Source organism: Streptomyces sp. AJS327 (assembly GCF_013450295.1).
Classification (GTDB): Bacteria; Actinomycetota; Actinomycetes; order Streptomycetales; family Streptomycetaceae; genus Streptomyces.
Genome location: NZ_SKBR01000002.1, coordinates 1,180,858 through 1,238,528, shown reverse-complemented (window position 1 = coordinate 1,238,528; position 57,671 = coordinate 1,180,858). Strand labels below are relative to the sequence as shown.

The following is a 57,671-nucleotide window of genomic DNA, read 5'->3' as shown; positions in this document are numbered from 1 at the left end:
AGCTCGCGGACCGAGCTGACGGTGGCGCCGATCCGCTCGACGGCCGGGTGGCCGTGCTCGGCGTAGCCGATGGCGTACCGCAGCAGTTCGTCCAGGGGCCTGCTGCCGTGGTCCCGGAGCAGCACCAGCCAGGCGTCGACGGCGCCGGGCACCGCCGCGGCCAACGGCCCGGTGCCGGGGACGCGTTCGAGCCCCAGCGCGCGGTAGTGCTCCGGGGTGGCGCCGCGCGGGGCCACCCCCTGTCCGCACAGCACGCGCACCCGCCCACCGGCCGGGGCCAGCAGGATGGGCACCTCCCCCGCCGGTCCGTTGAGGTGGGGTTCGACGACGTGCAGCACGAACCCGGCGGCCACGGCGGCGTCGTAGGCGTTGCCGCCGTCCTCCAGCACGGCCATCGCGGACTGCGAGGCGAGCCAGTGGGTGGACGACACCATGCCGAAGGTTCCCTGGAGTGTGGGGCGGGTGGTGAACACGGCTCTCCTCGCGGGTGGGCTTCCCGATCGGAGGAATGGCTACCCTGCTGACATGCCGACCCAGCAGACGACCACGGAGCGCGGCCCCCTCGTTGCCCTCCTCAGCGGTGCGGGGATCTCCACGGACTCCGGAATCCCCGACTACCGCGGGCCGAACGGGCTGTGGCGACAGAACCCGGACGCCGAGAAGCTCGTCACGTACGAGTACTACATGAACGATCCCGAAGTCCGCCGCCAGTCCTGGCGGATGCGGCGTTCCAGCCCCACGTGGACCGCCCGTCCCAACGTCGCCCACGAGGCGGTGGTCCGGCTGGAGCGGTCGGGGGTCCCGGTTCGTGTCATCACACAGAACGTCGACGGCCTGCACCAGCTCGCCGGACTCCCCGAGCGGAAGGTGCTCGAACTCCACGGGAACTCCCGCTCGGTGGTGTGCACCCGGTGTGCGGTGCGCTCCTCGATGGCGGAGGCCCTGGAGCGGGTGGCCGCCGGTGAGGAGGACCCGCCCTGCCGGGAGTGCGGCGGCATCCTCAAGTCCGCGACGGTGATGTTCGGCGAGGGGCTGGATCCGGGGATGCTGAGCGCCGCGGTCGAGGTGGCGAAGGCGTCCGAGGTGTTCATCGCCGCCGGCACCAGCCTGCACGTCCAACCGGCGGCCTCGCTCACCGAGTTGGCGGCCGCGCACGGCGCCAGGCTGGTCATCGTGAACGCCGAGCCGACGCCGTACGACGCGCTGGCGACCGACATCATCCGGGAACCGGTGGGCGTGGCCCTACCGCGTCTGCTCGACGGGTTCGCCGCGGCCGGGAGCTGAGGCGGCCGGGTTCGGCCGCCTCAGCTCCCGGCCCGGGGTGGCTGGAGCGTGCCGCGCCGCGGCCGCTCAGCGCAGCAGCCGCCGCGCGGCGCTCGCGCCGGGGCTGGCGGTGAGCAGGGCCTCGGTCAGCGCCTCCCCCGCCGCGTCGAGCGCGGCGTCGTCCAGCGGGCCGAGGGCGTCCAGGATGAACACGGCCCGGGTGGTGTCCTGGCTGAGCCGGGTGCGCACGCACTGCCGCCAGTTCCACCGGCGGCAGGTGACCCCCGCGTCGTCCCGCCACACGACCTCGCCGGGGCGCGGCTGTTCGGTGGCCTGGTCGCCGCCCACCGAGGTCGTGAACGGTTCGCTGCCGTCGGCGCGGGTGAGCCGCGCGGGGCCGGTGTAGTGCGCCAGGTCCTCGCCGCCGAGCGGCAGTACGTGGGCGACGGAGATGGCGTTGTAGAGGTCGGTGAGCCGGTCCACGCGGGGCAGGCCGTCCGGCGCCCGGCGCAGCAGCGCGTCCACGCTGGGCCGGGTGCGCTTCGGCTTCGCCCCGAAGGCGCGGAACGCCTCGCGCCAGGCGAGGACGTGGGGGTGGGTCTCCGGGTCCACGGCGCCCGCCTCCGCCGCCGCGAGCAGCCGTTCGCTGTCGGCGTCGGACGGGCCGGGACGCAGGCCCTCGGCGACGACGACCAGTGCCCGGTAGTCCGGGCGCAACGCGGTGACCTCGGGGTCGATGGACGCCCCCGCCAGCCAGTTCTCGATCTCGGATGCCACTGCCGTGCCCGCTCTCTCCACCGTCCGGCGGTTCTCCGCCGACGGGGGTGCTCTCCTGCCGTACGTCACCGGGCGCGGCCCCCGCGCGCTCGCGCACACCGCCGCCCGCCGTATCCCCGTCCCGCGCCCCCGGATCGGCGGCAGCCGGGCCGGTGGGGCGCACCCCTCGGAGAGTACAACATATTGAACCATTGGGTACACCTTGAACGACGCCCGGATGTACGGCGAAAGCACCCGGCGGGACGGTCGGCGGCGGGCGGGCACGGGGACGGCGCGTACGGGTCGGTGGGGCGGGATTCCTCGTCCGCCGGGGCGCTTCCGCGGCCGGCGCCGTTTCCGCACCGCCGTGAGCGGAGACCGCTGGGACGGAACGCCCGTCCGCCTCCACCCCGTCCGCCCCGCCTCGTCTTCCGTCGTCCCCCGCGATCTCCCGTCATCCCCCGCGTCCGTCCCCGCACCAGACACGGAGTCACCATGACCGCCAGCACCGCCCTGCTCGTCGACGCCTTCGGCCGGATCCGGGAGACCGTCCGGGACACGGTCACCGGCCTCAGCCCGGACGAACTCACCGCCCGGCTCGATCCGGAGGCCAACTCCATCGCCTGGCTGGTCTGGCACCTCACCCGGGTGCAGGACGACCACATCGCCGACGCGGCAGGAACCGAACAGGTCTGGACGGAGGAGGGCTGGGACGAGCGCTTCGCGCTCCCCCTCCCCACCGCCGCCACCGGCTACGGACACAGCAGCGCCGAGGTGGCCGAGGTGCGCGGCCTCAGCCCCCAGACGCTGATCGGCTATCACGACGCCGTGCACGACCGCACCGTCTCCTACCTGGGCGGGCTGTCCGACGCCGACCTGGGGCGGGGCGTCGACACCTCCTGGACTCCCGAGGTCACCCTCGGCGTCCGGCTGGTGAGCGTCGCCGCGGACGACCTCCAGCACGCCGGGCAGGCGGCCCTCATCCGCGGGGTGCTGCGCCGCCGCTGACCGCGCCCACCCGGAGCCGGGGAGCGGGCGCGGGCAGCCCGGGAGGCGCGGGCGGCGTACGGGTGGGTATACGGGCGGAGGGGTACGGGAAACCCGACGGGCGGGGCGGGCGTAGCCTGGGCGGTGGCGGGCCCCACCGTGCGCCGCCGGTCAACAGCGGTACGCGGAACGGGAGTCGGAATGCACGGCGAGTACAAGGTGCCGGGCGGCAAGCTCGTGGTGGTGGACTGCGACGACGTCGGCGGGGTCCTGCGGAACGTCCGGGTCGCGGGCGACTTCTTCCTCGAACCCGACGAGGCGCTCGCCGCGATGGACCGGGCGCTGGAGGGCGCGCCGGTCACCGCTGAGGCGGCCGAGCTGTCCGCCCGGATCGAGCAGGCGCTGCCCGAGGGCACGGTGATGTTCGGCTTCTCGGCCGGGGCCGTCGCGATCGCCGTCCGGCGGGCCGTGGCGGAGGCCGGGGACTGGACGGACTACGACTGGCGACTGGTCCGGGAGGGCCCGCAGCCGCCCGCCCTGCACATGGCGCTCGACCAGGTGCTGACGGAGGAAGTGGCCGCGGGCCGCCGCCCCCCGACCCTGCGGGTGTGGGAGTGGGGGGCGCCGGCCGTGGTGATCGGCAGCTTCCAGTCGCTGCGGAACGAGGTCGACCCCGAGGGTGCCGCCCGTCACGGAGTGAGCGTGGTGCGCCGGGTGTCCGGCGGCGGCGCGATGTTCTGCGAGCCGGGCAACACCATCACCTACTCGCTCAGCGTGCCCGCCTCGCTCGTCCAGGGGCTGACCTTCGTCGACAGCTACGCCTACCTGGACGACTGGGTGCTGGGCGCGCTCGCTGACATGGGCATCGCGGCCTGGTACCAGCCGCTGAACGACATCGCCTCCAAGGACGGCAAGATCGCCGGGGCCGCGCAGAAGCGGATGGTCGGCCCGGACGGCGGCCCCGGGGCGGTGCTCCACCACGTCACGATGGCCTACGACATCGACGCCGACCGGATGCTCGACGTCCTGCGGATCGGCCGGGAGAAGCTCTCCGACAAGGGCACGACCAGCGCGAAGAAGCGGGTGGACCCGCTGCGGAGGCAGACCGGGCTGTCTCGCGGCGAGGTGATCGACCGCATGGTCGCCTCCTTCCGCGGCCGGTACGGGCTGACCGACGGCCCGGTCAGCGGCGCGGAGATGGCCCGGGCGCGGACGCTGGCGGAGGAGAGGTTCGGCGCCACCTCCTGGACCGCGCGGGTCCCCTGAGCCGCCCGGGGGCGCCCGGTGACACCGGGCGCCCGAGGCTCGACGGACCGTCGGTCAGGGGGAGTTCGGCGCCCGCCGGTGGCGCGCGGTGGCCATCAGGGCGGTGTAGACGAGGAGCGATGCGGTGAGGCCGACGGCCCAGCCGTAGTCCGCGAGGGGCTGGAGGAAGGGGATCAGCCCGTCCTCGGGGAAGGGCCCGTTGCCGGGGTCGGAGTAGGAGCCGCCGACCGCGAGGACCGCGCCGACGGTGAAGGCCGCCAGGGCCCGCCAGTTCCAGCCGCCGGTGTACCAGTAGACGCCGTCACGTCGGTAGAGCGCGGCGAGGTCGAGCCGGGTACGGCGGATCAGCCAGTAGTCCGCGATGAGGATGCCGGCGACCGTACCGAGCATGCCGCCGACGGTGCCGAGCCAGGTGTAGATGTAGAAGCTGGGGTTCTCGATCAGCTTCCAGGGGAAGATGACCACGCCGAGCACGCAGGCCACGATCGCGCCGGAGCGGAAACTCAGCAGCCGCGGGGCGGCGTTGGAGAAGTCGTAGGCCGGACTGACGAGGTTGGCGGCGATGTTGGTGGAGAGCGTGGCCATCAGGATCACCAGCAGCGCGAAGACGACGCCGACGGTGCTGTCCATCCGCGCGGCGAGCTGGCTGGGGTCCCAGATGGGTTCCCCGTAGACGGCCTGCGACCCGGAGGTCACCAGCACCGACAGCAGCGCGAAGAAGGCCATGGTGGTGGGGAGTCCGAGGGTCTGGCCCCACACCTGGGCGCGCTGTCCCGCCCCGAAGCGGGTGAAGTCGGGGATGTTCAGCGAGAGCGTCGCCCAGAAGCCGATCATCCCCATCAGCGCGGGGAAGAAGACCGGCCAGAAGTCCGCGCCCCAGCCGAGCTTGGAGGGCTGGTCGAGCAACGGCCCCAGTCCGCCCGCCTTGTTGGCGATCCAGGCGAGCAGCGCGAGACCGCCGAGCAGCATCAGCGGCGCCGCCCAGTTCTCCAGCTTCTTGACGGCGTCCATACCGCGCAGAATGATCACGATCTCGAAGAGGAAGAAGAGCGCGAAGCAGAGCCACTGCGGCCAGGGGTAGCCGAACAGTTCACCGGCGCCGGTCCACCAGGCGCTGTCGGCCAGGGACTTGCCCGCGAGGAAGTAGATCGCCTGGCCGCCGATCCAGGTCTGGATCCCGAACCAGGCGCAGGCGACGACGCCACGCACCAGCGCCGGGAGGTTGGCGCCCAGCACCCCGAAGGAGGCGCGGGCCAGGACGGGGAAGGGAATGCCGTAGCGGGGCCCCGCGTGGCCGGTGAGCAACATCGGGAACAGCACGATCACGTTGGCCAGCGCGATGGTCAGCACGGCCTGCTTCCAGTCCATGCCGAGCGAGACCAGACCTGAAGCGAGCGTCCAGGAGGGGATGTTGACGGCCATCCCGATCCAGAGCGCCGCGAAGTTGTAGGTGGTCCAGCGCCGTTCGGCCAGTGGGACGGGCGCCAGGTCGTCGTTGTGGTATGGGCTGTCGGCCGGTATCGCCCCGTCGGCGAGTTCCACCCGGCCGTCCGGGTAGGTGATCTCGGAGCTGGAGGTGCGGGGCTGTTCGGGGGGAGCCGTTTCGCGCACGGGTACACCTCGTCGTCTCGGGTTCGGGGATTCTGGGATTCGGGGTCGGGGGCTGGGAGTTCGGGCAGTTCGGGGGCCGTGATCCGCACGGGGTTCGCGGGTTCGCGGGATTCACGGACCGGTCCGGCCGCGCGGGGCGGACTCGGGGCCGGGGCGGGCTCGTTCGCCGGAGCGGCACCGGCCGTGGGCGCGGGCCGGGTTGCCGGAGGCATGTGCGGATGCGAGCGGCGCCCGGGTGCCCGGACCGCCGGCCGACGGGACGGTGGGAACGTCGAGCGGGGAGGGAGGAGCGGCGGAGCGCGAGCGCGAGGAGGGGCGTGCGGTGAGCGCCCGCCGACGACGAGGGGCCGGTGCGGGGTGGGCGCGGGGGCCGGAACCGGTAGGCAGGCGCGGGGAGTTGCCGGGGAGCGGGGCGTACGGGGCCGGACGGCCCGCGGCGTCCGGCGGCGACCCGTCCGATCCGATGCGGTGCGGCCCGCCGGAGACGGTCGGGCCCGGTCAACCCCGGGTGTCGCTCCCGGGACCGTGGGCTGGCGGTGGGGTTCCCCGGGCCGTGGGCCCGGCCCGGGGAACGGGGGGACGGAGAGGAGAAAAGGTGGGAGAAGGGGGCGGGGGCTCAGCTCAGGGCGGGGATGACGCCGGTCCCGTAGGCGTCGATGGTCTGCTCCCTGGCGTCGTGCATGGCGTAGACGGCGAACTGATCGACGCCCAGCTCCCGGAGTTCCCGGAGCCGCTCGATGTGGTCAGCGACCGGCCCGAGCAGGCAGAAGCGGTCGACGATCTCGTCCGGCACGAAGGCGGTGTCGGGGTTGCCCGCCCGTCCGTGGTGCGCGTAGTCGTATCCCTCGCGGCGCTTGATGTACGAGGTGAGCGCGGTGGGGACCAGATCGCTCCCCTCGCCGTACCGGGATACCAGGTCGGCGACGTGGTTGCCGACCATGCCGCCGAACCAGCGGCACTGCTCCCGGGCGTGGGCGAGGTCGTCGCCCACGTACGCCGGGGCGGCGACGCAGATCGTGACCTCGTCCGGGTCCCGGCCCGCGTCGGCCGCCGCCTGCCGCACGGCCTTGACCATCCACTCGGTGAGGTAGGGGTCGGCCAGCTGGAGGATGAAGCCGTCCGCCTCCCGGCCCGCCATGGCCAGCGCCTTCGGCCCGTAGGCGGCCATCCAGACGGGCAGTTCGCTGTCGCCGGAGACCCAGGGCAGCCGCAGCGCGGTGCCGTCGACGGTGGCCTCCCGCCCCTCGGCCAGGTCCCGGATGGTGCGCATGGCGTCGCTCAGCACGGCGAGCGTGTTGGGCTTCCGCCCGGCGACGCGCATCGCGGAGTCGCCGCGGCCGATACCGCAGACGGTGCGGTTGCCGTACATCTCGTTGAGGGTGGCGAAGGTGGAGGCGGTGACCTCCCAGGACCGGGTGCCCGGATTGGTCACCATCGGCCCGACGATCAGGTTCTCGGTGTGGTCCAGGATGCGGCTGTGGATGACGTAGGGCTCCTGCCACAGCACCGCCGAGTCGAAGGTCCAGCCGTAGCGGAACCCGGAACGCTCGGCGCGGCGCATCAGGGCGACGGTGGTGGCGCCCGGCGGGTCGGTCTGGAGGACGAGTCCGAAGTCCATGGTGTGCTCGCTCCGTCGGGGTCAGTTGAGGAACTGGCAGATGCCGCGCGGGACGTACCGGCCCCGCCCCGCCCGGCCGGTGTAGCCGTGGCCTTCGATGACGGGCTCGCCCCGGGAGAGCACGGTCTCCACCCGGCCGGTGATCCGGCGGCCCTCGTAGGCGGAGTAGTCGACGTTCATGTGGTGCGTCTCGGCGGAGAGCGTCTGCTCGGCGGCCGGATCGTAGATGACGACGTCCGCGTCGGCGCCGGGCGCGATGGTGCCCTTCCGGGGGTAGAGGCCGAACATCCGGGCCGGGGTGGCGCAGGCGATGTCGATCCAGCGGCGGCGGGTCAGGTGACCGTCCACCACCGCCTGGTGGAGCAGGTCCATCCGGTGCTCCACGCCCGGCATCCCGTTCGGGATCTTCGAGAAGTCGCCCCGGCCCAGCTCCTTCTGGCCGGTGAAGCAGAACGGGCAGTGGTCGGTGGAGACCACCTGGAGGTCGTTGGTGCGCAGCCCGCTCCACAGCGCCGCCTGGTGCTCGCGGGGCCGCAGCGGCGTGCTGCACACGTACTTGGCGCCGTGGAAGTCGGGTTCGGCGAGGTCGTCGACGGAGAGGTAGAGGTACTGCGGGCAGGTCTCGCCGAACACCGGCAGGTCCCGGTCCCGGGCGGCGGCGAGTTCGGCCACCGCCTGCTCGGCGGAGACGTGCACCACGTACAGCGGCGAGCCCGCCACCCGGGCCAGCTGGATGGCGCGGTGGGTGGCCTCGGCCTCCAGCAGCTCCCGGCGTACCTCCCCGTGGTAGCGGGGGTCGGTCCGCCCCTCGGCCAGGGCCTGTTCGACGAGGACGTCGATGGCGATGCCGTTCTCGGCGTGCATCATCACCAGACCGCCGTTGCCCGCCGAGCGCTGCATGGCGCGGAGGATCTGGCCGTCGTCGCTGTAGAAGACCCCGGGGTAGGCCATGAACAGCTTGAACGAGGTGACGCCCTCGTCCACCAGGAGGTCCATCTCCTTGAGGGTGCCGTCGTGCACGTCGGAGAGGATCATGTGGAAGGCGTAGTCGATCGAGCAGCGGCCCTCCGCCTTGGCGTGCCACTGGTCGAGGCCCTCGCGCAGCGCGCTGCCCTTCTTCTGCACCGCGAAGTCGACGATGGTGGTGGTACCGCCCCAGGCGGCGGCGCGGGTGCCGGTCTCGAAGTCGTCGGAGGAGAAGGTCCCGCCGAACGGGAAGTCCATGTGGGTGTGCCCGTCCACGCCGCCCGGGATGACGTACCGGCCGGTGGCGTCGATGGTGCGCTCCGCGGCCCAGCTCTCGGCCAGGCCGTTGCCGGGCGTGGCGACCGCGGCGATCCGGTCGCCGTCGATGAGCACGTCGGCGTGGACCTCGTCGGCCGCGGTGATGACGAGACCGCCGTGGATCAGTGTGCGCGTCATGCCGTTCCTCTCATCCGTGCATCCCTGTCAGTTCACGCTCCGCCCCGCGCAGCGCCTCCTCCACCACCGCCGCTCCCGCCTCGGCCTCCGCCACGGTGAGGCTCATCGGCGGGCAGATCCGCAGCACGCCGCCGGACGCGTGGCCGCCGCCCTTGCCGAGCAGCACCCCGCCCGCCCGGGCCGCCTCCAGCACCAGCGAGGCCGCCTCGGGTGCGGGGGTGCCGGTGCCCGGCAGCACCAGGTCCATCCCGATCATCAGGCCCCGGCCACGCACCTCCCGTACCACGCCGAGCCCCGCCGCGGCCGCCCGCAACCGCTCCAGCAGCAGTCCGCCGACGCGCCGCGCGTTCCCCTGGAGGTCGTGCTCCAGCAGGTAGGTGAGGTTGGCGCTGGCGGCGGCCATGGTGACCGGGCTGCCGCCGAAGGTCGAGATGGAGTTGGCCTCCAGGCAGTTCATGACCTCGGCGCGGGCGACGACCCCGCCGACGGAGGTGCCGTTCCCGAGGCCCTTGGCGAAGGTCAGGACGTCCGGCGGCCCGGCCTGGCCGTGCGCCTGCCAGCCCCAGAAGTGGTCCCCGGTACGGCCCCAGCCGGTCTGCACCTCGTCGCTGATCCACAGCACCCCGTGCTGTTGCAGCACCTCCCGGAAGGCGCCGTACAGCCCGTCGGGCGGGGCGGTGAACCCGCCCACGCCCTGCACGGGTTCGGCGATCAGCGCGGCGACGCCGTCCCGCGCCTGGCCCAGCATGTCGGCGAGGTCCTCCACGCAGCCCGCGACGAACCCCGCGTCGTCGAGCCCCGCGTAGGGGCCGCGCCCCCGGTCCCCGCCGTGCACGTACAGCGTGTGCAGCGGGGAGAGGCTGGTCGGGGACCAGGAGCGGTTGCCGGTGACGCCGATCGTGGAGAACGAGCGGCCGTGGTAGCTGTTCCGCATCGCCAGCACCTGGTTGGAGCCCCGGTAGGCGGTGGCGAGGAGCAGCGCCGTCTCGTTCGCCTCGGTGCCCGAGGTGGTGAAGAAGACCCGGGCGTCGGGGATGCCGGAGAGCGCGGCGACGCGTTCGGCCAGCTCCACCATCGGCCGGTTGAGGTAGAGCGTCGAGGTGTGCAGGATGCGTTCCGCCTGCTCGCTGACGGCCTTGACGACCTCCGGCAGCGCGTGGGCGGTCATGGTGGTGAGCACGCCGCCGAAGAAGTCGAGGTACCGGTTGCCCTCGGCGTCCCACACGTGACGTCCCTCGCCGTGCGTGATCTCGATGGGGTCGCGGTAGTACAGCGCGAGCCAGTCGGGAAGCACGGCCCGGTGCCGCGTGTGGAGTTCGGCGGCGCCGGTCACGGCTCCACCAGTCCGCCGTACGCGTCCGGCCGCCGGTCGCGGTAGAAGGCCCACTGCTGGCGCACCTCGTCGATGAGGCCGAAGTCGAGGTCGCGCACGACGAGTTCCTCCTTCGTGTCGCTGGCGACCTCCCCGACGAACTGCCCGCGTGGATCGACGAAGTAGCTGGAGCCGTAGAAGTCGTTGTCGCCGTACTCCTCGGTGCCCACCCGGTTGATGGCCGCGACGAAGTACTCGTTGGCCACGGCGGCGGCGGGCTGCTCCAGCTGCCAGAGGTAGGCGGAGAGGCCGCGCGAGGTGGCGGAGGGGTTGTAGACCAACTGAGCGCCAGCGAGACCGAGTTGCCGCCAGCCCTCTGGGAAGTGCCGGTCGTAGCAGATGTACACGCCGACCTTGCCGACGGCGGTGTCGAACACCGGCCAGCCGAGGTTGCCGGGACGGAAGTAGAACTTCTCCCAGAACCCCTTCACCTGCGGGATGTGGTGCTTGCGGTAGGTGCCGAGGACGGTGCCGTCGGCGTCGATGACGGCCGCGGTGTTGTAGTAGAAGCCGGAGTCGGCCAGTTCGAAGACCGGCACCACCACGACCATCCCGGTCTCCCGGGCGACCTCGGCCATCCGCCGGACGGTCGGCCCGTCGGGCACCGGCTCGGCCCAGCGGTAGTGCTCGGCGTCCTGGACCTGGCAGAAGTACGGGGCGTTGAACACCTCCTGGAACCCGATCACCTGGGCGCCCTGGGCGGCCGCCTCCCGGGCGTGCCGCTCATGCTTCTCGACCATCGACTCGGTGTCGCCGGTCCACGTGGCCTGCACCAGTGCGGCACGTACGACGTCAGCCATGAGCAGCTCCTTCGCGCGGGGTCCAGCAGTTCGACACGCGTAGATCCACGTGAGGATGCGACCGTAGAACCGGCGGAGTGCCGTGGCAAGAACCCCGACGTAAGCTCAGTGGGTCGATCTTGTGACCGCTGGCGTCACGCGGCGGGCACGCCACGCGCCCCGGCGGCGCACGCGCCACCGGGCCCGGGGGCCCGGGCGGCGCGTGCGGCCGGGGTCGGCGTGAACTGGTCCGGCCGGGGCCGGAGTCAGCGAGCGGCGGAGCCGGGGAGCGGCCCGGTCAGTCCTTCTTGTCCGGGCGGACGACCATCGCGGAACCGCCTCCGCGCCGCTCCTTCTCGGCGACGGCCATCCACCGGCCGTCCGGCATCCTGCGCACGGCGGTGGCCGCGCCCAGCTCCCCGACGGTGGTGAACTGGTGCCCCATCGCCTCCAGTTCCTTCCGGACGGCCGGGTCGAGCCCGGCCTCCACCTCGGTCTCCTCCGCGTTGCGCTGGCTGGCGCGCGGCGCCGCGACCGCGTCGAGCAGCGGCATGCCCCGGTCCAGGTGGTTCAGCAGGGACTGGAGCACCGTGGTGATGATCGTCGCCCCACCCGGGGAGCCGAGCGCCACCAGCGGCTTCCCGTCCTGGAGCACGATCGTCGGCGACATCGAGGAGCGCGGACGCTTGCCGGGACCGGGGAGGTTGGGGTCGGGCACCTCCGCGTCGACGGGCTCGAAGGAGAAGTCCGTCAGCTCGTTGTTGAGGAGGAAGCCGCGTCCGGGCACGGTGATGCCGCTGCCGCCGGTCTGCTCGATCGTCAGCGTGTACGAGACGACGTTGCCCCACTTGTCCGAGGTGGTCAGGTGGGTGGTGCTGAGCCCCTCGTACGGGGTGGGCGTGCCCTTGCCGCCGCTGTCGCACGCCTCCGGGGAGCGCGGGTCCCCCGGCGGGAGCGGGCTGGTCAGCGCCTTGCCGTCGTCGATCAGGCAGGCGCGGGAGTCCGCGAACTCCTTCGAGAGCAGGCCCTCGGTGGGCACGTCCTCGTGGGCCGGGTCCCCGACCCAGCGGCCGCGGTCGGCGAAAGCGATCCGGCTGCTCTCCAGGTAGCGGTGGAGGAAGGCGCGCTCGTCCAGGTCGCCCAGGTCGTCGCGCTCCAGGATGTTCAGCGCCTCCGCGACGCTGGTGCCGCCCGAGGAGGAGGGCGCCATGCCGTAGACGTCCAGCCCGCGGTAGGTGCTGTGGGTGGGGTCCTGGTCGAGGGTGCGGTACTCGCGCAGGTCCTTCCGCGTCATGTCGCCGGGCCGGACGGTCCGTTCGGCCGCCGGGTCGACCGGGGGCTTGCGGACGGTGCGCACCACGTCCTCGCCCAGCTCGCCGGTGTAGAGCGCCTTACTGCCGCGGTCGCTCAGCTCCCGGTAGGTGCGGGCCAGGTCGGGGTTGCGGAGCGTGCTGCCGACCTTGGGCAACTCGCCGCCGGGCAGCCAGAGTTCGGCGCTGGCCGGGAAGTCGCGGAAGCGGTCGGCGTTGTCGGCGGTCTGCCGCCGGAAGGTGTCGTCCACCGTGAAGCCCTCGCGGGCGAGCCGCTCGCCCGGCTTGAGGGCGTCGGCCAGCGAGCCCTTGCCCCACCGCTTCAGCACGCGCTCCCAGGTGGCGGGCGTGCCCGGCACACCGACGCTGAGCCCACTGGTCACGGCCTCGTCGAAGGGGATCGGGCTGCCGTCCTCGCGCAGCAGGTCGGCGTCGGCGCTGAGCGGCGCGGTCTCGCGGCCGTCGACGGTGCGGACCTCGCCGCTCTTCGCGTCGTAGTAGACGAAGTAGCCGCCGCCCCCGATCCCGGCGGAGTACGGCTCGGTGACGCCGAGCGCGGCCGCCGTCGCGACGGCGGCGTCCACGGCGTTGCCCCCGCGCTTCAGCGCGGCGATCCCCGCGGCGGAGGCGTCCGGGTCGACGCTGGAGACGGCGCCGCCGTGCCCGACGGCCAGCGGGGTCTTCTCCGGGGTGCCGTCCGGCGCCCCGGGCCGGTCCGCCGGGGTCGCGGCGGCTCCGGTCAGCGCCATGCTGACGAGTACCGCGGTGCCCAGGACGCCGTAGCGCGCCGGGCGCCGGGGCGGCCGCGCCGGGGCGGCGCGGGGCGGGCGGCCGGGCGGTGCCGCGTCGCGTCCCGTGAGCGTGGTGCCCTCCGCGAGCCCCCGGCGGAGCCGGTAGGCGCCGCGCCGCACGCTGCCACGGATACGAGTGACACGGGCGAACCGGGTGGAGCCGTGCATGTGACCTCCCGTCGTCGAACGCCAGCGCAGCCTAACCCCGCTGTCCCCGCGCGTCAGCACCCGCGCGGACAGCGGGGCGGTGGGCCGGTAGGGTGCGGCGCCATGATTGACAACCTGATGGAGATCGTGCTCGGGGTCGTGGCCACCGGCGTCGCGGCGGCGGTGGGCTGGTTCGCCCGGACGTACCTGTGGCGCCGCAAACTCCGCCGCAGGCAGCGGTTCTTCGGGCTGCCGGACAACTCCGAGTGCCTTCTGGTCGTCAACCGCGAGGCCGGTACCGAGCGTTCGGTCGCCCGGCACGACGTGTTCGCGCTGCTGGAGCTGTCCGCGCTGATTAAGGACTGCGGGGCGCACGCGGACGTGGTGACGCACGAGGCGGCCGGGCAGGGCTTCGGAGAGCGCACCGAGTTCTGCGTGGGCGGGCCGGTGTCGAACCTGCGCATGGCGGCGCACCTCCAGTCGCTGCTGCCCGGCGTGCAGATCAACACGGACGTGGAACCGGGCCCGGACCGGGGCTCCTTCGCGATCGGCGGAGAGCGGTACCGCATGGAGAACGGCACCTCCGAGCACGTACTGCTGGCGCGGCTGACGGCCGGGCAGAACGGCGACATACGCCCGGTGTTCCTCTTCTGCGGCCAGCACTCGATCACCAACCAGGCGGCGGCCCGCTACCTGGTCCGGCACAACGCCCGGCTGGCGCGGAAGTACGGGCAGAACGGCAACTTCTGCCTGCTGCTGAAGGTCGTCAACTCCCAGGCGTACGGGGCGGACGTCGTCGAGCTGATCTCCGACGTGACCCGGGCGGCGACCACCCCCTCCCCCGGCGGCGGCTCCCGGCGCGGCAGCCACCGGCTGACGTCCTGAGCGGGCCCGGCGGACGGCGAGCCCACCGTCCCGCTGAGCCCGGCCGCCCCTCCCCCGGCACGCGGCGAGCCGCGTCGGTCCGGGGCCCGGGGCCCGGGGTGGGAGGACCGGTCCCGGGGCTCAGCGCTCCCGGGGGTCGCCCGGCATCCCCGATCCGGCCTTGGCCGGGGCGACCTCGACGGCCTCGTTCTTGACGTTCCGGCGCTCCCGGCGGGCCACCCAGGTGGCGAACCAGGAGAGCAGCATGCACAGCCCGATGTAGATCGCCGAGATCACCAGCACGACCGGGATGAACGGCATCGCGTAGTCCAGGTTGATGGCGATCAGTTTGCCCGCGTGCAGGAACTCCTCGAAGGTGATGAGGTAGCCCAGCGAGGTGTCCTTCAGCGCGACGACGAGCTGGCTGATGATCGTCGGCATCATCGCCCGCACCCCCTGCGGCACCAGGACGTGCGCCATCACCTGCGTCTTGCGCAGGCCGAGCGCGTAGGCGGCCTCCCGCTGGCCGCGCTCCACGGAGTTGATCCCGGCGCGGAACACCTCGGCGAGCACCGAGCCGTTGTAGAGCGTCAACCCGGTGACCAGCGCGGGCAGCGGCTGCACCTGGAGGGCGACGAACACGAAGAAGATCATGACCAGTACGGGCATCGCCCGGAAGAACTCCACCAGCAGCGTGGCGATCCAGCGCACCGGGGCGTGGTCGGAGAGCCGCCCCGCCGCGAGCACCGCACCCAGCGCCAGTGCCAGCACGGCCGACAGCACGAACGCCTTGAGGGTGTTCCCGAGCCCGCTGAGCAGCAGCTCCTGGATGCCCTCGTAGGTGAAGGGCCGCCAGCGGACGGCCGCGAACTGGCCGGTCTCGATCAGCAGGTTGACGATCCAGGCGAGCAGCGCGGCGACGGCCAGCGTCGTGACCACGCCGTAGATCCGGTGCCGGACCCGGGCGCGCGGCCCGGGGATGTCGTAGAGCGCGGACTGCTGCTGCCGCGTGCTGGGCGCACTCACCGGGCGACTCCCCACCGCTTCTCCAGAAGGTTGAACAGGGCGCTGATCGCCAGGGTCAGCACCAGGTAGCCGAGCGCGATCCAGACGAAGCTCCACACCACGCTGTAGCCGTTCTCACTGAGCGTCTTGTAGGTGCTCAGCAACTCGACGACGCTGAACGACCCGGCGATCGCCGAGTTCTTGGCCAGCGCGATGAGGGTGGAGCCGATCGGCGGGATGACGGTGCGGAACGCCTGGGGCAGGACGACGGAGCCGAGCGTCTGGCCGAAGTTCATGCCGAGACTGCGGGCGGCCTCGCCCTGCCCGGTGGGCACCGTGTTGATGCCCGAGCGCACCGCCTCGCAGATGAAGGCCGAGGTGTAGCAACCGAGCGCGAGCACCGCGAACAGCTCGAAGGGCAGAGCCACTCCGAAGCGGGGCAGCCCCAGCAGCAGCGCGAAGAAGAGCAGGGTGAGCGGGGTGTTGCGGAGCACCGTCACCCAGGCGGTGCCCACCGCCCGCAGGGCGCGGACCGGCGCCACCCGGAAGCCCGCCATGATCACGCCAACCACGAGGGCGAGGACTCCCGCGAAGAAGGTGAGCTTCAGGGTGCCCCAGAACCCCTCGCCGTAGAGCGCGAAATTGTCGGTGAGTACGTCCATGTGCCCGCCGGTTCTCCTTCGTCTGAGTCTGTCCGCTGTCTCCGCCACCCGCCGCCCGCCGGGGGCTCGCGGGTCCGCGCTCAGCGCGCGAGCGAGCGGTCCAGGGGCGGGGGTTTGGGCGCGGGGGTTCCGGACAGCCCGAGCGTGGCGTCGTAGGCCCGCTTCCAGTCACCGTTCCGCTGCCGCTCGGCGAGCGCGTCGGTGAGCGCCCGGGACAGGGCGCGGTCCGGCCGGGGCACCCCGACGCCGTACGGCTCCTCGGAGAACGGCCGCCCCACGACCTTGAGTTCGTCCGGCACCTTCGAGGCGTAGCCGAGCAGGATGGTGTCGTCCGTGGTGACGGCGTCTACCTGGCCGTTGAGCAGGTTGTCGACGCAGATCGCGTAGCTGTCGTAGGCGACGGCCCGCACCGCGGGGTACTTGGCCTGGATGTTCTGCAACGGGGTGGAGCCGACCGCCGAGCAGACCTTGCGGCCCGCCATCGTCTCCGGACCGGTGATGCGCTTCTCGTCGGCGCGGACCAGGAGTTTCTGGCCCGCCAGGTAGTAGGGACCGGCGAAGCCAACGAGCTTCCGGCGCCCGTCGTTGATGGTGTACGTGCCGACGTACAGGTCGATCTGCCCGTTCTGGAGGGCGGTCTCCCGGTTCGCGGAGGCGATCGCCCGATAGGTGACCTGCCGCTCGGGGTCGAACCCGAGGGAGGCGGCGAGCATCCTGGCGATCTCCACGTCGAACCCGGAGTAGACGCGGGTCGCCGGGTTCATCTCCGCCATGCCCGGCTGGTCCTCCTTGGTGCCGACCACCAGCCGCCCCCGCTCCCTCGCCCGCTTCCAGGTGGGCGAGGAGGGCAGGGTGAACCCGGTGTCCACCGCGTACCGGGGCGGCTCCTTCGGACTCGGTCCCCGGGCGGGGGGACTGCCCTGGGCCCCGCAACCGGCCGCGGCGGCGACGAGGAGGACGCCGCACAGGAGACGGCGCCATCCGGTGCGGCGGGACCGGGGGATCGGGGTCGTCCGGGACGCGCGGAGCGTCCGGGAAGTGCGGATCGTCCGGGGGGCGGAGGGAGCGGGGCGGACGGCGGGGGTTCGGGTACGGCGCGATCGCACGGCTCGCCCTCTCAGTGCTTGAGGATCTTGGACAGGAAGTCCCGGGCGCGCTCGCTCTCCGGCGCCGTGAAGAACTCCTCCGGGGTGCGGTCCTCCACGATCTGGCCGTCGGCCATGAAGACCACCCGGTTGGCCGCGGAGCGCGCGAAGCCCATCTCGTGCGTGACGACCACCATCGTCATGCCGTCCCGCGCCAGCTGCTGCATGACCTCCAGCACCTCGCTGATCATCTCGGGGTCGAGCGCGGAGGTCGGCTCGTCGAACAGCAGCGCCTGCGGGTCCATCGCCAGCGCGCGGGCGATCGCGACCCGCTGCTGCTGACCACCCGACAGCTGCGCCGGGTACTTGTCCGCCTGGTCGGAGAGACCCACCCGGCCGAGGAGTTCCCGGGCCCGTCGTTCGGCCTCCGGCTTCTTCTTCCTCCGTACCTTCAGCGGCGCGAGCATCACGTTGGCGAGCACCGTCTTGTGGGCGAAGAGGTTGAAGCCCTGGAAGACCATGCCCACCTCGGCGCGGAGTCTGGCCAGCTCCCGCCCCTCCTCCGGGAGGGGCTGTCCGGCGAGGGTGATCCGCCCGGACTCGATCGCCTCCAGGCGGTTGATGGTCCGGCACAGCGTCGACTTGCCCGAGCCCGAGGGGCCGATGACCACGACCACCTCGCCGCGTCCGACGGTCAGATGCACGTCCCGGAGCACATGCAGCTTCCCGTAGTGCTTGTTGACGCCGCGCAGCTCGATCAGCGATTCCATAGAAACGGGAAACTATCGGGATAATCCTTCGGACCGTCGGACGACACGCAGCCGCGGGCACCGCGCGGACCGTCCATGGCCCCGCGCGCCCCCGGCGCCCCACGCCCACGGTCACCGCGCGCGGAAGGGTCCGGAACGCTCCGGGAACCCGAACCGTCCTGCCAGGCCAACTCCCCCGGCGCACCCAGCTGTTGGGGCAACGGACGGCACGGGGAGGGGAGGTCCGGGCGGACCGGGGGACCGGCGTCGGGCGCCGCCCCTCCCGAGGCGGGGGGTGTCCCACCCGCGCGCGCCGCCCCACCCACCACCGCGGCCGCTCCCGGGCGCCCGGGGACCGCCGGAGCGCCGCGGGCCGCGGCGGAGTTCAGCCCTCGCTGGCCTCTCCGTAGAGCTGGGACAGCTCGGGAGTGCCGGTCGCGGCCCAGGTGGCGCCCGCCTCCAGCACGTCCAGCTCACGCCCGGAGGCCAGCCGCACCAGCGGCTTCTCCCGCAGCCGCCAGGAGGCCCCGGGGACCGTGCGCACCAGGACCGTGCCGAGGTAGAGCCCGGCGTCGGTACCCAGCCAGGGCGCCACCTCGGGGTCGTCCCGCCAGTCCGGCAGCAGTTGGTCCAGCGCCGCGAGCGACTCCGGGGTGTCGTCCAGCCGGACCCCGGCCACCCCCGCCCGCTCGCGGAGCAGTTCGCACTCGGAGAGCAGCTGCTCGGCCCCGGCCGGACCGCCCGGTTCCGCCCCCGGCTCCCCGTCCCCCACGACGCTTTCGCGACGCTTGCGCCAGGTGTCCAGGAAAGGGATGTCCATACCGTTCAGACTGGCATCCGCGGACGCCGGGGCACCATAGGCGCGCTGAGCCCGCGGTTGCCCCGCTCGATACCTTGACGACGCGTCAGCGCCTCCCTACTTTCACCGGGCCCCGATCGAATGCGGGGCACTGTCCGGCAAGTTGGCGCAGACACGAGAGGCAGCCACAGTGCACAGACGTATGTGGAGCATCCCCCTCGCGGTGGTGGTGGCCCTGGCGGGAGCCCCGGCCACGGCCGCCGCGCGGGACGCCGCCCCCGCCCCGGCCACCCCCGAGCCGCTCCCCCTGGAGCGGCTCTTCGACAACCGGGCCGTCAGCGACGACGGGAAGCCCGGCCGGGCCGACTTCGACGGAGCGGGCAACTCCCTCTCCGCACAGGATCTCCACGCAGCCGGATGGCGGCCGGGGCAGCGGCTGGACCTGGACGCCGCCCCGCTGCGCTGGCCCGACCGGCGCCCCGGGCAGCCGGACAACGTCCGCGCCGACGGCCAGCGGGTCGCGGTGCGCGGGTCCGGCGACTCCCTCTCCCTGCTCGTCGCCGCGACCTCCCCCGAGGGCGCCGGACCCGAGGTGCGCGGAAGCGGCACCGTGCACTACCGCGACGGGTCGAGCGGCCGCTACACACTGGGCGCCGGCGACTGGCGCGGCGGCTCGCTCGCCGACAAGGCGGTCGCCCTGCCGCACATCAACACCGCGCGGGACGGGCAGCTGACGCAGCGCGCCCGGCTGTACGCCGTCACCGTGCCGATCGACCGTGCCAGGGAGGTGCGTTCGGTCACCCTGCCCAGCGATCCGGGTGCCTCCGCCGACCTGCACGTCTTCGACCTCGCGGTGCGCGCGGCCCAGCGCGCCTGGACCGGCAGCTGGTCGGCCAGCCCCGCCGGGTACACCGGCGTCGGCATGTGGCGGGACCAGACGCTGCGGCTGGTGGTGCACAGCTCGACGGGCGGCGACCGGACACGGATCCGGCTGGAGAACACCTTCGCCAGCACCGCCCTGCGGATCGGCGGCGCCACCGTCGCCGTGCAGCGGGAGGGTGCCGAGGCGCGCGGCGAACCCGTCCGGCTGACCTTCGACGGCGGCCGGAGCGGCACGCGGATCGCCGCCGGGACGCGCGCCGTCAGCGACCCGGTGAACTTCACCGTGCCGCCGGACAGCAACCTGCTGGTCAGCTTCCACCTGCCGGACCCCGTCCAGGCGGCGCCGGTACACAGCGAGGCGATACAGCGTTCGTACCTCAGCGAGGGCGGCAGCGGCGACCGCAGCGCCGACCCCGGAGCCGCCGCCTACACCCGCACGCTCAGCATGTGGCCCTTCCTCACCGGGGTGGATGTGGCGGGCGGCCCCGGCTCCGTCGTCACGCTCGGCGACTCGATCACCGACGGCGTGAAGTCCACCGAGAACGCCAACCGGCGCTGGCCCAACGTGCTGGCGCGCCGTCTGCTGTCCGGCGAGGGCGGGCCCGGGGTGCCGCGGTACGGGGTGCTCAACCACGGCATCTCCGCCAACCGCGTGGTCACCGACCGCTACCCCGGCGACGGCGTCAGCACCGACACCGGCGGCGTCAGCGCCCAGCACCGGCTGGAGCGGGACGTGCTGGCCCAGACCGGGGTGCGCACCGTGGTGCTCTTCGAGGGCGTCAACGACCTGCGCTCCGGCACCACGGCGGAGGAGGTCATCTCGGGGATGCGGGCGATCGCCGAGCGGGCGCGGGCGCGCGGGATCCGGGTGGTCGGCGCGACGATCGTGCCCTGCGGCGGCTACAAGGACTGCACCGCCGCCGTGGAGCGGGGCCGCCAGACGGTGAACGCGTTCGTCCGCTCGCACGGCGGGGTCTTCGACGCCACCCTCGACTTCGACGCGGTGGTGCGCGACCCGGAGCGGCCGGAGCGGATACTGCCCGCCTACGACAGCGGTGACCACCTGCATCCGGGCGACGCGGGGCTGCGCGCCCTCGGGGAGTCGGTGGAGCTGCGGAAGCTGACCGGCTAGCGCCCGCGGGTTCGCGAAGCGCGGCCCGCGCGGGGGCTCAGAGCCTGAGGTCGAGGACGAGCGGCGCGTGGTCCGAGGCGCCCTTGCCCTTCCGCTCCTCCCGGTCGACGTACGCGTCGGACACGGCGGAGCGGAAGGGCTCGTTCCCATAGGCCAGGTCGATGCGCATGCCCCTGTTCTTCGGGAAGCAGAGTTGCCGGTAGTCCCAGTAGGTGAACGGGACGTCGTACTTGAGCGGACGGGGGTGGACGTCGTCGAGCCCGGCCTCGCGGAGCGCGGCGAGCGCGGCCCGCTCGGGCTCCGTGACGTGGGTGGAGTCCGCGAAGAGCGAGATGTCCCAGACATCCGTGTCGGTGGGGGCGATGTTGAAGTCGCCGAGCACCGCGAAGGGCAGCGCGCCGGGTGCCTCCCGGACGGCCTGCTCGCGCAGCGCGGCGAGCCACTCCAGCTTGTAGGCGTAGTGCGGGTGCCCGACCTCCCGGCCGTTGGGGACGTACACCGACCAGACCCGCACGCCGCCGCAGGTGGCGGCGGCGGCGCGGGCCTCGCGCGAGCCGTCGTACGCCGGGGCGCCCGGGAGTTCGGAGGCCGGGTCGGCCAGGCCCACCCGGGAGATGACCGCCACGCCGTTCCACCGCCCGTCGGCGTTGACCACCGCCTCGTACCCCAGCTCGCGAAGCGGCTCGGTGGGGAACGCCGCCGCCGAGACCTTGAGTTCCTGTAGGCAGACCACGTCCGGCTGGGCCGATTCCAGCCAGGCGAGGAGCCGCGGCAGCCGGGCGGTGACGGAGTTGACGTTCCAGGTGGCGATACGCATGGGGCGAACCTACCGCGTGAGGGTGACACTCTCGCCGGGGGCCAGACGCTCGTGCCCGGCACCGGCCGTGCCGGGCCCGCCCGGCCCCAGCAGCCGCTCGTAGACGGCGAGCCCCTGCTCCGCGAGGAGCCCGTCGTGCACGTCGTAGGCGCGGAGCGGGCGCACCTCGCGGACGTAGTCCAGCACCTCCGAGAGTTTGCTCCACGGCGCGTGCAGGGGCAGCAGCAGCGTCTCGACCGGGGCGGCCGGGACGGTCAGCGCGTCACCCGGGTGGAAGACCGAGCCGTCGACCCGGAACCCGACGTTGGTGACGCGGGGGATGTCGGGGTGGATGACGGCGTGCAGTTCGCCGTGGACCTCCACGTCGAACCCGGCGGCCCGGAAGAGGTCGCCGTCCCCCACCGTGTGCACCCGGCCGGGGAAGGCGCCGGACAGCTGCTCCGCGACGCTGCGCGGCGTCCAGATCTCGGCGGCCGGGTTGGCCTCCATCGCGGCGCGCAGCCGCAGTTCGTCGAAGTGGTCCGCGTGCTCGTGGGTGACGAGCAGCGCGTCGGCGCCGAGCGCCGCCTCCTGCTCGCTGAACCCGCCGGGGTCGATGACCAGCGCGCGCCCGTCCTTCTCCAGCCGGACGGAGGCGTGGCCCTGCTTCGTCAGCCGGATCGGGCTGCTCGGCTCCCGCCCGGGGGCGGCCGGGGTGCTCGGTTCCATGGGCGCCATTCTGCTACTCCTCGGGGGTCGTCTCCTCCTGGATCACCCGCTGCGTGACGGCGAACGCCGCGTTGGCCGCGGGCACCCCGCAGTACACCGCCGTGTGCAGCAGTACCTCCCGTATCTCGGCCGGGGTCAGCCCGTTGCGGAGCGCGGCGCGGGTGTGGAAGGCCAGCTCGTCGAGGTGGCCCCGGGCGGTGAGCGCGGTGAGGGTGGCCACCGAGCGGGTGCGGCGGTCGATACCCGGGCGGGTCCAGACCCCGCCCCAGGCGTAGCGGGTGACGAAGTCCTGGAACTCGCCGGTGAAGTCGTCGGCCCCGGCGAGGGCCCGGTCGACGTGCGCGTCGCCCAGCACCTCGCGCCGCGTCTTCAGCCCGGCGGCGTACGCGTCCTGCCCGGCCCCGGCGCCCCTGCCCGACTCCAGCTCCGCCACGGCGGCAGCCTGGGGCGGGACGGGGGCGATGACGGGAGCGGGGGGCGGCGGCCCGGCGGAGGACTCCCGCCAGGTGGTGGTGAAGTGCCGGATCAGCAGGTCGGTGACGGCACCCGGCTGCTCCACCGGGGTCAGGTGCGCCGCGCCCGGCACGATCGCCAGCCGCGCGTCCGGCACCCCGGCCACCATGGCGCGGGCGTCGGACGGCGGGGTGGCCTCGTCCTCCGAGCCGGTCACGACCAGGGTGGGGACCCCGATCCGGCCCAGCGAGCCGGTGACGTCGAAGGAGGCGAGGGCCTCACAGAGGGCGATGTAGCAGCCCGGGTCGGTGGTGCGCACCATCTGTACCCCCCACTCCACGATCGCGGGCTGCGCCTGCGTGAAGTCCGAGGTGAACCAGCGCTCGGGCGTCTGCCGCGCGATGGTGTCCAGCCCGTTGGTCCGTACGATGACGCCGCGCTGCCGCCAGGAGTCCGGGGTGCCGTACCGGGGCGAGGAGGAGACCAGCGCGAGCGAGGAGACCCGCTCCGGCGCGGCGAGGGCCAGGCGCACCCCGACGGCGGCGCCGAGCGAGCAACCCGCGTAGCCGAACCGGCCGACGCCGAGGGTGTCGAGCGTGGCCAGCAGCCGCTCGGCCAGGGTGTCCACCGAGTCCGCCGGGTGTGCCGGGGAGCCGCCGTGGCCGGGCAGGTCGAACCTCAACACCCGCCAGTGGCGGGTGAGTTCGGGTATCTGACGGTCCCACATGTGCCATGTGGAGCCGAGCGCTGGCCCCAGGACGAGCACGGGGGCGTCCTCGGGGCCTTCGGCGCGGTGCTGCAACGTCTTGTAGGGCTGGGAGGTTGCCGTATCGCTCACCCCCGCACGGTACCGAGCCTTGGCTTGATCACGCCCAGCGGGTGCCCCGAGCGCCTTCGCCCCAGCCTTCGGCCCCCATCCGTGGCGGCAGGCCCGGGCCTCCCCCGGGGTACCCCGCACCACCACCCCGGCCCCCACGCGGGCCCGGCGCGGCGGAACACCGAGAGAACGGGCCGAACCGGGCGGGGTCCGGGTCGGGCACGGCGGGACACGGGCGCGGGCGCGGCGGTGAGGGGTGCGGCGCCGGGGTCGTCCGGCGGTCAGAACTCCGTGGTCGACACGACGTGCACGCGGGGTCTGCCCTCGTACGTGGTGTCCACGGTGATGGCCAGATCGGGCTCGCTCTTCGGCCGGCGCTCCACCGTGCCCGCGTAGGTGTGGCCCTGTTCCCGCAGCTTCCAGCCAACCTCGTCGGCCTGCCGCGTGGTGATGGTGACCTCGCCCTTCTTCAGGGCGGAGACGTCCGTGCCGACCTCCGTGAGGAACTCCGCGAGCCGCTTGTCGCTGGTGCGGAACTGCACGTACAGCGAGCTGGTCTGCCACGAGTTGGTCTCGTAGTAGGCGACGCGGGAGGCGTTCGGGGGGACCGGGACGGTGTAGATCCGGCGCAGCACCTTGGAGGGCATGTCGTAGATCAGGCCGGTGGCCGAGGCGCCGCGCTCCTTGTCCTTGCCGCTCTCCCGGCTGTCGAAGCCGGACTTGACGATGTACCCGGCGGGCACCGCGATGAGCAGCACGACGATGAGCAGCGTCAGCCAGCGGTGGCGGGGGCGGTGCGGAGGGCGCTCCCCCGGTCCGCCACCGGAGGCGGGGGAACTCCCGGACGGGGGCGGAACCGCCGTCACTGACCCACCGCCCGGCGCAGGTTGTCGGCGGCCCGTTCGTACCGCTCGTACCGCTCCAGCCTGCGGCGGTTGGCCCGCCGGAAGCGGCGCGCCACCAGCCGCGCGAGGTCCGCGGCGCCCACCATGCCCGCCTCGGGGCCGAGTTGGGCCTTGGCGATGCGGGCCTCCGGGCGGTAGCCCCGGCCGGTCAGATGGCGGCGGAAGGCGTCCCGGGCGGGGTCGATCAGCAGCTCGTCGGCGGCGCTGACGCCACCGCCGATCACGAAGCAGGACGGGTCGAGCGCGGCGGCGAGGTTGGCGAGGCCGACACCGAGCCACTGCCCGATGTCCTGGAGCAGCTCGGTGCACATCGCGTCGCCGCCCCGGGCCAGCTCGGTGATGAGCGGGCCGGTGATGTCCGCGACGCGGCCGTCGACCCGATCGGTGATTCCGTAGGCCACCGGGGACTCGGCGACGGCCAGCTCCCGGGCCTCGCGGACCAGCGCGTTCCCGGAGCTGTACTGCTCCCAGCAGCCGCGGTTGCCGCAGGGGCAGCGGTGTCCGCCGGGCACCACCTGCATATGGCCGAACTCGCCGGCGACGCCGTACTTGCCGCGTTTGACGCGGCCCTCCTCCAGGATCGCGCCGCCGATACCGGTCCCGAGGGTGATCATCAGCAGGTGGTCCTCGCCACGGCCCGCGCCGAAGCGCCACTCGCCCCAGGCGGCGGTGTTGGCGTCGTTGTCGACCATGACGGGGACGGCGAGGCGGGCGGTGAGCGCGTCCTTCAACGGCTCGTCCCGCCAGGCGAGATGGGGCGCGAACAACACCCGGGAGCGGTCGGCGTCCACCCAGCCGGCGGCGCCGATACCGACGGCGTGCACATCGTGCCGGTCGGAGAGGTCGAGTACCAGCTCGGTGATGGTGTCCTCGACGACCCGGGGGCTCTTCGACTTCTCCGGGGTCTCGGTGCGCACCTGCTCCAGGATGCCGCCGTCCGCGTCGACGACGCCGGCCATCACCTTCGTACCGCCGATGTCGATGCCGACGGTGGGGACACGGGGAGCGGAGAGGTGCGAGCGGCGCTCGCGGGTGCTCACCGTACGCAGCACACTCGGGCTCGGGGCGGTGCGGCGCATGGAGACCCGTTCGGCGCGTTCTCGCCGGTCCCCCCGTTCTGCGCGCTCGGCCCGGTCTCGGTAGGTGGTCATCGCGTCGATTGTGCCTCACCGCGGGGGGAGGGCGCGCCTCCGGGTTCACACCCGTTCCGGCCCGCCACGGGGCTCCCGGCGCCCTCCCACCGCACGGGCGCGGGCCCCGGGAGGGCGGGGCCGGGCACGCCCGTGGCTCAGTCGCCGGAGCCGGTCAGCTCGTGGCTCAGCTGTTCCAGCTCGCTGCCGCCCGCCATCTCCCGGGTCAGCTCCTCCAGGGTGATGTCCGCCCTGGCGTGGCTGCCCGCCATCGCGCCGCGCTTGAGCAGCACGAAGTGGTCACCCACCAGGTAGGCGTGGTGCGGGTTGTGCGTGATCAGCACCACGCCCAGCCCGGCGTCCCGGGCGGCGGCCACGTACTTCAGCACCACACCGGACTGCTTGACACCGAGCGCCGCGGTCGGCTCGTCCAGCACCAGGACCCGGGCGCCGAAGTGGATGGCCCGGGCGATCGCCACACACTGCCGCTCGCCGCCGGAGAGCGTGCCGATCGGCTGGTCGACGTCCCGCAGGTCGATGCCCATGCCGAGCAGCGCGCGGTGCGTGGTCTCGCGCATCCGGGCCGCGTCCAGCCTCCGCAGGGGGCCGCGGCCCTTGGTGACCTCTGCCTCCGAGCCCAGGAAGAAGTTCCGCCACACCGGCATCAGCGGGACGACGGCCAGGTCCTGGTAGACGGTGGCGATGCCCTGGTCCAGCGCCTGCCGCGGGCTGCTGAACCCGGTCTCCTCCCCGTCGACGCGGAGGGTTCCGGCGTCGTGCCGGTGCAGCCCGGCGATGATCTTGATCAGGGTGGACTTGCCCGCGCCGTTGTCGCCCAGCACACAGCTGATCCGGCCGGGCAGCACCCGCAGCGACACCTCGTCCAGCGCCCGGACGTTGCCGTAGTACTTGCCGACGCCCGCCAGCTCGACCAGCGGTTCCGGGCTGTCGGCGGCCCGCTGGGACTCGGTGCTCATCGTCGCGTCGTCTCCCCCGCTCATCGGCTGGCCTCCGCCCGTTTGCGGATCCAGGCGTTCAGCAGCGTGGCCAGCAGCAGCATCGCGCCCAGGAAGAACTTGAACCAGTCCGGGTTCCACTGGGCGAAGACGATGCCCTTGTTGGCCATGCCGAAGATGAACGCCCCGACCGCGGCGCCGACCGCCGAGCCGTAGCCGCCGGTCAGCAGGCAGCCGCCGATGACGGCCGCCGCGATGTAGATCAGCTCGTTCCCGACGCCCTCGCCGGACTGGACGACGTCGTAGTTGAACAGCAGGTGCTGCCCGGAGATCCAGGCGGCCAGCGCGACTCCCATGTAGAGGCCGACCTTGGTCCGCGCCACCGGGACGCCGACCGCCCGCGCCGACTCGGCGCCGCCGCCCACCGCGAAGATCCAGTTGCCCACCCGGGTGCGCAGCAGGATCCAGGTGGCCAGCGCCACCAGGCCCAGCCACCACAGGACGGTGATCTGGAGGCCGACGTTGCCGAGGGTCAGCTCGGAGGCGAACACCGCGCGGGCGGAGGGGAAGCCCTCCATGTCCGCGATGGTCTTGGTGGAGACCGTGCCGCTGATCATCTTGGTGAGGCCGAGGTTCAGTCCGGTCAGCATCAGGAAGGTGCCCAGCGTGATGATGAAGCTGGGGAGACCGGTACGGACGAGCATGACCCCGTTGAAGAAGCCGATCGCCAGCGTGACCAGCAACGACACCCCGGCGCCCACCCAGACGTTGGCCGTCATCTGGTAGCTGAACATCGAGGAGACCAGCGCCGAGGTGGTCACCATCACGCCGGTCGACAGGTCGAACTCGCCGCCGATCATCAGCAGCGCCACCGGCACCGCCATGATCCCGATGGTGGACGAGGCGTACAGCACCGTCGAGACGCTGCCCGCGCGCAGGAAGCTGTCGGCCACCAGCGCGAAGAAGACGAAGAGCGCGACGGCCCCGATGACGGCGCCCAGCTCGGGGCGGCTCAGCAGCCGGCGCGGCAGCGAACGGCGCTCCAGCGCCGCCCGGTCCGCGTCCGCCTCCGGGGCCCCCCGTTCGGGGGCGCCGTCCTCCTCGGTGGCCGCCGCCGGGCCGCCGCCGCGTTCGCCGCCGGTCACCTGGTACCCCGCTTGGTGTACTTCTGGAGCGCCTCGGCGTCGTCCTTCGTCACGATCTCCGGTCCGGTGAGCACCGGCTGACCGCCACCGAGCATGTTGCCGTTGTAGCGGTGCAGCCACATCAGGTCGACGGCCTGGTACCCCTGGAGGTAGGGCTGCTGGTCGACGGCGAACCCGACGCTGCCGTCCGCGAGGCTCTGGGCGACCTTGTCGCTGAGGTCGAAGGTGCTGACCTCGGCGTCGCTGCCCGCCCCCTCGGCGGCCTGCACGGCGGTGGGCGCGAACGGCGCCCCCAGCGTGAGCACCGTGTCCACCTTCTTGTCCGACTGGAGCTTGGCCTCCAGCGTGGACTCGACGCCGGGCATGTTGGTGCCGTCCGCGTAGAGGTTGTCCACCGTGCCGTCGAAGGTCTTCTTGACGCCCCGGCAGCGCTCCTCGTGGCCGACGTTGCCCTGCTCGTGCAGCAGGCAGACCGCCTTCTTACGACCCCGCTTGTTCAGCTCCTCGCCGACCGCCTCGCCCGCGAGGACCTCGTCCTGGCCGATGTGGCTGAGCGCCCCGTAGGACTTCGACACGTCCTGCCCGGAGTTGATGGTGATGACGGGGATACCGGCCTTCACGGCCTTGCGCACCACGCCCTTCATCGCCTCGGGCTTGGCGAGCGTCACGATCAGCCCGTCGACCTTCTGGTCTATCGCGGTCTGCACGAGCTGGGCCTGCCGGCCGGCCTCCTTGTCGTGCGAGTACAGGAACTCGATGTTGTCCTTGGCCGCGGCCTGCTTGGCCCCGCGCTGCACGATGTCCCAGTAGCTGTCGCCGTCCCCGGAGTGGGTGACCATCGCCACCTTCCAGCGCGGGGTGTCGACGTTCGCCTTGCCGGACGCCGCCCGGTTCCGCTCCTCCTCGGCACGCTTGCCGCCGGTGCTGCTACAGCCCGCCAGGCTCGCGGCGATCACCGCTGCCATCGCGGCGGTGACCATCCGTGCCGCGCTGCGGGCCCCACGGGACCTCTTCGGCCTGAACACGCTGCTAGTGCCCTCTCGCTCGGGGGGTGGCCGGGAGCGGCTGCTCCGGATCCCGGACAGTATCCGTCACCACCGCACGGCGGTGACCAACGGGTACCGCCCGGATCGCCCGCCACCGCACCCCGCTGGCGGGGGACCGGCGGCACGGGGGACAGCCGGTGGTCCCCGGGCCACCGCGTCGGCGGGGCCTCCGGAACCGGCCACCAGGCTAGCGGTACCGGGCCGAAAGGTGACCCCGCGTGCACGGTCCTCCGCTCTCCCGCCCCCGCGCGCGCCAGCCCACCGCCCCGCCACCCGAACCGGCATTGACCTGGCGGAAGATCGGGGAGAGCGTGGTGCCATGCGCGTCGGAATCATCGGCATCGGCCGGATCGGTGCCCTGCACGCCCGCACCCTCGGGGCGCTGCCGGACGTAACGGAACTCCTCCTGGCGGACGCCGACGCGGCGCGGGCCGCGGCGGCCGCCACCGAGCTGGCCGCCACCCCGCTCGCCTCCCCCGCCGAACTCCTCGCCGCCGCGCCGGACGCGGTGGTCGTCGCCTCGGCCACCGACTCGCACGCGGAGCTGATCACCGCGGCGGCGGAGCGGGGGCTGCCCACCTTCTGTGAGAAGCCCATCGCCCTGGACCTGCCCGCCACCCGGAAGGCGCTGGACGCGGTGGAGGCGGCGGGCACCCTGTTGCACGTCGGTTTCATGCGCCGGTTCGACGCGGGGTACGCGGCCGCCCGCGAGGCGGTGCGGGAGGGCCGCCTCGGCAGGCTGCACACCGTGCGCGCCGTCACCTCCGACCCGGCGCCGCCCCCCGCCGCGTACCTGCCGCTCTCCGGCGGCCTCTACCGCGACTGCCTGGTGCACGACTTCGACGCGATCCGCTGGGTCACGGGCCGGGAGGTGGTGTCGGTCTGCGCCGTCGGCTCCGACGCCGGGCCGCCCGCCTTCCGGGAGGCCGGGGACGTGGACACGGCGGCCGTGCTGCTCACGCTGGAGGACGGCGTGCTGTGCACGGCGACCGCCACCCGGGTCAACGCCGCGGGGTACGACGTCCGGATGGAGCTGGCGGGCGAACGCGACCAGATCGCCGTGGGGTTGACCGCGCGCACCCCGCTCACCTCCGTCGAGCCGGACGGCCCGCCCGCGCCACCGGAGCCCTGGCCCGGCTTCCTGGAGCGCTTCGCCCCGGCCTACGCGGCGGAGCTGGCGGCGTTCCTGCGGGCGGCGCGGGGCGAGATCACCAACCCGTGCGACGGACGGGAGGCGCTGGCCGCGCTGCGGATCGCCGAGGCGAGCGAGCTGTCCCGGCTCGCGGGCAGGCCGGTGCGCGTCAGCGAACTCGCCTGAGCCGCCCGCGGTGCCCGGCACCCACCGCGCTCCGCCGCCCCGGACCCGGCGGAGGACCGGGGCGCGCCACGCCGCTAGCCGTCGAGGGGCTTGACGAAGAAGAGCCGGGCGTCGGCCACCCGGTGGGTGACCCCGTCGCCGTCCTCGTAGGACCAGCAGTCGAGGTAGGGCGTCGAGAGGCGGTAGCCGAGGCGCTTGTACAGCGCCTCAGCGCGCGGGTTGTTCTTCTCCACGCCCAGGCCCAGCAGGCGGTGGCCGCGCTGGACCGCCAGTTCCTCGGCGGTGCCGATGAGCGCGCTGCCGATGCCCCGGGAGCGCAGCGCCCCGGGCCAGACGCCGAGTCCGCTGATCTCCGGGCAGCCCGGGTGGGCCGCCCGGACCTCGGGCGACTCACATCCCGTCCACCGCACCTCGCAGCTCCCGGCGGGCCGCCCGTCGACCCAGGCGACGAGGAAGGTGCCGTCGCCCGCGCGGTGTCTGGCGTAGCGCGCCGCGTGCGAGGAGTCCGGCGCCGCGAAGGGCAGGTGCCGGTCGAGCACGGCGACGTCCTCGGCCCGGCACTCGCTGATCCTCATGCCCGTAGCCTAAGGAGTCGGTGCTTCCGGGGCGCGCCCTGCCCGGAGTCCGTGCTTCCAGCACACCGAAAATCCCCAGCTCCGGCACCTCGTGGGCCCAGGTCGGGGAGGTCGGGGGTGGGTCAGCGCCGCCGGGCCGGCGGGGTGGGTACCGCCTCCTGGAGCCGCTGGAGCAGTTCGCTGACGCGTTTGGTCACCGTCTCGCGGTCGCCCTCGGCGAGCGCCGCCCCCATCCCGCAGGCCACCGCGCCCGCGGCGATCCAGTCGGGGGCCTCCGCCGCCGACACTCCACCGGTGGGCAGCACCGCCGCCTGCGGCAGGGCGGCCCGCACCCGCCGCAGCCACTCCGGGCCGAAGGTGGCGGCGGGGAACAACGTCACGGCGTCCGCGCCCAGTTCCATCGCGCGGACCAGTTCGGTCGGGGTGGCCACGCCGGGGAAGACGGGCACGCCACAGCGGTGCCCCGTCCTGATCACCTCGGGGTCGAGAGCGGGCGACACCAGGAAGCGGGCCCCGGCGTCCACCGCCATCCGGGCGGCGCTCGCGTCGAGCACGGTGCCCGCGCCGATGACACAGTCGTCCCCCGTCTCCCGGCGCAGCATCGACACGGCGTCCAGGGCGTACGGGGTGGTCAGCGAGATCTCCAGGCTGGTGATACCCGCTCCCAGCAGGGTGTCGCTCACCGAGGTCGCCCGCTCGTAGCTGTCACCGCGGACGATGGCGAGGACGCGCTGTTCCAGCGCGGCCCGGGTGATCTCCCAGCGATACACGGAAGTTCGCCGCCTCTCTCCGTCGCCGTTTCGGTCGCGCCCGGGGGCTCGCGCACGGCCCCGCACACGTCCGCCTGCGGTCCCCGTTCCCCCGTTCGCGCCCGGCTCCGCCCGGCCGGGCCGCCCCGCTCCGAGCGCGGCCCCGGCTCACCGGTGGACGATCTCCCCCACGTCACTTCCCGCGAGGGCGGCCAGCGCCCGGTCCCGTCCGGCGGCGGTGGGCAGGCCGTCGGTGTCCGCGGGGGACTGCGCGACGAGCGCGGCCACACAGGCCGCCTCGGCCAGCGCGCTCCCCGGGTCGGTGCCGCGCAGCCAGGCGGAGAGCCAGCCCGCCACGAAGGCGTCGCCCGCGCCCACCGGGTCGGTGACCGGCACGCTGAACGGCGGCTGGATCCACTGGCCCTCGGCGGTGAGGGCCACCGCGGCGTGGTCCCGCCGCCGGACCACGACGGTGCTCGCCCGCCCCAGGCTGAGCAGCGCCTTGGCGGCCTCCTCCGCGCCGCCGCCGAGGAGCAGTTCGAGCTCCTCCTCGCCCGCCAGGACCAGGTCGGCCTCGCGCAGCAGCGGCCCGACGGTGCGCATCCAGTCGTGTTCGGACGCCAGCGCGCGCCGGATACTGGGGTCGAAACAGACGGCGGCCCCGGCCTGGCGGGCGCGCTCCACCAGGGCCCAGGTGGCCTCGGCGGCGGAGGCGGAGAGCATCGGCGTGATCCCGGAGACGTGCACGACGCGCGCTCCGGTCAGCGCCACGGTCTCGATCTGCTCGGCGGCGAGGTACGAGGCCGCCGAACCGGTGCGGTAGTACTGGACGTCGATGGCGCGCCGCGGGTGGCTGTCGCGCAGCAACAGCCCGGTGGGCGCGGTGGGATCCATCTCGGCACAGGAGACGTCCACCCCGTCGGCCCGGAGTTCGCGGAGGACGGCCTCTCCTGGCGGGTCGTCACCGACCCTGCCGATCCAGCGCACCCAGTGGCCGAGCCGGGCCAGTCCGGAGGCGACGTTGGACTCCGCGCCGGCCACGGAGCGGCGGAAGGTGGTGGCCCGGTCGAGCGGCACCCCGGGTTCAGCGAGCATCAACAGCATCGCCTCACCGCACGTAACCACCTCTGGGCCGTTTATCACGGGTATCTCCCTTATGTGCGCCTCCGGAGTATCACTCTCTGTGGGGAACGTTACCCGCTCAGGCTGACAAAGCCACCCCCGGGGTCCGCACAAACTGACGGTGGGCGCCTCCGGCCGTCATCTGGCCGGGGGCGCCCACCGGTTGGGGTGGTGCGAGGCGGTGCTCAGCAGGTGTAGTCGACGAGGTCGAACGACTCGTAGTGGTCGGCGGTGTAGTAGTCCTCCTGGTCCTGCTCACCGGTGACGATGCGGCGGGCGCCACGGTCGTCCGAACCGGGGGTCTCCACCGTGTACTCGTGGTAGTAGCCGGTCTGCTGGTCCGGGAGCAGTCCCTCCCGGTTCTCGAAGACGGTGCCGTCCTGCGGGTACGGGTAGGGGCCACCCTGCTCGATGAGGTCCAGGGTCTCGTGTGCCTCTGGCGGCAGGTCGTTGTAGCAGATGTCACCGACTGCGGCGGGCGCGGAGAGCGAGACCGCCGCCTGCTGCGGCGCGGGGTCGGCGCTGGCCGTGGCGAGCGCGGGCCCACCGGCCAACAGGACGGCCGTCAGGGCTCCGAGGGCGCCGACGCGCGCGATTCGTGGGGGGAATCTCATGTCTCCCATACTGACGCGCGTAGATGACATGTCAACGCCAACTACCGTGTTTTAGCGCGCTGTTCACCCTCGTGTCGGAGCCCGCGGACGGCCGCCACGCGCCCCGGGCGCGCACGACCGTCCCGCGGCGCACAACGGCCCCGCGCCGTACCACCGTTGACCGCACGGCGCGCGCCCCGGGACGACCTCGCCGGTACTCGCTACCCGTCCCACGGCCCCGACTCGCCCGCGCCCGGGCCCCGTTGACGCACCCGACCGGCCCGCTCCGCGACCGGCCCGCCCCGCGCGGGCCATGTCCGGTGGGCGGCCGCCCAGTTCACGCCCCGGCGCGGGCGGACACGGCGGGCGATCAGCCGCTGGCCGCCCGGTATCGCCGCTCCAGATCGGCCGCGCCCCGGGCGGTGAGGGAGCCGTACAGCCGCAGCCGCGCCACCCCGCCGTCCGGATAGATGTCCATCCGCACCTCGGTGACGCCCGGTTCGCTCTCCGCCCCCGCCTCCGGCGGGACGGCGGGCAACCGGGCCCCGCCGAGCGGGAGTCGGTGGACTGTGTCCGGCTGGAGCCGGGTACGCGGCAGCAGTTCGGTCCACTCGCCGGTGCCGTCGCGGCCCGACAGCGCCACCCAGCCCGCCGCGTTGCCCTTGAGGTAGCCGGTGTCGATCTCCACGGCGCGGGGCACCGAGTGCCCGGCCAGGGCGTAGTGGATCCAGTCGTTGCCGTCGTCCCGGCGCCGTCGCGTCTCCCAGCCGTCGTCCATCTTGCCCGGGCGGCCCGGGGAGATGGTGTTGCCGGGCGGCGAGTAGAAGCGGTCCGAGGCGTCGAGCACGGCGCCACCGTTCTCCAACGCCGCGAGGTCGAAGCTGCCCAGCAGGGCGAGCCAGGAGGGGTCGGGGACGACCTCGCCGTGCACCCGGAGGCGCGCGACGCCGCCGTCCGGGTACTGGCGCAGCCGCAGGTGGGTCACCCGGCCCGGGTGGGCGACGCGGAAGCCGTTGGCGGCGTGCCCGCCCACCGGGGTCCGGGGCACCAGCGGGGTCCAGCGCACCCCCTCGTCCAGCAGCTCCTCCGCCGAGGGCGCGCCGGGGACGGAGGCCCCCTCGACCGACACCTCCCGGGGGTGGTTGCCCCGGAAGTGCGCGGTGTCGACGATCACGCCGCGTACCACGCCGGGCGCGCCGAGCCGGACGAGCGCCCAGTCGCTCTCGTCGGCCGTGGGGTGCGGGGTGTCGGCCGAGGCGCCCCGGCGGCGCCGGGTCTCCCAGCCGTCCATGACCTTGCCCTTGTGCCCGAAGCGCCCCGGGTCGAACTCGGCGCGCGCCGGGACGAGGAGGTTCTCGCGCTGCGCGAAGAACTCGTCCCCGGCCGCCAGGACGCCCGCGCCCAGCCGCCGGTCGGCGAGGTCGGGCAGGGCGGCGAAGGGGAAGCCGGACGGGCCGGGGGTGCGGTAGTCGGCGTAGGGGTCGCCGCCGCCGTAGGGCTGGGCGGCGCCGGTGTAGCGGGGTGGTTCCTGGCTGTCGCCGGTCATGGGCGCGTCCTCTCCATCAGTCGTCCGGCCCGGTGGAGGACGTCTCCGTCCTCGGTGATCCGCCGCCCCCGGGACCAGCTGGAGCGCACCACCCCGCGCAGTGTCCGCCCGGCGTAGGCGGTCACCGGGTTGCGGTGGTGCAGCAGCGCGGGGTCGACGGTGAACTCCTCCTCGGGCGCGAGCACCACGAAGTCGGCGTCCCGGCCCACCGCGACACCACCCTTGGCCTCCAGCCCGGCCAGGCGTGCCGGGGCGGCGGACATCCAGCGCGCCACGTCCGCCAGGGTGTGCCCGCGCGCCCACGCGGCCGTCCACACCACCGGAAGTCCCAGCTGGAGCGAGGAGATTCCGCCCCACGCCGTGGCGAAGTCGGGGGACTTGAGGTCGGCGGTGCACGGCGAGTGGTCGGAGACCACACAGTCGACGGTGCCGTCGGCCAGTCCGCTCCACAGCGCGTCCTGGTTGCCCGCCTCCCTGATCGGGGGGCAGCACTTGAACTCCGTGGCGCCGTCCGGGACTTCCTCGGCGGTCAGGGTGAGGAAGTGCGGGCAGGTCTCGACACTGACCGGGACTCCGGCCCGCCGGGCGTCGGCGAGCATCGGCAGCGCCCGCGCGCTGGACAGGTGCAGTACGTGCACCCGGGTGCCCAACTCCCCCGCCAGCGCGATCAGCTGGGCGATGGCCCGGGTCTCGGCGCCGTCCGGCCGGGAGGCCAGGAAGCCCGCGTAGCCGCCGCGTTCGGGCGGGGCGGCGAGCCGCGTGGGGTCCTCCGCGTGCACGATCAGCAGACCGTCGAACTCCGCGATCTCGGCCATGGCGGCGCGGAGCTGGTCCGGCGCCAGCTCGGGGAACTCCTCGACGCCGGAGGGTGAGAGGAAGCACTTGAAGCCGAACACCCCTGCCTCGTGCAGCGGGCGCAGCTCTCCGAGGTTGCCGGGGACGGCCCCGCCCCAGAAACCCACGTCGACGTGGGCGGCGGGGCCCGCGACGGCCCGTTTGACCTCCAGCGCGGCCACGTCCGTGGTCGGCGGCACGGAGTTGAGCGGCATGTCGAGCAGGGTGGTGACGCCGCCCGCCGCCGCGGCGCGGGTGGCGGACCAGAAGCCCTCCCACTCCGCGCGCCCGGGGTCGTTGACATGGACGTGGGTGTCGACGAGGCCGGGCAGCAGCGCGTCGTCACCGAGGTCCTCCAGCCGGGCGCCGTCAGGCGGTTCGGCCCCGTGGGGCAGCACCGCCGCGATCACGCCGTCCCGGACGACGACCGAGGCGGCCCGTACCCCCTCGGGCGTGACGACCCGGGTGGAGCGCAGCACGAGGGGGCGGTCGGTCGCGGCCGAGAGCCCGGACACGGTTGCGGACACGGATTCCTCCTCCTGACCCCTCCGGTGGCTGTCCCACCGAAAGACGTTCCACGAAGCGGAATTCAACTTTCTGTTGACGCATACTCTCCGTGCGTCCCTGCCCCGTCAACCCCACGCGCCCGCCCCAACCGCCGTCGTCACACGCCCGGTTACTCCTCCCGCACGACCCCCGTGCCCCGCGTCGCGCACCGTCCCCGCTCCCCCGCCCCCGGGCCGCCCGCTGGGCGGCGCCCCGCCGAACGGTGCCGGTACCATGCGCGCACACCCGCAGGAAAGGACCGCGACGTGGCGTCGTCCGCAGACCCCAACTCCCCCTCCTCCGCGCCCACCGGCGGCGTCCAGTCCCTGGAGCGCGCCTTCGACCTGCTGGAGCGGATGGCCGACGCGGGTGGCGAGGTCGGGCTCAGCGAACTGGCGGCCAGCAGCGGACTGCCGCTCCCCACCATCCACCGGCTGATGCGCACGCTGGTGGCCTGCGGATACGTCCGTCAGCAGCCGAACCGGCGGTACGCGCTGGGTCCCCGGCTGATCCGGCTGGGCGAGAGCGCGTCCCGGCTGCTCGGCACCTGGGCGCGGCCCTACCTGGCCCGGCTGGTCGAGGAGACCGGCGAGACGGCCAACCTGGCGCTGCTCGACGGGGACGAGGTGGTGTACGTCGCGCAGGCGCCGTCCCGCCACTCGATGCGGATGTTCACCGAGGTCGGCCGCCGCGTGCTGCCGCACTCCACCGGTGTCGGGAAGGCGCTGCTCGCCCACACCCCTCCCGAGGAGGTGCGGGCGCTTCTGGCCCGCACCGGCATGCCCGCCGCCACCGAGAAGACGATCACCACCCCGGAGCGCTTCCTCGCCGCGCTGGAACAGGTCCGGGAGAGCGGCTATGCCACGGACGACAACGAGCAGGAGATCGGGGTGCGTTGCCTCGCGGTCTCCGTTCCAGAGGCCCCGACCGAGGCGGCCGTCTCCATCTCCGGCCCGGCGGGACGGGTCACCGACGCCGCCACCGACAAGTTCGTCCCGCTGCTGCACGAGGTCGCGGCCGACCTGTCCGCCGCGTTCGCCCGCACCAGCACCGCCTGACTCCCCGCCCGGCCCGGAGTGCCCCGGGTCACCCCCGGGGCACTCCGGAACGGCGAGACCACGCCAGCCGCTTGGCCGCTGGCTGACAGTGCGCGCTACCGGCACCCCGCCGGTTTCAGCCGCCCGGCGCGCTGAACCGGTCGACCGCCGCGCGCAGGGCGTGCAACCCGGCGGTCAGCGCGCTCACCGAGCCCACCGTCGCGGCGATCAACAGAAGCGAACGCTGGAGCTTCGGAACCGAGGGTTCCCGCTCCCGCGCCGCCGCGTCGAGTTTTCCCAGGGCCTCTTCGGCCACCCCACGATCGCGCAGGTCAGCGGGGTATTCCTCTAACTCGCGCTGGAGTTGGGCCACCGCTTCCCGCAGTTCCACCGCGCGGCGGTCACCCTCCGACCGTTCGACGGCCGGCTGTTGGACAGTTCTGCTTCGCAACTCGCCTCCCCCATCAGGGGCACAGCACGGCACTGCGCCCTCGACGACGCCCCCTCCCGAACGGTGGTCAGGCGCCCGAGAGATCTGGCCAGTAAACGCCACTCTCCGCGCCATGCGCCACACGGAGGGCGAGATTCGGCGACGCTTTCTGGCCGCCAGCCCATGTGGATCACTGGGGCGCGACGGGCATATCGCGGTGAACTCCCGTCAATCGGGCGACTATGCGCCGGTTGCGGTGTGGCCGCGGGGTCCCCGCACGCCCCTTCGACCCCCTGGAGACGGGCCCGGAACGGCCTCGTGCCGGGCCCGCGCGCGGGGCGGTCTCGCGTACACGAGGGCGCGCGCCCCCGGAACGCGCGCCGCACACGGACGCCGCGGACACGCGGACCCGGACGTCGCGGACCCGGACGTCGCGGACTCACCGGCGGCGCGACCCCACGGCCCAACAGCCCCACGGACCGCGACGGACCGCGCTCACGGGCGTCGTGGAAGGAGGCGGGGGAGAGAAGAGAGCGGAGGGGTGGGAGCGGGACGGGGCGGGAGAGGGGACCGGACGCACGGTCCGGTGAACCGCCGGACCGGCCAGCCCGCCGAGCGCGTCACCCCGCCAACAGCCGCCGTATGACGGGCGGTTGGGGCGACACGTCCGACAGCACGATCCGGAGACGGAGACCGGCCGCCGGGGGAGCAGCGCTCGGGAACCGGCCGCCGCGAGGCCGACGGCCCCCGGCAGCACACCGTCCGGGCGGGCACGGGGGCAGCCGGACACCGGCGCCCGGAGCGGCCGGACCCAACTCCCCCCGGGCGTCCGGACGTCACGGCCGCCGGGCTGGCCCGGCGCACCGGACCACCGACCCGACTCCCGCCGGACGTCAGGAGGTCGGGGTGGACTCCGCGTCGAGCGCGTTACGCCACACGGTCAGGTCGAGCTTGATGTAGTCGCTCGGATCGGACTTGGGGGCCATCCCGTTGAAGGTGACCAGCCCGATGTGGCCGGAGGCGGTGCGGACGCAGATCTCCGCTCCCTTGGACATCCGGCTGAACGCGATGGAGGAGGTGAAGCGGGTCTCGTTGCGGCAGGTCTCCAGGGAGCCCTTCTGCGCGTTGTTGAGCAGCACCAGCTTGTTCCCGTCCTCCGTCTTCAGGCTGGACGGCGAGAGGTTGGTGCTGTACTCCACGTCCTCGTCGGTGTCCGCGTCGGTCGCCCGCACGGGTTCGTCGGCGAAGAAGAGGTGGTACCCGGAGGGCAGGTTGATGTCCGTGTACGTCTTCGGCTTCGGGTTGGGGATCGGCTCACCACCGGGGGACTCGTCGCCGGGCGGTTCCTCGCTGGACGAGTCGCTGGGCTGCTCGGGCGTTCCGGTGTCCTCCGGCGCGGGGTCCTGGGAGGCGCCGTTCTTGCCCTTGCTCTTGTCGTCGTCCGCCTCGTTCCCGGAGTCGCCCCCGTTCTTGCTGAGCATCACGGCGGTGACGCCGCCGCCAGCGAAGGCGAGCAGCACCGCGAGGCTGATCGCGATCACCTTCGCCTTCCTGGCCCGCCGGGACCGGCCGGGGTCGGGCTCCTGCCGGACGGTGTACGGGTCCTCGGCGCTGACCAGCGGCATGGTGCCGGTGTTCGACGGTCCGGCACCCCGCCCCGGGCCGCCGCCGTACCCCGGGCCGCCGGGAGCGGGCCCGCTCCCGGCGGCGGGCGGCCCGAAGCCGGGCGGCGCGACCTTCGGTTCGGAGGGCTCCGTCGGGGCCCACGCGGCACCCGCGCCGCCCGCCGCCTCGGAGAGCCGTGCCCCCGGGCCGGATTCGGCGGCGTGCGCGGCGGGCTGGGCGGACCGCGCCGACTGAGCGTCCGCCCCTCCGGAGGAGGGCGCGGACGCGGGCGCACCGGAGCCCGTCGGGGTGGCGGAGCCGGACAGCGCGGCGGGCGGCTGCGCGGCCGGGGTGGCCGCGGACGGGTCCGGGTTCGCCGGAGCGGCGGGCCGCGCGGCCCGCGGCTCCGGGGCGGCCGGAGGCTGCTGGGCCGGGAGTTGGGCGGCCGGGGGCTGCGCGACCGGAGGCTGGGCGGCCGGGGGCTGCGGAGCGGCTGGCGGCTGCGCGGGCGGCTGGTTCGCGGGCGGGGCCGAGGGCGGCGGGGCCGGGGCGGCCGGGGGTGGGGTGGCGGCTACCGGCGCCGCCGCGGGCGGCGGCGGGGTGGCCGGGGCCGGGGTGCTCGGCGCGGGCGGACCGGTCGGGGGCGGCGGGGCCTGCGCGGGGGCCGGGGCCGCGGTGCGGCCGGTGATGTCGGCGGCGACCGCGCTGGGCAGCCAGTCCTCGGGGCGGCGCAGCTGCGTCTCGGCGGAGGCCTCCCGGCAGAGGCCGATCACCTCGGAGACGCTGGGCCGCGACTCGACGTCCTTGGTCAGGCAGCGGGTGACCAGCTCCCGCAGCCCTTCCGGCAGGTGGTCCAGCCGGGGCTTCTCGTGGACGATGCGGTACAGCACGCCGTGCGAGGTGCCCTCCCCGAAGGCGGGCGATCCCATCGCGGCGAAGGCCGCCACCTGGCCGAGCGCGAAGACGTCGGTGGCGAAGGTGACCGAGGAACCGGACGCCTGCTCCGGGGACATGAAGGCCGGGGTGCCGATGGTGACCCCGCTGCCGGTGAGCGAGGTGGCGTCGGCGGCCCGGGCGATACCGAAGTCGATGACGCGGGGCCCGTCGGCCGCCAGCAGCACGTTCGAGGGCTTGAGGTCGCGGTGCACGATACCCGCGCCGTGGATGACCTGGAGGGCCTCCGCTATCCCGGCGACCAGCAACAGCACCGTCGGCACCGGCAGCTTGCCGTGCTCCGCGACGGCCGCCGTCAGCGGCGGGCCCGGCACGTACGCGGTGGCCAGCCAGGGGTTCGGCCCCTCGGTGTCACTGTCGATCACGGGAGCGGTGTAGAGACCCTGCACCCGCTGCGCCGCCTGGACCTCCTGCCGGAAACGACGGCGGAACTCGGCGTCCTCACTGAAGTCCGGACGGATCACCTTGATCGCCACCGGACGGCCACCGGGGGTGTACGAGAGGTACACCTTTCCCATGCCGCCCGCACCGAGCTTGGAAGTCAGCCGGTAGCCCGCCACAGACCGGGGGTCGTCCCCTTCGAGCGGCTGGAAGACTCCCGTGTTCCCGGCGTTGCCCATTACCCCGACTCCCCCACCACACGCGCCTTGGTTTACCGGGCCGAACACTATCGGAACGCGGCCGGTGGGGTGTTGTGCGGTATGTAAGACCCATGGCACAGAACGATCACAGTCGATCAACAGTGGCCGGACTGCTGCTCGCCGCCGGGGCGGGCCGCCGGCTGGGCGGCCGTCCGAAGGCGCTGCTGGAGCGGAACGGGCGGACCCTGCTGGACCACGCTGTGCGGGCCCTCCGCGAGGGCGGCTGCCGCCCGGTGCACGCGGTGCTGGGCGCGCGCGCCACCGAGGTCACCGAACGTGCCTCGGAGGACGGCTGGTTGCCGGTGGTGAACCCCGACTGGGCCTCCGGCATGGGCGGTTCCCTGGGCGCCGGACTACGGTCACTGGAACGGACGGGCGTGGAGGCTGCGTTGGTCACGCTGGTCGACCAGCCGGGGGTGGGCGCCGAGGCCATCGCCCGGGTCCGGGCGGCCTTCCGTCACCCCGGGACGCTGGCCGCCGCGACCTACGACGGGCGGCGCGGCCACCCGGTGCTGCTGGGCGCCGCGCACTGGGCACCGGTGGTGGAGAGCGCCACCGGCGACCGGGGGGCCCGCGCCTACCTGGCCGGGCGGGCCGCCCGGATCACGCTCGTGGAGTGTGGGGACGTGGCGGACGCGGGTGATGTCGACACCCCCGAGGACCTGTGGCGGCTCGACCGCTGAGGGCCGGGACCCGTCGCTCCCCGGAGCCGGAACGGGACCACCCACTGACCCCTGAACTACCGGGCGTACGAGCGGAGTTGGGTGACGGTGGACATCGCTTCGGGTTCTGCGGCAACCCCGGCGGCCGAGGCCCCACGGGGTCCGTCGAACCATTGAAGTTCCACTATGAGAAAACTACTCTCCACCCAACAGAAGCGCCTCGCAGGACGGTGGACGGTCCGGCTCACCCGCGTCCGCCCGGCACCGCCCGCCGGGACGGACCCCGGGTGGTGCCGGGCGCCCCCAGCACCCCAGCCGACGAGCGGCTGGCGCCCCGGTGTCGCCGGTGCCAGCGCTGAAGGAGTGACCCCCATGTCCGTACCGGGTACGTCCGCACCGGATCCCGCACCGCGTGTCGTCACCGCCGTCCCGGCCGACCGTCACGTGCCGCGCCAGGACGAGGTGCTGACCGAGGAGGCGTGTGCCTTCCTCGGCGCCCTGCACCGCCGATTCACGCCGCGCCGGGACGAGTTGCTGGCCCGGCGGGCCGAGCGGCGCGCCGAACTCGCGCGCACCTCCACGCTCGGTTTCCTCCCCGAGACGGCCCACGTCCGGGAGGCCGAGTGGCGGGTGGCGGAGGCCCCGTCCGCGCTCAGCGACCGCCGGGTGGAGATCACCGGCCCCACCGACCGCCGGATGACGGTCAACGCGCTCAACTCCGGCGCCCGGGTGTGGCTCGCGGACTTCGAGGACGCCTCCGCACCGACCTGGGCGAACGTCGTCGGCGGCCAGCTCAGCCTGATCGACGCCTTCCGCCGCGAGATCGACTTCACCGACCCGGCCTCCGGCAAGTCCTACGCCCTGCGCCCCGACGCGGAGTTGGCGACGGTGGTGGTGCGCCCGCGCGGCTGGCACCTGGACGAACGGCACCTGCTGCTGGACGGGGTCCCGGTGCCCGGCGCGCTCGTCGACTTCGGGCTGTACTTCTTCCACAACGCGCGGCGGCTGCTGGAACGCGGCGCGGGACCGTACTTCTACCTCCCCAAGACCGAGTCCCACCGGGAGGCGCGGCTCTGGAACGAGGTGTTCGTCTTCGCGCAGGAGTACCTCGGTGTCCCCCGGGGCAGCGTGCGCGCCACCGTGCTGATCGAAACCATCACCGCCGCCTACGAGATGGAGGAGATCCTCTACGAACTCCGCGAGCACGCCTCGGGGTTGAACGCGGGCCGCTGGGACTACCTCTTCTCACTCATCAAGAACTTCCGGGACAGCGGCCCCGCCTTCGTCCTGCCCGACCGGAACGCGGTGACGATGACCGCGCCGTTCATGCGGGCCTACACCGAACTCCTCGTCCGCACCTGCCATCGGCGCGGTGCCCACGCGATCGGTGGCATGGCCGCCTTCATCCCGGACCGCCGGAACCCGGAGGCCAACGCGCGCGCCCTGCGGAAGGTGCGCGAGGACAAGGACCGGGAGGCGCGGGACGGGTTCGACGGCTCCTGGGTCGCCCACCCCGACCTGGTGCCCGTCGCCCGGGAGTCGTTCGACGCGGTGCTGGGGGATCGCCCGCACCAGAAGGACCGGACGCGCGCGGACGTGCGGGTGACCGCGGCGGACCTGCTCGACCTCGGCTCGCTGGAGGCCCGCCCGACCCGCCGCGGCCTGGTGGACGCCGTCCGGGTCGGTACCCGGTACATCGAGGCGTGGCTGCGCGGACTGGGCGCGGTCGCCATCTTCGGGCTCATGGAGGACGCGGCGACGGCGGAGATCTCGCGGTCGCAGATCTGGCAGTGGGTGCGGGCCGGAGTGGTGCTCGACACCGGTGAGCGCGTCACCCCGGAGTTGGTCCGCGGCATCGCGGAGGAGGATCTGGCCGCGCTGCGCGCCGAGTTGGGCGAGGAGACCTTCGCGGCCGGGCGCTGGGGACAGGCCCACGAGCTGCTGCTGCGGGTCGCGCTGGACGAGGAGTACACCGAGTTCCTGACCCTCCCGGCCTACGAACTCCTCGACTGAGCCGCACGGTTCGGCCCGTCACCGGAGAGTGGGACGGACCGTCGGGCGCGCGGACGCCGCCGCGCCGCGCGCCCGACGGGGCCTGGTGGGCCCGACCGGCTCTGTTGCGGAGGCCGGGAATCCTAGCGGGGGAAGCCGGTGGCGAAATCCTCGCGGTCCGGCGGGTTTCCGAAGTCGGACAGCTGGTAGGTGGCGGCCGCCTCGCCGCTCACCCCGTCCTCCGACCCCGGCAGCAGCCGCGCCGCGGCGCGCGGGGCCTCGTCGTTCGGCGCCCCGGCCACCAGGTCGGCGTGGCCGTCCCTCGCCACGTCCACCAGTCGCACGGCGGAGCCGAACCCGCCCCGGAGCCGCGGCGGTCCCGGCTCCGCGCCGGTGGACCGGTTCACCCGCTGGGCGCCCTTGCCGGTGAGGCCGTCCGGCCCGCCGCGCAGCAGCGTGACCGAGCCCCTGTCACCGTCCATCTCACCCCCGGAGTCGGCCACCGCCACGTCGGCGTGGCCGTCCCCGTCGACGTCGCCCGCGTCCAGCGCGCGGCCGAAGTCGCTGTGCTCCTCGTCCTCGCCGGGCACGCCCTCGGTGTCCCGGTCGATCTCGGTGTGCCGGGACTCCTCCGGCTCGGGACCCTCCTTCGACCCGTAGAAGACCTCCACCGGACCGGAGGCGGCGCTGTCCGGGGCCGAGCCGTCCGGATGCCGCCGCATCACCAGGTCCGCGTAGCCGTCGTTGTCGACGTCCCCCAGCACCCCGTTGTCGATGCCGGGCACCGGGTCCCGCCGGGGCTCCCGGAACCCCTTCTCGCCACCCGCCAGATAGCTGGTGGTCTTGCCGCCCGCGAGGTCGGGGGTCTCCCAGGCGTGCACCGTGAGCAGGTCGTCGGAGCCGTCGCCGTTCATGTCGCCCACCGCGGTCTTGTCGAGGTCGGCGCCCTCGGGGACCTTCGGGGCGGGCACCTCGCCCCGGGCGGCGGGTTCGCCGTCCCGGGTGAACGGTCCCCGCAGCAGCCCGTCCCGGCCGCCGACCCGGGTCACCAGATCGGCGTGCCCGTCGCCGTCGAAGTCCCCCACGGCCAGGGCGTGTTGCCCGGGCTGGTCGGGGGCGTACCCCTTCGGCGTCCCGCGGACCGGGGTCGCGTCCCCCTCTCCGGTCCGCAGTCCGTCCTTCGAGCCCCACACCACGTACACGCCGCTGCGCAGACCGCGCGCGTTCTCGGGCTTCGGGGAGACGCTCAGCTCCACGATCAGGTCCGTGTGGCCGTCGCCGTCCAGATCGCGGGTGTGCGTCTCGCGGCCGAACCCGACGCCGTCCCCGTTGCGCGCCGGGAGGCCGGTGACCTTCTGCTGGACCAGCTGCCGCCGCCCCTCCCCCGGCCCCGAACCGTCACCCGTCCCGTCCTTCCCACCCGGGCCGTCCCCGCCGTAGACGACGGCCAGGTAGTCGCCGAACTCCGAGGCGATGACGAGGTCCGATCTGCCGTCCCCGTCGAAGTCGGCCTCGGGCGCGGTCCCCACCTCGGTGGCCAACTTCCCCTTCTTCGCCCGCCGCTCCTCCTCCCCACCGTCCTTCGCCACCACCCAGGCCAGCGGCACGATCACGGCGACCGCCACCGCCGCCGCCACGGGCACGGCCACCCGCGCCACCCGACGCCCCGACACACCCCGCCAACCGGACTCCCCGATCCGCTCGGACTCCGCACCGTTCCCTGCACTGTTCTCTGCGGTCAACTCCACACTCCACGAACACGACTGCGCGGACTGACGACGGACGAACCGCCCCCACCACACGCCGCCCACCCCCACACAACCCATCCAGGCCCCGGAAGCACACGACGCTCCCCCCTCAGACCCCCACACCCCACACCCGGTTCCACCCGACACCCCCCACCCCACGACCCCCCACACCCCCCGCAGACAACCACCCACCCACCCCCACCACGTGACGAAACCGTGGAGCCCCCACCGCCCGACCCACCACCACGGCCACCCCCGTCGGCACGACCCCCGGCTCAGTCGAGGACGGCGGCGGTGGGGGCGGAGTTAGCGGGGGAACCCGGCGGCGTGGTCCGTCCGGTCGGCGGGGGCGCCGAAGTCGGACACCGGGTAGGTGGTGTCGTCCGAACCGCTGATCCCGTCCGGCGATCCGCGCAGCAGCCGCGCGAAGGTGCCCGAGTCCCCGCGGTCCGGCCCCGAGGCCAGGTCGGCGTGGTCGTCCTTCGCCACGTCCACCAGTCGCACGGCGGAGCCGAACCCGCCCTGGGAGTCGTCGGATTCGGGCTCCGGGCCGGTGGACCGGCCCACGCGCTGGGCGCCCTTGCCGGTGAGGCCGTCCGGCCCGCCGCGCAGCAGCGTGACCGAGCCCCTGTCACCGTCCATCTCACCCCCGGAGTTGCCCACCGCCACGTCGGCGTGGCCGTCCCCGTCGACGTCGCCCGCGTCCAGCGAAACCCCGAAGGTGCCGTACTTCCGCTCCTCGCCGGGCACGCCCTCGGTGTCCCGGTCGATCTCGGTGTGCCGGGACTCCTCCGGCTCGGGACCCTCCTTCGACCCGTAGAAGACCTCCACCGGGCCGAAGGCGGCTTCGTCCGGGGCGGCGTTCTTCGGATGCCGCCGCATCACCAGGTCCGCGTAGCCGTCGTTGTCCACGTCGCCCAGCACGCCGTGGGAAACCCCGGGGACGAGGCCGCGCCGGGGTTCCCGGAACCCCCTCTCGCCACCCGCCAGATAGCTGGTGGCCTTGCCTCCCGAGAGGTCGGGGTTCTCCCAGGAGTGCACGGTCAGCAGGTCGTCGGCGCCGTCCCCGTTCATGTCACCGACGAGGGTCTCCTCCAGGTGGGGGCCACCGCGTTTGCTCGGGCCGGGTACGTCGCCCCGGGCGGCGGGTTCGCCGTCCCGGGTGAACGGTCCCCGCAGCAGCCCGTCCCGACCGCCGACCCGGGTCACCAGATCGGCGTGCCCGTCCCCGTCGAAGTCCCCCACGGCCAAGGCGTGCCGCCGCTGGGAGCCGGAGCCGGGAGAGTACCCCCTGGGCGTCCCGCGGACCGCGGTCGCGTCCCCGTCGGTCCGCAGTCCCTTCTTCGAGCCCCACACCACGAACACACCGCTCCGGAGACCGTCCGCCGTCCCGGGTTTCGCGGTGACCGTCATGTTGACGGCCAGGTCCGTGTAGCCGTCGCCGTCCAGATCGCGGGTGTGTGCCTCGTCCCCGAGCCGGACGCCCTCCCGCGCGGCGGCGCTGAGGACGTCCCGGTCCCGGATCAGCTGCCGCCGCGCGTCGCCGGACCCCGAACCGTCGCCCGGCCCCTTCTGGGAGCCCTGGGCTCCCTTCCCCTCCTCGGCGCCCTTCTTCTCCTTGGCGTCGCCGGAGTCGGAGCCGTAGACGACCGTCAGGTAGTCACCGGAACTCGCGACCATCGCCAGGTCCGATCTGCCGTCCCCGTCGAAGTCGGCCTCGGGCGCGGTCCCCACCTCGGTGGCCAACTTCCCCTTCTTCGCCCGCCGCTCCTCCTCCCCACCGTCCTTCGCCACCACCCAGGCCAGCGGCACGATCACGGCCACCGCCACCGCCAGGGGCACGGCCACCCGCGCCACCCGACGCCCCGACACACCCCGCCAACCGGACTCCCCGATCCGCTCGGACTCCGCACTGCTCCCTGCGCTGTTCTCTGCGGTCAACTCCACACTCCACGAACACGACTGCGCGGACTGACGACGGACGAACCGCCCCCACCACACGCCGCCCACCCCCACACAACCCATCCAGGCCCCGGAAGCACACGACGCTCCCCCCTCAGACCCCCACACCCCACACCCGGTTCCACCCGACACCCCCCACCCCACGACCCCCCCCACCCCCCGCAGACAACCACCCACCCACCCCCACCACGTGACGAAACCGTGGAGCCCCCACCGCCCGACCCACCACCACGGCCACCCCCGTCGGCACGACCCCCGGCTCAGTCGAGGACGGCACCCAGCGCGACGAACCCGCAGACCAGCACGGCGAGCACGGTCAACAGCGGCCAGACGAACCGCAGGTAGACGTGGTAGCCGACCTTCGCCAGGGAGAGGCCGCCCAGGACGACGGCGGTGGTCGGCACCCAGAGGTTCATCCACCCCGAGGCCGCGCCCCAGGCCGTGACGACCAGCGCGCGGGACACCCCGGCGAAGTCGGCCAGCGGCGCCAGTACCGGCATCGCCAGCGTGGCGTGCCCCGAACTGGACGGGATCAGGAAGGCCAGCGGCAGGTTGACCAGGAACACCAGGACGCCGAAGAGCGCGCCCGGGGTGCCGGAGACGGTCTCCTCCACGGAGTGCAGCACGGTGTCCGTGACCCGCGCGTTGTTCATGATCACCGTGACCCCCCGGGCCAGCACGATGACCAGCGCGGGGGCCACGAAGTCGGCGGCGCCCCGGACGACCGCCGCGCTCAGCCGTGGTTCGCCCATCCGGGAGACGATCCCGACGACCACCGTGGCCGCCAGGAAGAAGGCCGCCAACTGCGGGAAGGACCAGCCGAGTTCCCAGGGGTAGGGCTCGGCGCCCGCCTCCCCGGTGAACACGTTCGCCCAGGGCACCACCGAGAACACCAGGACGGCGAAGGCCAGCACGACGGTGGCCAGCACGACGGTGTGCCGGGTGGTCAGCGGCGGCATGGAGCCGGTGCCCGCCTCGGCCAGCTCCCGGTCACCCGGGAGGAAACCGGTCCTGGAGCGGCCCGGGTCCGCGCGGACCCGCCGCGCGTACCGGACGACGTAGGCCACGCTGACCCCGGTGAGGACCAGCCACATCGCGGCGCGGAGCGGGATCCCGTCCCCGAGGGAGACGTCGGCGGCGGCCGAGGCCACCCCGGTCGAGAAGGGGTTGACCGTCGAGCAGAGGACGCCGGTTCCGGCGCCCAGCAGGATCGTGCCGGTCGCCACCAGTCGGTCGTAGCCGAGCGCGAGCATCAGCGGTACGACGAGCCCGTAGAAGCCGAGGGTCTCCTCGGCGAAGCCCTCCACCGTCCCCAGCAGCGAGAACAGCGTCATCACCCCGGCGATCAGCAGCGACCCCCGGTCGCGGAGCCGGTGCGCGAGGCGACCGATGCCCCGGTCCATCGCGCCGGTGGCGAACACCACCGAGATGAAGGCGCCGATGGCCAGGACGAAGAGGAACACTCCGGCGCTGCCGTAGAGCGCGCCGGAGAACTCCGGCCCGACCTGGCCGGTGTCCGGGTCCTGGATGCCGTAGAGCCCGTTGACCGGTGCGAGGAACAGGTCGGAGAGCCGGTCGAGGAGGCTGGCGGTGTCCGGCTCCCGCTGGTAGGTGCCACGGACCGGCGCCCCGCCGTCCCGCCGGTAGCGGCCGGGCGGGATGACGAAGGCCAGCGCCCAGACGGCGAGGGTGACGCACACCAGCACGGTCAGCGCGCTGGGGAAGGTGAACTTCCCCTGGCCGCCCGGCTCCTCGGGTCCAGTCGGGTCATCGGGACCCGTCGGCGGTTCGGCTCCCGGCGGGTCCTCCGGCGCCGTCTCCTCCGCTCCGCCGGGACGGGCCGCGCGCCGGGGCGTCACGTGATCGCTCCCCGGCGGCCCGGCCGCCGCGCGGCGGTGCGGCGGCGACCGGGCGTCCCCGGCCCGGGCGGGCGGCGGAACGGGGCTGCCAGGTCCATCGCGGTCTCCCGTTCGCTGCTGGGCAGGGCGTCGGCTGGCGGGCGCCCGCTCGCCCGAGGCGCGCGAGTGGCGGAGACCCACGGAGGAGACCGGTGGAAACCGGGGCGTCACCCAGGGGGCGGAACCGGCCACGGAGGGCACCGTGATGACGGCCCGTCAGCGCTCCAGCAGCATAGCCAGGGAATACGAACAATCCGGATATGCAACCCGAAGCCGACGTCCGCGCGCCCGGCGGCTGACGCACACCGGCGCGGGCCGACCGGGCGCGGGAGGGCTCAGCCGGTGGCCGTGGGCCCCTCGGCTCGCCGGGCCGGGATGCCCTCGCCCGGCTCCATCGGCGCGGTGACGTCCGCTGACCCGCCGCCCGTTCCGCTCTTCCCCACGCCGCGTGCGGTGTGGTTGAAAACCAGGTTGAGCAGGATCGCCGCGACACAGCCGGTGGAGATCCCGGAGTCCAGGAGGATCCGCGCGCTCTCCGGGAAGGCGTGGTAGAACTCCGGCGCGGTGATCGGGATGATGCCCACGGCCAGCGACACGGCCACGATCAGCACGTTGTTGTCCCGGTCCAGCCCCGCCCTGACGAGCGTCTGGATGCCGCTGGCCGCGACCGAGCCGAAGAGCACCACACCCGCGCCGCCCAGCACGGGCTGGGGCACCGTCGCGATGAGCGCGGCGGCCACCGGGCAGAGGCCCATCAGCACGAGCAGACCGCCGCCCGTGGCGACCACGAACCGGCTGCGGATCCCGGTCATCGCGACCAGCCCGATGTTCTGCGCGAACGCGCTGCACATGAAGCCGTTGAAGAACGGGCTGACGAAGGAGCCGAGGGTGTCGGCGCGCAACCCGGCCGCGATGGTCGGCTCGTCGGCCCGCTTGTCCACGATCTCGCCCAGGGCCAGCATGTCCGCGGTGGACTCGGTCATGGAGACAAGCATCACCACGCACATCGAGATGATCGCCGCCAGCGCGAACCGCGGTGCGCCGAAGTGGAACGGCGTGGGGAAGCCGACCAGTCCGGCCTCGCCGAGCGCCCCGAAGTCGGTGATGCCGACGGGTATCGCCAGAAGCGTCCCGGCGGCGAGCCCCAGCAGCACCGCGATCTGCTTGACGAACCCCCGCGTGAAGCGGCGCAGCAGCAGCACCAGGACGAGGGTGGCCCCGGCCATCGCGATGTTCCGGCCCGCTCCGTAGTCCGGGTCCTGGTCGTTCCCGCCCTGCGCCCAGTTGAAGGCGACGGGCAGCAGCGACAGGCCGATCAGGGTGATCACCGAGCCGGTGACGACCGGGGGGAAGAAACGCACCAGCTTGCTGAAGTAGGGCGCGGCGACGAAGCCCAGGGCGGCGGCCACCATGGTGGCGCCGAAGATGACCGGCAGCGCGTCCTCCGGCCCCTCCGAGCCGTTGATGGCGAGCATCGGCGCGACGGAGGCGAAGGTGACCCCGTTGACGAAGGGCAGCCGGGCACCGATCCTCCACACCCCGAGGGTCTGGAGGAGGGTGGCCAGCCCGGCCATGAACAGGCTGGCGCCGGTGAGGAAGGTCAGGTCGCGCGTGGAGAGTCCCACGGCGGCCCCGATGACCAGGGGCGGGGCCACCACCCCCGCGTACATGGCGGCGACGTGCTGGAGTCCGGTGGTGACCATGCGGAACGGCGGAAGCGCCCGGTCGACCGGGTGCTTCCCCGGCACCGCCGCCTCGGGGGCGGCGTCGCCTCGCGAACCGTCGTCCGCGGAGGTCCCGGCCACGGAGCCGCTTCCGGCCGTGGAGGCGCGGTCCGTGGAGGCGCCGTGCGTGGAGGCGCCGGAGCCACTGTCCCGCGCTGCGCCGCCCTCGTCGGGGGTGGGGTCGTCTGGGGTGAACCGGGGCGATGTGGCCACGGCGGCCCTCCTGTCGGTGTCGTGTGCCTGACAGCACGCTGTTTCGGGGAGGTGGTGCGCGGAGTGCGGGGACGCGGAACCTGGGACGCGGAGCGGAGGGGGTGACGCGCGCGCCGGCGCGGAACGCCGGTGCGTGACGCGGAGGGCGGAGTCAACCGGCGAGTCCACCGGCCTCCCGGCTCCCGGACGTTCCGGCTTCGGGGCTCGCGCGCCCCGCCACCGCCACGGTGCCGTCGTCCGGGGACACGCCGTCGTACGTGGCCACGGCGCCGGACACGAACGCCGTGCCGTACGTACGCGGCACCGTCGCGAGAGCGGTCCGGACGCCGATCCGCCGTACGGGGTCGCGCCGTTACGGCCTCGTCTCCGGCCGACGGGACGGTGCCCGGCTCGGGGTGACGCGCCAGGGCCCCGGGGCGCCGGAGCGTGCGGTGGGTCCGCCGACGGGGTCACGGCGACGGGCCCGACACGGACCTGGCGGGAGCGGGGACGTCTCGTAGACGAACATCCGCCCGGGGGTGGGGAGTTGGGGCTCGGGAGGTCGGGGTGGGCGGCGAAGTGCGGGAGAGGCGGGGCGGGGGTCGGGCTGTCGGTCCGGATCGGAGGAGACAGGGACGGACGGTTCCGGCGGGGCCGAGTCCTCGCGCCACCGGCGGGTGGTGTCCGGGCCGTGCGGGGCCGAGGGCGCGAGGCTGACGCGAGCGCGGGGGTGCGGGGCCAGGAAGGGTCCGGAGGCCCGGAGGTAGGGGGTTACGGAGGGTCGGGGGCGGGTCGGGTGGACGGGCGGTGCGGCAGGGGTCAGCCGGAGGCGAGATCCGCGAGGCGTCGCGCCTCCGCGCGCGCGTCCCGCGCCACCACCTCCTCGTCGACCGTGGTCAGCCGCCCGTTCTCCATCACCGTCGCGCCGTTCACCACGGAGAGCGTGATGGGGGCGGGCGGGCCGAGGACCAGCGCGGCGACCGGGTCCGCGATGGTCGAGTGGCCGAGGCCGTCGAGCCTCCACAGCACCAGGTCGGCGAGCTTGCCGGGCTCCAGCGACCCGGTCTCGTCCTGGCGGCCCAGCACCTGGGCGCCGCCGAACGTGCCGAGCCGCAGCGCCTGACGTACCGTCAGCGCCCGCTCCCGGTGTGGCCCGAGCCGGTTGACCAGCAGCGCGTTCCGCAACTCGGTGTGCAGTTCCCCGGATTCGTTGGACGCGGTGCCGTCCACGCCGAGACCGACCGGCGCCCCGGCCGCGAGCAGATCCGGGACGCGGGCGATCCCGGCGGCGAGCCGCGCGTTGGAGGAGGGGCAGTGCGCGACGCCGGTGCCGGTGCGCGCGAAGGCCGCGATGTCCGAGTCGTTGAGATGGACGCAGTGCGCCATCCACACGTCCTCACCGAGCCAGCCGGTGGACTCCAGGTAGGCGGTCGGGCCCATGCCGAACCGCTCGTGGCAGAACGCCTCCTCCTCCACCGTCTCGCTGCCGTGGGTGTGCAGCCGCACCCCCTTGCGGCGGGCCAGCTCGGCACCCTGCCGGAGGAGTTCGGTCGAGACGGAGAACGGCGAGCAGGGGGCGACGGCCACCCGCGTCATCGCCTGGCGCGACGGGTCGTGGTGACCGTCGATGGTCTCCTCCGTGGCGCGCAGCGCCTCGTCCAGCGACTCGACCGCGAAGTCCGGCGGCAGCCCGCCCGCCGACTCGCCCAGGTCCATGGAACCCCGGGCCAGGGTGAAGCGGACGCCCGTGCGGACCGCGGCCCGGATGATCGCGCCGGACAGGTCCCCGGAGCCGCGCGGGAAGACGTAGTGGTGGTCCATCGCGCTGGTGACGCCGCTCCGGGCGAGCATCGCGAGGGAGGCGCGGGCCGCCGCGTCGACCATCGGCTCGTCGATCCGGGACCAGGTGGGGTAGAGCGCGACCAGCCAGTCGAAGAGGTGGCTGTCGGTGGCCAGGCCCCGGGTGAGCCACTGGTAGAAGTGGTGGTGGGTGTTGACCAGTCCCGGGGTGGCGAGGTGTCCCGTGCCGTCCACCCGCCGGACCACGTTCACGAGCCCGTCCGGTGCCGGGCCCGGGCCGACCGACTCGATCTCGCTGCCCGCGATCACGAGGTGTCCCACCGGATACTCGGTGTCCCGCGCGTCGACGGTCGCCACGGCGCAGTTCTCGATGACGGTGCGGGCGCGCCGCCGCCCGTCCTGGTCGGCGGCGCCGGCCGGGGTGGCCGCCGCAGGTGGTCCTGGTGTTTCCGGCATGTGTGTCCTCGTCACTGACTCGCGGTTGGCTCGGCCCGGTGGCTCCCGCGACGGGGCCGGGCCCCGGGGGCGTGTCCCCGGAGCGCCCCGGACCCGTCGGTCACAGGTTGGTCATGTCCACCGGTATCCGGGCGTCGGCCCCGTCACGCAGGACGGTGGCCTCGATGAGCCCGTACGGACGGTCGGCCGCGTAGTACACCGCTCCGTCCTTCGCCTCGTTCGCCAGGCCGAAGGGGCTCAGGTCGACGCGGAAGTGGTGCTTGTTCGGCATGGAGTAGCGGATCTCCGCCACCGTGGGGCTCTCCTCGATCACCCGCGCTCCCATCTGGTAGAGCGTCTGCTGGAGGGAGAGCGAGTAGGTGCCGGCGAAGGCGTCCAGCATGCTGTGCCGGGCCCGCGCGTAGCGCTCGTCCCAGTCGGGCTCGCCGCCGTCCGGGGTGGCGGAGTGCCGCCACCAGGCGGAGACCGAGGTGGCCAGGATGCGGTCGTGGTCCTCCTCCAGCGTGGTGTACGGGTCCCTGAGGTAGCCCCAGAACTCCGAGTCCGTCGAGTTGAGGACCGTGAGGTCGCGCAGCCCGCTCAGCACCTCGGTCCGCTCGCCGTCGACGTCGACCTGCGCGAGCCGGGCCTCGGTGCCGCTGCGGACGAAGGAGTGCGGCGCCACCGCCCGGCCCTTCCCCTCCCCCACGGCTCCGCCGCCCGGGACGGTCAGCCGCTCCCAGCCGTGTTCGGCGATCCGGACGCGCGCCCCGGTGATGGACTCCTGACCGTCCACGAAGTGCCGCGCCAGCAGCGTGCCGAACGCCTCCGCCGACACCACGCCGTGCTCCCGGGCCTTCGCGAAGACGGTGTTCTTCATGCTGTCGGTGGGCAGCACCGTGGCGTTGGAGCCCGAGTAGTGCACCGCGTCCATCTCGCCGCGCAGGGCGACCGAGACGTCGAGGTCCCGGAGGTGGTGTGTCGCGCCGTCCCTGACGACCTTGACGACCCGGATCTCCGCCTTGCCGTACTGGTTCTGGCCGAGCGTGGTGGGCATGGGGTCAGCTCCCTCGATAGACGGAGTAGCCGAACGGGCTGAGCAGCAGCGGCACGTGGTAGTGCTCGCCGGGGGTGACCGCGAACGCCACGGTCACCTCGGGGAAGAAGGCGTCGCCCGGGGTCCCGGCCGCCGTGGCGCGCAGGTAGGGCCCGGTCTCGAAGCGCAGCCGCGCCGCGACGGCCCCCTCCGGCAGGGCCGGGAAGTCCGCGCAGCGCCCGTCCGCGTTGGTGCGCGAGACGCCGTGGGCGCTCCACGTGCCGTCCGGCTCACCGCCGGTGCGGAGGGACAGCTGGACGGTGACGCCCGACGCGGGGCGCCCGGCGCGGGTGTCGAGGATGTGGGTGGAGACCGTGACGGGTGCCCCCTGGGCCCCGTCGGACGCGCCGCTCATACGGAGGGTTCCTCTCCCCGGGCCGTCCCCGGAGGCGGGTGCTCCACGAGGCGGGTCAGCCGGATTCGGTTGATCTTCACCAGCTCCTGGCGCACGATCTCCCGTTCCCGCTCGGGGGAGTTGGCCAGTCGCTCACGGGCGGCCTCCCGCATCCGCTCGCCGGACAGACCGGTCGCGCAGATCAGGAAGACGTGCCCGAACTTCTCCTGGTAGGCGAGGTTCAGCTCCAGCATCTCGGCGCGGAGCCGCTCCGACGCGTCCGCCATGCCGCGCTGTTCGCGCGTCGAGGTGGCGTCGCCCGACTTCGGGCGGCCGATGGGCGGATGCCCCGCCATCGCCTCCCGCAGCCCGGCGGCGGGGAGTTCGGCGAGCGCGGTGTCGCTCGCCAGGAGGAGTTCCTCGGGCGTGGCGTAGGGGCGGTGGCCGAGCAGCCGTTCCGTCCAGGAACGGGCGGCGCACACCTCCCGCAGCGCGGCGCGGGCGTCCTCGGCCGCGGCGGCGTTCAGCCAGACGAGACCTGGCGGGCTGGGCGACGTCACGGGCGCCTCCGGGGCGTGGGTTCCGTACTGCCATGCCGTACTGCCATGCGAACGGGAAACAGCTAAACCCGAGCGGAAAGACCAGTCAACAGTTTGTTGAACTTCGCCCGGTGGAGATTCGGTGGCGGAGCACCCCGCGACCGGTGGGAGGGTTGGCGCGAGCGAGCCTCCCGCGCCGGACGGCCCGGACGACCTCCGCCCAACAGACGCCGCGTGCGGGGCCGTTGGCGTCGAGAGGGCCGCGTGACGCGGCAGGCCGGGCGGCGGACGAGCCGGGACCCGGACGGTCAGGTCCGGACCGTCCGGGCACACGCGGCGTGCCCGTCCAGCAGGTTGGCGCCGCGGAGGACGAGATCCCGTGGGAGGAACGGGCCTTCACTCCGGGGCAGCGCGGGCTCGGAACGCTGGTGCCGGGTGCCGGGTGCCGGGTGCCGGGTGCCGGGTGCCGGGTGCCGTGTGACCGGGTGGCCCCGACGGCGCCACCCTCCCCGGCGCGAGGCTCCGGAGGGCGTCAGACGGGGTCGGCCGGGGGCTCGTCCCGGTGCTTCCGCGCGCGCTGCTCGTCCCGCGCGTTCAGGTAGTTGTAGACGGTGAACCGGCTGACGCCGAGCGCCGCCGCGACGGTCTCCACCCCGTGCCGCACCTCGAAGGCACCGCGCTGTTCCAGCGAGCGGACCACCGACTGCTTGGTCCTGCGGTCGAGTTCGGCGAGCGGCGTGCCGTGCCGCCGCTCCAGGTCGGCGAGGATCCGGTCCAGCGAGTCGGAGAGGCGGGGCAGACGGACGGCCACGACCGGTTCGCCCTCCCAGCTCAGGACCACGTCCTCCTCCACCGCCCACTCGGGGGCGAGCAGTTCACCACCCATGGCGTCGACCAGCGGGCGGACCGCCTCAACGAAGGGGTGCCCCGGCGCCCCGGTCATCGGCCCCCGCCCTCCGCGACGGTGCTGACCTGCACCGAGACACGCGTGGCCCCCACCCGGAGGGTCTGCCGCAGCAGGGCGTCCACCGCGCCCAGCACGGACTCCGCCTCGCCCTCCGCGCTGTTCCCGAACGGGCCGACGTCGACCTGCTCCAGCCCGACCTCCCGCACCACGCGCCGGGCCACCAGCGCGTGTTCGGGCGGATCGTCCAGGTCGAACGGTTCGGTGGTGAACTCGACTCGCAATCGCACCCCGCCAACCTAACCTCACCCCGGCGACGGCGCACCGGCGGCCGCCCCACGCCCACCGGCCACCCCACCAACCATCGTTCCGGGCCGTCCCGGCCAACCGGCGCGTGTCCGGCCCCGTCCGCCGTCTCCCCGCCGCGCGCACCCGGAACCAGCGAGGCGCCGGTTTCCCAACTCCGGCCGAGAGACCGGGCGTTCGACCCATGCCGTGGGAGCGCGCACGGGCACCGGGCGCGACCGGGCGGCACGGGAGGGGACACGGCGCCGCGTCCGGCCCGCCCCGCCGCCGCCCCGACCCCGGGGTCCCCAGGGTTCGCCCCCAGTCCGCCGAACACACCGCGTGGCGACCCGAGACGATGTACGTTCTCCAGAACGCTCGGCCGTCGTCGGCCCGCGCGTCCCAGCACGCCGCTGACCTGGCCTGGTGTGGACGCGCCCGGCCGGTTCGGCGGCGGGGGCGCGGCGCCGTCACGCGGCGCGGGCACCCGCCCGCGACACCACCGTGCTGGCCGGTGCCGCCACCAGGCCGCGTGCCGCCCCGGTTGGGAGGCCGGTCCGGCGCGCTTCCCCGTACAGCCGACCCGTGATGAGGGGTGGTCGGCTGTACGGGGACCACCGCTCGGGGTCGGCCCGGCGCTGTCGGGCGGGGAGGCCGCCCGTTTCCCGCGGCGGCGCCCGGCGGGCACGCGGGCACCGTTCGCCCCCGCGACACCACTCTTCCCTCGGTTTCTCCTCGCCGGACACCCGCCATCGGAGACCATGTGGACAGCCCGGCCGGTGGCCCGTCCGCGCCGTCCGGCCCGTGCCCCGCCGACGCCTCACAGCCTGGAGCCGTTGCCATGCCGCAGCACGTGCCCGTGCGTTGCCCCGTGTGCCGCCGCGAGCACCGGTACACCGCCCCGAGTTACCGCTGCGGCTGCGGCACCCCGGTACCGCTGCCCCTGCTGCGCGGGGAACCCCCGACGCGGGTGGAGCACCGTACCTGGGCGGGGTCCTGGGTACGGGTGCGCTGCGGCGCCTGCGGAGTGCTGGACGAGTGGCCACAGCCCGAACTCGGCTGTGGCTGCGGCGCCGTACTGCGGCTGCCGGTGGACCCGGTGCGGGCGGAGTCGGGGACGGACGGAGCGCGCGCGGGCCAGGTCTCCCCGCCGTCCCCGGAGGATCCGGACGCGGCGCCGCCCGACGCGAGCGGCCGGGACGGCGTCGCCGGCCCCGGCGGTGTCGACGGTCCCAACAGCGCGGACAGCGGCGCCAGTTCGGTCGCCGCGGGGACCCCCTCCCCGTCCCGCGAAGGCCGCCCGGGAACTCCCGAGGGCACGGGGACTTCCGGCGACGTGGGAAGCCCCGGCACCCCGGGACGGGAGGTTCCGGCGAGCCACCGGGAGAGCGGACCGTACCGGCGGCCACCCACCGTGGGCCCACGTCCGGCCTTCCAGCCGGTGACGATCCGGACGGCGCACGACGCGCGGCACGCGGCGGCCCACTACCTGCGCTGGCTGGGCTTCCGCGAGGTGCGAGTCACCGACCGGCGCCCGTCCTCCGGTCTCGACCTGCGCGGCCCCCGGGTCGTCGGGCACGTCGACCCGACGACCTCGCCGGTGGAGGCGCGGGACGTCGAGACGCTGTGGCTGAACGGGCTCAACGAGTCCCGGACCGCCGTCTGTTTCTCGC

The 57,671-nt window shown here is 73.9% G+C and carries 48 protein-coding genes and 1 pseudogene (2 of these 49 only partly in view); 10 read left to right on the top strand and 39 right to left on the bottom strand.

The window, feature by feature from the left end; all coding sequences use genetic code 11:
* Positions 1–473: the 5' end (the start) of a gamma-glutamyltransferase family protein gene (locus E0L36_RS14965; RefSeq protein WP_180929512.1), read on the bottom strand. Its footprint begins 1,330 nt before the window's first position; only the first 473 of its 1,803 coding nucleotides appear in the window; its start codon is at positions 471–473; its stop codon lies off the left edge, out of view.
* 52 nt (positions 474–525) lie between these two features.
* On the opposite strand from E0L36_RS14965, the gene E0L36_RS14960 reads away from it, so the two are divergent.
* Positions 526–1,284, top strand: coding sequence for a Sir2 family NAD-dependent protein deacetylase (locus E0L36_RS14960; RefSeq protein WP_180929511.1), 759 nt, complete (start codon positions 526–528; stop codon positions 1,282–1,284).
* A 66-nt stretch (positions 1,285–1,350) separates the two neighbouring features.
* Here E0L36_RS14960 and E0L36_RS14955 read toward each other — a convergent pair whose 3' ends face one another.
* On the bottom strand, positions 1,351–2,040 hold the full coding sequence (locus E0L36_RS14955; RefSeq protein WP_308416766.1) for a phenylalanine--tRNA ligase beta subunit-related protein: 690 nt from the start codon (positions 2,038–2,040) through the stop codon (positions 1,351–1,353).
* Between the two features lie 474 nt (positions 2,041–2,514).
* Here E0L36_RS14955 and E0L36_RS14950 point away from each other — a divergent pair, with 474 nt between their 5' ends.
* The gene (locus E0L36_RS14950) at positions 2,515–3,027 is read left to right on the top strand and encodes a DUF664 domain-containing protein (protein ID WP_180929509.1); all 513 of its coding nucleotides are present in this window, start codon (positions 2,515–2,517) and stop codon (positions 3,025–3,027) included.
* A 180-nt stretch (positions 3,028–3,207) separates the two neighbouring features.
* Positions 3,208–4,272: a biotin/lipoate A/B protein ligase family protein gene (locus E0L36_RS14945; RefSeq protein WP_180929508.1), complete on the top strand. Its 1,065-nt coding sequence runs from the start codon at positions 3,208–3,210 to the stop codon at positions 4,270–4,272.
* 54 nt (positions 4,273–4,326) lie between these two features.
* Here E0L36_RS14945 and E0L36_RS14940 read toward each other — a convergent pair whose 3' ends face one another.
* From E0L36_RS14940 to ggt, 6 genes are all read right to left on the bottom strand, one after another.
* Entirely contained in the window at positions 4,327–5,883 is a 1,557-nt protein-coding gene (locus E0L36_RS14940) for an NCS1 family nucleobase:cation symporter-1 (protein WP_180929507.1), read from the bottom strand.
* A 616-nt stretch (positions 5,884–6,499) separates the two neighbouring features.
* Positions 6,500–7,501 carry a TIGR03842 family LLM class F420-dependent oxidoreductase gene (locus E0L36_RS14935; RefSeq protein ID WP_180929506.1) on the bottom strand — a complete coding sequence of 334 codons (1,002 nt, stop codon included), beginning with the start codon at positions 7,499–7,501 and terminating at the stop codon, positions 6,500–6,502.
* A 21-nt stretch (positions 7,502–7,522) separates the two neighbouring features.
* Positions 7,523–8,923 carry a dihydropyrimidinase gene (hydA, locus tag E0L36_RS14930; protein WP_180929505.1) on the bottom strand — a complete coding sequence of 467 codons (1,401 nt, stop codon included), beginning with the start codon at positions 8,921–8,923 and terminating at the stop codon, positions 7,523–7,525.
* A 10-nt stretch (positions 8,924–8,933) separates the two neighbouring features.
* A complete protein-coding gene (locus tag E0L36_RS14925; RefSeq protein ID WP_180929504.1) occupies positions 8,934–10,256 on the bottom strand; it encodes an aspartate aminotransferase family protein in 1,323 nt (440 codons plus the stop codon).
* Positions 10,253–11,095: a nitrilase-related carbon-nitrogen hydrolase gene (locus tag E0L36_RS14920; RefSeq protein WP_180929503.1), complete on the bottom strand. Its 843-nt coding sequence runs from the start codon at positions 11,093–11,095 to the stop codon at positions 10,253–10,255. The genes E0L36_RS14925 and E0L36_RS14920 overlap by 4 nt, the downstream gene beginning before the upstream one ends.
* 277 nt (positions 11,096–11,372) lie before the next feature.
* A complete protein-coding gene (gene ggt / locus E0L36_RS14915; protein ID WP_180930022.1) occupies positions 11,373–13,133 on the bottom strand; it encodes a gamma-glutamyltransferase in 1,761 nt (586 codons plus the stop codon).
* A gap of 312 nt (positions 13,134–13,445) precedes the next feature.
* On the opposite strand from ggt, the gene E0L36_RS14910 reads away from it, so the two are divergent.
* The gene (locus E0L36_RS14910; RefSeq protein WP_180929502.1) at positions 13,446–14,207 is read left to right on the top strand and encodes a hypothetical protein; all 762 of its coding nucleotides are present in this window, start codon (positions 13,446–13,448) and stop codon (positions 14,205–14,207) included.
* A 120-nt stretch (positions 14,208–14,327) separates the two neighbouring features.
* Here the strand turns inward: E0L36_RS14910 and E0L36_RS14905 are convergent, their stop codons facing one another.
* The 5 genes from E0L36_RS14905 to E0L36_RS14885 form a co-directional block, all read right to left on the bottom strand.
* Positions 14,328–15,212, bottom strand: a complete 885-nt coding sequence (locus E0L36_RS14905) for an amino acid ABC transporter permease (protein ID WP_180929501.1) — start codon at positions 15,210–15,212, stop codon at positions 14,328–14,330.
* Positions 15,209–15,853, bottom strand: a complete 645-nt coding sequence (locus E0L36_RS14900) for an amino acid ABC transporter permease (protein ID WP_180929500.1) — start codon at positions 15,851–15,853, stop codon at positions 15,209–15,211. The genes E0L36_RS14905 and E0L36_RS14900 overlap by 4 nt, the downstream gene beginning before the upstream one ends.
* An 80-nt stretch (positions 15,854–15,933) precedes the next feature.
* Positions 15,934–16,857, bottom strand: coding sequence for a glutamate ABC transporter substrate-binding protein (locus tag E0L36_RS14895; RefSeq protein ID WP_374705550.1), 924 nt, complete (start codon positions 16,855–16,857; stop codon positions 15,934–15,936).
* 113 nt (positions 16,858–16,970) lie between these two features.
* A complete protein-coding gene (locus tag E0L36_RS14890) occupies positions 16,971–17,708 on the bottom strand; it encodes an amino acid ABC transporter ATP-binding protein (RefSeq protein ID WP_180929499.1) in 738 nt (245 codons plus the stop codon).
* Positions 17,709–18,072: 364 nt separating this feature from the next.
* Complete coding sequence (locus tag E0L36_RS14885; protein WP_180929498.1) at positions 18,073–18,507, bottom strand: DUF6278 family protein; 435 nt, start codon at positions 18,505–18,507, stop codon at positions 18,073–18,075.
* A gap of 181 nt (positions 18,508–18,688) precedes the next feature.
* Between E0L36_RS14885 and E0L36_RS14880 the strand changes: the two genes are divergently transcribed.
* Positions 18,689–20,500 (top strand): SGNH/GDSL hydrolase family protein, encoded by a 1,812-nt coding sequence (locus tag E0L36_RS14880; RefSeq protein WP_180929497.1) that lies wholly within the window; start codon positions 18,689–18,691, stop codon positions 20,498–20,500.
* A gap of 37 nt (positions 20,501–20,537) precedes the next feature.
* Here E0L36_RS14880 and E0L36_RS14875 read toward each other — a convergent pair whose 3' ends face one another.
* The 8 genes from E0L36_RS14875 to E0L36_RS14840 form a co-directional block, all read right to left on the bottom strand.
* Positions 20,538–21,317: an exodeoxyribonuclease III gene (locus tag E0L36_RS14875; protein WP_180929496.1), complete on the bottom strand. Its 780-nt coding sequence runs from the start codon at positions 21,315–21,317 to the stop codon at positions 20,538–20,540.
* A gap of 9 nt (positions 21,318–21,326) precedes the next feature.
* Positions 21,327–22,025, bottom strand: coding sequence for an MBL fold metallo-hydrolase (locus tag E0L36_RS14870; protein WP_180929495.1), 699 nt, complete (start codon positions 22,023–22,025; stop codon positions 21,327–21,329).
* Between the two features lie 13 nt (positions 22,026–22,038).
* A complete protein-coding gene (pcaC, locus tag E0L36_RS14865) occupies positions 22,039–23,316 on the bottom strand; it encodes a 4-carboxymuconolactone decarboxylase (protein ID WP_180929494.1) in 1,278 nt (425 codons plus the stop codon).
* Between the two features lie 260 nt (positions 23,317–23,576).
* Complete coding sequence (locus E0L36_RS14860; RefSeq protein WP_180929493.1) at positions 23,577–24,161, bottom strand: hypothetical protein; 585 nt, start codon at positions 24,159–24,161, stop codon at positions 23,577–23,579.
* Positions 24,158–25,351, bottom strand: a complete 1,194-nt coding sequence (locus tag E0L36_RS14855) for an ROK family glucokinase (RefSeq protein WP_374705537.1) — start codon at positions 25,349–25,351, stop codon at positions 24,158–24,160. Before E0L36_RS14855 ends, E0L36_RS14860 begins: the two co-directional genes overlap by 4 nt.
* A gap of 137 nt (positions 25,352–25,488) precedes the next feature.
* Complete coding sequence (locus tag E0L36_RS14850) at positions 25,489–26,307, bottom strand: ATP-binding cassette domain-containing protein (RefSeq protein WP_180930019.1); 819 nt, start codon at positions 26,305–26,307, stop codon at positions 25,489–25,491.
* 20 nt (positions 26,308–26,327) lie between these two features.
* Positions 26,328–27,332, bottom strand: coding sequence for an ABC transporter permease (locus E0L36_RS14845; RefSeq protein WP_180930018.1), 1,005 nt, complete (start codon positions 27,330–27,332; stop codon positions 26,328–26,330).
* A 95-nt stretch (positions 27,333–27,427) separates the two neighbouring features.
* Positions 27,428–28,411, bottom strand: coding sequence for a sugar ABC transporter substrate-binding protein (locus E0L36_RS14840; RefSeq protein WP_180930017.1), 984 nt, complete (start codon positions 28,409–28,411; stop codon positions 27,428–27,430).
* A gap of 385 nt (positions 28,412–28,796) precedes the next feature.
* On the opposite strand from E0L36_RS14840, the gene E0L36_RS14835 reads away from it, so the two are divergent.
* Positions 28,797–29,795, top strand: a complete 999-nt coding sequence (locus tag E0L36_RS14835; protein ID WP_180929492.1) for a Gfo/Idh/MocA family oxidoreductase — start codon at positions 28,797–28,799, stop codon at positions 29,793–29,795.
* A gap of 74 nt (positions 29,796–29,869) precedes the next feature.
* On the opposite strand, the gene E0L36_RS14830 is transcribed toward E0L36_RS14835, so the two are convergent.
* The 6 genes from E0L36_RS14830 to allB form a co-directional block, all read right to left on the bottom strand.
* A complete protein-coding gene (locus tag E0L36_RS14830) occupies positions 29,870–30,370 on the bottom strand; it encodes a GNAT family N-acetyltransferase (protein ID WP_180929491.1) in 501 nt (166 codons plus the stop codon).
* 122 nt (positions 30,371–30,492) lie between these two features.
* A complete protein-coding gene (locus tag E0L36_RS14825) occupies positions 30,493–31,140 on the bottom strand; it encodes a bifunctional 4-hydroxy-2-oxoglutarate aldolase/2-dehydro-3-deoxy-phosphogluconate aldolase (RefSeq protein WP_180929490.1) in 648 nt (215 codons plus the stop codon).
* 147 nt (positions 31,141–31,287) lie between these two features.
* Entirely contained in the window at positions 31,288–32,262 is a 975-nt protein-coding gene (locus E0L36_RS14820) for a sugar kinase (protein WP_180929489.1), read from the bottom strand.
* Positions 32,263–32,426: 164 nt separating this feature from the next.
* A complete protein-coding gene (locus E0L36_RS14815) occupies positions 32,427–32,855 on the bottom strand; it encodes a ribonuclease domain-containing protein (protein WP_180929488.1) in 429 nt (142 codons plus the stop codon).
* 349 nt (positions 32,856–33,204) lie between these two features.
* Complete coding sequence (alc, locus tag E0L36_RS14810) at positions 33,205–34,380, bottom strand: allantoicase (RefSeq protein WP_180929487.1); 1,176 nt, start codon at positions 34,378–34,380, stop codon at positions 33,205–33,207.
* Positions 34,377–35,741 carry an allantoinase AllB gene (allB, locus tag E0L36_RS14805; protein ID WP_308416765.1) on the bottom strand — a complete coding sequence of 455 codons (1,365 nt, stop codon included), beginning with the start codon at positions 35,739–35,741 and terminating at the stop codon, positions 34,377–34,379. Before allB ends, alc begins: the two co-directional genes overlap by 4 nt.
* Before the next feature lie 285 nt (positions 35,742–36,026).
* On the opposite strand from allB, the gene E0L36_RS14800 reads away from it, so the two are divergent.
* A complete protein-coding gene (locus tag E0L36_RS14800; RefSeq protein WP_180929486.1) occupies positions 36,027–36,818 on the top strand; it encodes an IclR family transcriptional regulator in 792 nt (263 codons plus the stop codon).
* A gap of 115 nt (positions 36,819–36,933) precedes the next feature.
* Here the strand turns inward: E0L36_RS14800 and E0L36_RS27005 are convergent, their stop codons facing one another.
* The gene (locus E0L36_RS27005; RefSeq protein WP_258016169.1) at positions 36,934–37,248 is read right to left on the bottom strand and encodes a DUF5955 family protein; all 315 of its coding nucleotides are present in this window, start codon (positions 37,246–37,248) and stop codon (positions 36,934–36,936) included.
* A gap of 1,814 nt (positions 37,249–39,062) precedes the next feature.
* Positions 39,063–40,406: pseudogene (locus E0L36_RS28510) on the bottom strand (serine/threonine-protein kinase); the annotation flags it as partial.
* A 92-nt stretch (positions 40,407–40,498) separates the two neighbouring features.
* Here E0L36_RS28510 and E0L36_RS14785 point away from each other — a divergent pair.
* Together E0L36_RS14785 and aceB are read left to right on the top strand one after the other, a co-directional pair.
* Positions 40,499–41,110 carry an NTP transferase domain-containing protein gene (locus E0L36_RS14785; protein WP_180929485.1) on the top strand — a complete coding sequence of 204 codons (612 nt, stop codon included), beginning with the start codon at positions 40,499–40,501 and terminating at the stop codon, positions 41,108–41,110.
* Between the two features lie 351 nt (positions 41,111–41,461).
* Complete coding sequence (aceB, locus tag E0L36_RS14780; protein ID WP_180929484.1) at positions 41,462–43,102, top strand: malate synthase A; 1,641 nt, start codon at positions 41,462–41,464, stop codon at positions 43,100–43,102.
* Positions 43,103–43,224: 122 nt separating this feature from the next.
* On the opposite strand, the gene E0L36_RS14775 is transcribed toward aceB, so the two are convergent.
* The 10 genes from E0L36_RS14775 to E0L36_RS14730 form a co-directional block, all read right to left on the bottom strand.
* Positions 43,225–44,823: an FG-GAP and VCBS repeat-containing protein gene (locus tag E0L36_RS14775; RefSeq protein ID WP_180929483.1), complete on the bottom strand. Its 1,599-nt coding sequence runs from the start codon at positions 44,821–44,823 to the stop codon at positions 43,225–43,227.
* 312 nt (positions 44,824–45,135) lie between these two features.
* On the bottom strand, positions 45,136–46,770 hold the full coding sequence (locus E0L36_RS14770; RefSeq protein WP_180929482.1) for an FG-GAP and VCBS repeat-containing protein: 1,635 nt from the start codon (positions 46,768–46,770) through the stop codon (positions 45,136–45,138).
* 281 nt (positions 46,771–47,051) lie between these two features.
* Positions 47,052–48,503, bottom strand: a complete 1,452-nt coding sequence (locus tag E0L36_RS14765; RefSeq protein WP_219636752.1) for a YfcC family protein — start codon at positions 48,501–48,503, stop codon at positions 47,052–47,054.
* A gap of 521 nt (positions 48,504–49,024) precedes the next feature.
* Complete coding sequence (locus tag E0L36_RS14760; RefSeq protein ID WP_180930014.1) at positions 49,025–50,392, bottom strand: nucleobase:cation symporter-2 family protein; 1,368 nt, start codon at positions 50,390–50,392, stop codon at positions 49,025–49,027.
* A gap of 1,032 nt (positions 50,393–51,424) precedes the next feature.
* A complete protein-coding gene (locus tag E0L36_RS14755; protein WP_180929480.1) occupies positions 51,425–52,861 on the bottom strand; it encodes an 8-oxoguanine deaminase in 1,437 nt (478 codons plus the stop codon).
* Between the two features lie 100 nt (positions 52,862–52,961).
* Positions 52,962–53,897, bottom strand: a complete 936-nt coding sequence (gene pucL / locus E0L36_RS14750; RefSeq protein ID WP_180929479.1) for a factor-independent urate hydroxylase — start codon at positions 53,895–53,897, stop codon at positions 52,962–52,964.
* 4 nt (positions 53,898–53,901) lie between these two features.
* Positions 53,902–54,291, bottom strand: coding sequence for a hydroxyisourate hydrolase (gene uraH, locus E0L36_RS14745; protein WP_180929478.1), 390 nt, complete (start codon positions 54,289–54,291; stop codon positions 53,902–53,904).
* Positions 54,288–54,830, bottom strand: a complete 543-nt coding sequence (uraD, locus tag E0L36_RS27680; RefSeq protein WP_180929477.1) for a 2-oxo-4-hydroxy-4-carboxy-5-ureidoimidazoline decarboxylase — start codon at positions 54,828–54,830, stop codon at positions 54,288–54,290. The genes uraH and uraD overlap by 4 nt, the downstream gene beginning before the upstream one ends.
* 511 nt (positions 54,831–55,341) lie before the next feature.
* Positions 55,342–55,752 carry a helix-turn-helix domain-containing protein gene (locus tag E0L36_RS14735; protein ID WP_180929476.1) on the bottom strand — a complete coding sequence of 137 codons (411 nt, stop codon included), beginning with the start codon at positions 55,750–55,752 and terminating at the stop codon, positions 55,342–55,344.
* Positions 55,749–56,003, bottom strand: coding sequence for a hypothetical protein (locus E0L36_RS14730; protein ID WP_180929475.1), 255 nt, complete (start codon positions 56,001–56,003; stop codon positions 55,749–55,751). The genes E0L36_RS14735 and E0L36_RS14730 overlap by 4 nt, the downstream gene beginning before the upstream one ends.
* Before the next feature lie 836 nt (positions 56,004–56,839).
* Between E0L36_RS14730 and E0L36_RS14725 the strand changes: the two genes are divergently transcribed.
* Positions 56,840–57,671: the 5' portion of a hypothetical protein gene (locus tag E0L36_RS14725; protein WP_219636569.1), read on the top strand. The gene runs 131 nt beyond the window's last position; only the first 832 of its 963 coding nucleotides appear in the window; it begins with the start codon at positions 56,840–56,842; the stop codon falls past the right edge of the window.

What these genes read in the sequence shown, in the direction of transcription:
- E0L36_RS14960 (WP_180929511.1), top strand. Translation starts at nt 526, where the DNA reads ATGCCGACCCAGCAGACGACCACGGAGCGCGGCCCCCTCGTTGCCCTC.
- E0L36_RS14950 (WP_180929509.1), top strand. Translation starts at nt 2,515, where the DNA reads ATGACCGCCAGCACCGCCCTGCTCGTCGACGCCTTCGGCCGGATCCGG.
- E0L36_RS14945 (WP_180929508.1), top strand. Translation starts at nt 3,208, where the DNA reads ATGCACGGCGAGTACAAGGTGCCGGGCGGCAAGCTCGTGGTGGTGGAC.
- E0L36_RS14935 (WP_180929506.1), bottom strand. Translation starts at nt 7,501, where the DNA reads ATGGACTTCGGACTCGTCCTCCAGACCGACCCGCCGGGCGCCACCACC.
- hydA (WP_180929505.1), bottom strand. Translation starts at nt 8,923, where the DNA reads ATGACGCGCACACTGATCCACGGCGGTCTCGTCATCACCGCGGCCGAC.
- E0L36_RS14920 (WP_180929503.1), bottom strand. Translation starts at nt 11,095, where the DNA reads ATGGCTGACGTCGTACGTGCCGCACTGGTGCAGGCCACGTGGACCGGC.
- ggt (WP_180930022.1), bottom strand. Translation starts at nt 13,133, where the DNA reads ATGGCGCTGACCGGAGCCGCCGCGACCCCGGCGGACCGGCCCGGGGCG.
- E0L36_RS14910 (WP_180929502.1), top strand. Translation starts at nt 13,446, where the DNA reads ATGATTGACAACCTGATGGAGATCGTGCTCGGGGTCGTGGCCACCGGC.
- E0L36_RS14900 (WP_180929500.1), bottom strand. Translation starts at nt 15,853, where the DNA reads ATGGACGTACTCACCGACAATTTCGCGCTCTACGGCGAGGGGTTCTGG.
- E0L36_RS14890 (WP_180929499.1), bottom strand. Translation starts at nt 17,708, where the DNA reads ATGGAATCGCTGATCGAGCTGCGCGGCGTCAACAAGCACTACGGGAAG.
- E0L36_RS14885 (WP_180929498.1), bottom strand. Translation starts at nt 18,507, where the DNA reads ATGGACATCCCTTTCCTGGACACCTGGCGCAAGCGTCGCGAAAGCGTC.
- E0L36_RS14880 (WP_180929497.1), top strand. Translation starts at nt 18,689, where the DNA reads ATGTGGAGCATCCCCCTCGCGGTGGTGGTGGCCCTGGCGGGAGCCCCG.
- E0L36_RS14875 (WP_180929496.1), bottom strand. Translation starts at nt 21,317, where the DNA reads ATGCGTATCGCCACCTGGAACGTCAACTCCGTCACCGCCCGGCTGCCG.
- E0L36_RS14870 (WP_180929495.1), bottom strand. Translation starts at nt 22,025, where the DNA reads ATGGAACCGAGCACCCCGGCCGCCCCCGGGCGGGAGCCGAGCAGCCCG.
- E0L36_RS14855 (WP_374705537.1), bottom strand. Translation starts at nt 25,351, where the DNA reads ATGACCACCTACCGAGACCGGGCCGAGCGCGCAGAACGGGGGGACCGG.
- E0L36_RS14850 (WP_180930019.1), bottom strand. Translation starts at nt 26,307, where the DNA reads ATGAGCACCGAGTCCCAGCGGGCCGCCGACAGCCCGGAACCGCTGGTC.
- E0L36_RS14840 (WP_180930017.1), bottom strand. Translation starts at nt 28,411, where the DNA reads ATGGTCACCGCCGCGATGGCAGCGGTGATCGCCGCGAGCCTGGCGGGC.
- E0L36_RS14835 (WP_180929492.1), top strand. Translation starts at nt 28,797, where the DNA reads ATGCGCGTCGGAATCATCGGCATCGGCCGGATCGGTGCCCTGCACGCC.
- E0L36_RS14830 (WP_180929491.1), bottom strand. Translation starts at nt 30,370, where the DNA reads ATGAGGATCAGCGAGTGCCGGGCCGAGGACGTCGCCGTGCTCGACCGG.
- E0L36_RS14815 (WP_180929488.1), bottom strand. Translation starts at nt 32,855, where the DNA reads ATGAGATTCCCCCCACGAATCGCGCGCGTCGGCGCCCTCGGAGCCCTG.
- alc (WP_180929487.1), bottom strand. Translation starts at nt 34,380, where the DNA reads ATGACCGGCGACAGCCAGGAACCACCCCGCTACACCGGCGCCGCCCAG.
- E0L36_RS14785 (WP_180929485.1), top strand. Translation starts at nt 40,499, where the DNA reads ATGGCACAGAACGATCACAGTCGATCAACAGTGGCCGGACTGCTGCTC.
- aceB (WP_180929484.1), top strand. Translation starts at nt 41,462, where the DNA reads ATGTCCGTACCGGGTACGTCCGCACCGGATCCCGCACCGCGTGTCGTC.
- E0L36_RS14760 (WP_180930014.1), bottom strand. Translation starts at nt 50,392, where the DNA reads ATGGTCACCACCGGACTCCAGCACGTCGCCGCCATGTACGCGGGGGTG.
- E0L36_RS14755 (WP_180929480.1), bottom strand. Translation starts at nt 52,861, where the DNA reads ATGCCGGAAACACCAGGACCACCTGCGGCGGCCACCCCGGCCGGCGCC.
- pucL (WP_180929479.1), bottom strand. Translation starts at nt 53,897, where the DNA reads ATGCCCACCACGCTCGGCCAGAACCAGTACGGCAAGGCGGAGATCCGG.
- uraH (WP_180929478.1), bottom strand. Translation starts at nt 54,291, where the DNA reads ATGAGCGGCGCGTCCGACGGGGCCCAGGGGGCACCCGTCACGGTCTCC.
- E0L36_RS14735 (WP_180929476.1), bottom strand. Translation starts at nt 55,752, where the DNA reads ATGACCGGGGCGCCGGGGCACCCCTTCGTTGAGGCGGTCCGCCCGCTG.